We start from the raw sequence: 56,125 nt of genomic DNA, 5'->3' as shown, positions 1-56,125 counted from the left end.
CTGCGCAACATCGGGCTTCTCTGACGGACTACGCAGTACGGCCCAAGGTGCCGCCTCCTGCAGATCCGAAACGTCCAGTTGTTGCGATGGCGCCACGACGATCCTGTCGATGCTCCCATTCCGCTGTAGCAGCCGGTCCGCGACCGCGATGTCAGTAAAGGCTGCGTCGTTGGGAACCTCGGTTGCGATCTTGAGCGGAATATCCGTCTTGCCGTCGAGCTTGGCAGCTGTTGCTGCCGATACGACCAATTCCCTCTCGCCGCCCATGAAGCTTGAGATGTCGTTGCCGCCGCTGATTTCAAAGGCGCGGCCTTCGCGCGGCATGGAAAGAGGATCGATACCGATCAACCGGATCCTCGCCTCTCCAAATCGATAACCTCCTTCGATGACTGGCGAAACTACCCAGCCGGCGCGGCGCAGCGAAACGTAATCGGCGACCGTAATCTGTCGACCGGGCTGCGGCAGAAGCTGAATGAGATCGCCATGCTCCAATACACTGGCTGCCCGGGCATAGCTCGCTCGGGCTTCGGCATTGATGGCCTGAACGCCGGACCATAATGCCGTGGCAAGCGAGATGCCGAGAATCAGTGTTAGAAACTGCAGGGGCCGGTGCCGCCAGTGGGAGAGCAGCGCCCAAAGCGCAACCCGCTTCATCCGCCGATCCTTCCGGCGCGCAGCATGATCTGGCGATCGAGTTTGCCCGCGAGCCGCATGGAATGGGTGACGAGGAGAAGGGCAGAGCCCGCCTCGCCGCTCAAGGACAACATGAGGTTAAGCACGGCATCGCCCGTTGCCTCGTCCAAGTTACCGGTCGGCTCGTCGGCGAGGATCAGTGGCGCTCGAACGGCAAGGCTGCGGGCTATCGCGACACGCTGCTGCTGTCCACCGGACAGTTGTTCCGGATAACGATTGAGGAGAGCGGTAAGTCCGAGCTTTTCCACCAACTGCCGCTCCCACTCCGGCTCCTGGCGTCCGGCGAGCCTGGCGTGGAACGCGATATTGGCCGCGACATCGAGAGACGGAATGAGGTTGAACTGCTGGAAGACGAGCCCCACCTCGTGCCGCCGGTAGAGCGCCCGCTCGGCATCAGCAAGGGTGGCTATATCGCGATCGTTGACAATGATCCTGCCCCCATCCGGCTGGTCCAGCCCGCCCACCAGATGCAGAAGCGTGCTTTTGCCACTGCCGGATTCACCGGTCAGCGCGACGCTCTCGCCGGCTTGCAGATGAAGGTCGATACCTTTCAGCACAGCGATAGGACCTTCGGCGGTCGAATAAGATTTCGTGAGCCCCGAGATTGTCAGCAACATAGGGAATCCATCTTCGGGTGAAGCCTATACATCTGATGCCGGTTCGTCGGGAGAAGTCACTGCCGCACGACGTCCCGGTACCAGCAACTGGTCCAGCGTCACCGGCTTGAGATCGCGGGCATCGACGCCGACGTCAAACTGCCGGGGCATCGTCTTCAGGCGCCCATGGGAATGGCCGTGCAGGTTGATCGATTTCTTCCCCATCTTGTTCCAAGTGCGGAACGGATAGTGGCACAGGATGAGCAAATGCCCATCCAGCACCAGTTCCCGATAGTGCTGGACCGTCTCCCATCCGGTCGCCGAAATCGTCGCCTCACCGTCGTTGTTCCCGATGATCAGATGCTTCCTTCCGTTGAGCTTCTTCAGCATCTCGGACGGATCGCCGCTACGGGTCAACATGAAGTCGCCGAGATGCCAGACTTCATCATCGTCTGCGACAGCCGCGTTCCAGTTCCGGATCAGAGCATCGTCATGCGGAGCCATGTTCTGGAAAGGACGGCGGTCGATGCGCAGCACGCGTGGGTCGCCGAAATGCGTATCGCTCGTAAAGTAGATCATGTTCGTAACCTGTGTCAGCCAAAGCTCGCGTCGAGGGAGCAGGAGCAATATGCCCCTGTTCGTGAGCCGATTTGCAGCGATCCGTGGCACAAATCGAGCTGCCGCGTGTTTCACTTCTGATCAGGAGGATAGACATGACCGAGAAGATAACCACCGGCCTGAACGACCGCCCGCGAGACAGCAGCATCGCGCAATCCGGACCCGGCTTGCCTGACGACAGCAGCAGCCCGATCGGGGTTTCGGAGCAGCAGATTGAACGCGCGCGAGACCAACTCGTTGGATCGAACCGCGAGACCCTCAAGAAGGAAGTTCAGGAGCAGATCGAAAAGCCGCAGCGCGGATCGGCGTGACGACCGATGCCTGGCACATTCACCAGCTGTTTCCTGCTTGCCTTCGATCTCGATGATCTCGGCCAGCCGGTACCCGCCTTCGAGCCACGTCCTGTATCCGATCCCTTGGACGGCCAGCGCGAAGCTGAAGCCCTTTCTGCCCGGCACGGTGGCGTCGTCCTCTGGCGTCGTCAGGGTGCACCCGCGATCGGCGAGGAAGGCGAGCCCGAAGTCCTGTTCTCGGCGGGCAGGATTGGCGACTTCAACTAGACGCGAGCACGTTTGGCTGCTCAGATCCCAGCCCGCAATGAATGACAAATGTTAAGAACTCTATGGCAAGTTGTTGTATCAACGAGGTTTCCTTCCAGAGTCTGTGCATGTCGTCACCAGCCGAGAAGCTTACCACCGGTCGTCCTAGCGAGGGGGCCGACCGCTCCCTGCAATCTGTAGGGACGACCTTGTACATCACCCACGGCGTGGTGGCCGATGTCGCGGATGGACCGACTGACCTTTTCGGCGGGCGCGCGGTTCCCGGCAAGCCGCTGGTCGATCTGCTCGACGAGGCGGAGAAGTTTGGCTTCCTGCCCGGCGGAACGGCGGCAAGCATCAAGACCGCACTCGCAGCACGGCAATCGAAGCAACTGCTCAGCCTTGCAGACGGCCGCAGCATCATGGTTGCGACCGAGTTCGCTGCCGCGGACGACATGACGCTTCACTTCGTTGACGTCTCGTTTGCGGTGCAGATGACGCTGAGCCAGCAGCGAGATGTGCTGACGGGCCTGCCGAACCGGGTAGAACTGCTGCGCAGGCTGAACGAACATCTTGCTTCCCCCGCGTCGCTCCCACAAACTGCGGTGCTTTACGTCGATCTGGACCGCTTCAAGATGGTCAATGACACGCTGGGGCACCCGATCGGCGATGCACTGCTGAAGCTGGTCGTCGAGCGCATGCAGCGGTTGCTGGCGCCAAAGGACGTGCTTGCGCGGCTTGGTGGCGACGAATTCGTCATCCTGCAGGCGGAGGGCGAACAGCCGCACGCCGCGGAAGTTCTGGCTTCCCGCATCATCGAGATCGTCGGACGCACCTATCTTCTTCAGGGACATTCGGTCCAGGTCGGCGCGAGCGTCGGCATCGCGTTGGCGGCAACCGACGGCAAGACATCGGAAGAGCTGATCAAGAACGCCGATCTCGCGCTCTTCAAGGCCAAGTCAGCCGGGCGGGGCACCTTCCGGTTCTTCACCGACGCCATGGATCGCGAGATCCAGGAACGGCGGGCGCTGGAAATCGATCTGCGCCGCGCGATCATCATGCAGGAAATGTCGCTCGTTTATCAGCCGCAGTTCGAGATTGACGGAAACAAGCTGGTCGGCTTTGAGTCGCTCGTGCGTTGGTCCACCCCGGAACGCGGCAGCGTGTCGCCCGCGCAGTTCATCCCCCTGGCGGAAGAAACAGGCATCATCGACCAGTTGGGTGAATGGGTGCTGCGCACGGCCTGCAAGGAAGCGGCAGGCTGGCCTGAGCCGTTGACGGTGTCGGTCAATCTCTCGCCCGTTCAGTTCAAGAGCCCGAAGCTGGTCAGCATCATCGTTGGCGCCCTTTCCAGCGCAGGCCTTCCGCCGTCACGGCTGGATCTCGAAATCACCGAAGGCGCGCTGATCGAGAACACAGAAGCGGTGCTTCTCATGCTCAACCAGATCAAGGCGATGGGCATCAAGGTGTCGATCGACGACTTCGGGACGGGGTATTCTTCCTTGAGCTATCTGCAGAAGTTCCCCTTCGACAAGATCAAGATCGATCAGTCCTTCATTCGCAGCCTGGAGACGAATGCCGACAGTGCCGCAATTGTCCGCGCCGTCACCGCGCTCGGCAAGAGCCTCGGCATGATGACGATCGCCGAAGGTGTCGAGACTGAGAGCCAGCTGGAGCTTATTGCGCGCGACGGATGCGCGCAGGTGCAGGGCTATCTGACAGGAAGGCCTCTTGCCGCTGACGCTGCATCTGAACTTATCTCAACAAGAACATGAATTCAGGGCCGAAAATGTCTTTGTATCGCCTCGTTTATTACAGTGAAAACCGCATCTCTTCATCAGTGGCGGATCTCCAGGCGGAGGTAGAAGAGATCTTGACCCAGAGCCGCCGCAACAACGCACTTGTGGGCGTGACTGGCGCGCTCATGTTCAGCTCGGGCTATTTTGGGCAGGTGCTGGAAGGGCCGCAGGCTGCTGTGGAGGCCACCTTCGAGCGAATCCAGCAGGATCCTCGGCATGGGGATGTTGCGCTTCTTGAGTTCGCGCCCACCGACACCCGCTCCTTCGACACCTGGGCCATGGCTTATGTCGGTGAAGACTCGGCACTGTTTGCCCATGTGGGATCGGAGACCGGTTTCGATTCCGACAAGTTCACAGGCGAGGCGCTGTTCAACAGGCTTCGCGCCATGGTCGCCGCCAATGCTGTGGTTGCCTGAGCTCACGGTTTAAGGTTCTGTTTCCGCTCCGGCTTTCGGTGCTGACTGATTTTGCATGCCGCCCGTCCACCTCTGTAACAATTATTGACACAGAGGTGGGAATTTGCGATTGGCGATCATGATCAATCGCCAGTCTCGCAACGTTTCCCTGACATCGGAACTTGAGGCATTCATCAACGAGTGCCTGGCGTCCGGCGATTATGCAAACGCCAGCGAAGTTGTCCGCGCAGGCTTGCGTGCGCTTCGCGGCAGTGCGGAGACAACTCAACCACTTCCGACGATCTGGCCGATTGGTGGCGGCCAATGCGGTCAATTGATCCGCGAGTTGGACTGGTCGAAGACGCCACTCGGCGCTGTAGACACATGGTCGGTCGAACTGCGTACCACCGTTGCCAATATCGTCAATTCTCCGGTCGCCAAGGTCCTGATGTGGGGCAAAAGCCACGTCATGGTCTATAATGATCGTTATGCAGAGATCGCCGGCGCCAAACACCCAGCGGCGATGGGCGCGCGGGTCTCAGAAACCTGGCCGGAGATCTGGGACTGGAACCGCGAGATGCTGGAGGCCGGCTTCAACGGTGAGCTCAAGTCTTTCCACGACCAGCCGATGACGCTCGAGCGGGACGGCATCGCCACCCAGTTCATCTTCGATCTGTTCTACACCCCGGTCTACCAGGCCGACGGGACGATCGGTGGCGTCATGTGCACCGTCGTCGACAACAGCAGTCGCGTCGCAATGGAAAAGCGTGTTGCGGCGAGCGAGGCAGAGCTTCGCCGCGTGACCGACGCAGTGCCGATGCTCATCTCCTATGTCGACCGCCAGCATGTCTACCGGTTCGCAAACGCTGCCTATGAGGACTGGTTCGGCCTGAAGCTTGATGACGTCGTCGGTCGCAAGGTCGTTGAAGTCATTGGTGAAGTCTCCTACGAGAGCCGGCGTCACGACATCGATCGTGGGCTGGCCGGCGAAGTCGTCTCCGCCGAGGCGGATCTGGTGCTTGGCGGCGGTGAGCCGCGCCGCTTCGAGCTACGCTATATCCCCCATATCGAAGCAGACGGATCTGTTCCCGGCGTCCATATCCTCGGCATCGATATCGAGGACCGCGCGCTACGTGAAGCCGAACTCGCCATAAGCAACAGCCGCTTCCGGACGGCGATGAGCGCCATGCACGGGGTGCTTTGGACGAATACTGCCGATGGTCAGATGGTGGGCGAGCAGCCTGGCTGGGCCGCACTGACGGGCCAAAGCTATGAAGAGTACCAAGGCTTCGGCTGGGCGGATGCCGTCCATCCGGATGACGTGGAGAGCTCGGTGACGACTTGGAAACAGGCCGTTGCCTCGCAATCGATGTATGTCCACGAACATCGCGTTCGCCGTCATGACGGCACCTGGCGCCAGTTCGCCATCCGGGCCCTGCCAATCATTGGCTCCAGCGGCAAGATTGTCGAATGGGTCGGCGTCCATACTGACATCACCCATCAGCGCGCCGCAGAAGAAGCGCTGCGCGAACAGGCGGAGGCCCTGACGCGCCAGGTCCAGCACCGCGAGCGTGCCGAAGATCAGTTGCGGCAGCTCAACGAGACGCTGGAGGCGCGAGTCATTGCAGAGATCGATGAACGCCGGCAGGCGGAGGCAAAGCTCGCGCAGGCCCAGAAGCTCGAGACTGTCGGCAAGCTGACAGGCGGCGTGGCGCATGATTTCAACAACTTGCTGCAGGTTGTTTCTGGCAACCTTCAGCTTCTCGCAAAGGATGTGGCGGGCAATCCGAGGGCGGAGGCCAAGGTTGCCAATGCCATGGCCGGCGTTGCCCGTGGTTCGCGCCTCGCGAGCCAGTTGCTCGCGTTCGGGCGACGCCAGGCGCTGGAGCCAAAGGTCGTCAATATCAGCCGGTTCATCCGTGACATGGACGACATGATCCGCCGCGCCATCGGCGAGGCCGTCGAGGTCGAAACGATCTTTGGCGGCGGGCTCTGGAACACGTTCATCGATCCGAACCAGATCGAGAATGCGCTGCTCAACCTCGCGATCAACGCCCGCGATGCCATGGAAGGTCGCGGCAAGCTGACGATCGAGCTGGCGAACGCGCATCTTGATGATGAATACGCCCGCCTCCACGACGAGGTGACGCCGGGGCAGTACGTGATGCTCGCCGTCAGCGACACCGGATGTGGCATGTCGCCGGAGATCATCGATAAGGTCTTCGAACCGTTTTTCTCGACAAAGGCGGAGGGCAGGGGATCAGGCCTTGGCCTCTCGATGGTATACGGCTTCGTCAAGCAGTCCGGCGGCCATGTGAAGATCTATTCGGAAGTCGGTCATGGCACAACCATCCGGCTTTACCTTCCGCGAGCCATGGAAGCGGAAGACGTCGAGGTCGTTGTCGACAATGGCCCGATCATCGGCGGCACGGAGACGGTGCTCGTGGTAGAGGACGACGCGGAAGTGCGCGAGACGGTCATCGCGATGCTGACCGACCTCGGCTACCGGGTGCTCAAGGCGGTTGATGCGGCAAGCGCGCTGACGGTGATCGATAGCGGCATCCCGATCGACATCCTGTTTACCGACGTCGTCATGCCGGGCACGCTGAAGAGCCCGGAACTGGCGCGCAAAGCGAAGGAACGGCTGCCCGACCTCGCAGTGCTGTTCACCTCCGGATATACCGAGAACTCGATCGTCCACGGCGGACGGTTGGACGCTGGCGTCGAACTGCTCTCGAAACCCTACACGCGCGAAGCGCTTGCCCGGAAGTTCCGCCACGTGCTGGCAAACCAGAAGCAGCGCGGTACGCGGCGCAGCGACAAGCCCTCGCCGGAGCCGAAGGCTGACGCAGACCTCACCGTTCGCCCCGCGCCGGTCATTGAACGCAAGGGGCCAAAGACGGTGCTCCTCGTGGAGGACGATCATCTCATCCGCTCGACCACCGCGGAGATGCTGAAGGAGCATGGCTTCGTCGTGCTGGAGGCGGCCAGCGCTGAAGATGCGCTGACGGCGCTGCAGACTTTGCCGGTCGATGTGCTTGTGACGGACCTGAACCTGCCCGGCATCTCGGGATCCGAACTCGCGGAGCAGGCGCGCACGGTTCGCCCCAATGCACTTATCGTTTATGCGACGGGAGATCCCGGCACGGTTCGAAAAGAGACCGATGCAATCATCGTTACCAAGCCTTATGATGCCGAAAAACTTGCAGCGCTGATCGATGACAGCAGATCAAGTTCGAACGGCGAACACGCAGCAGCAACCGGATCGACCGGTACAAATACGCAGGAAGAAGTCTGATGAGCGATCATCTCACCGTACTCGTAGTCGACGATGACGTGCTCATCGCAATGACATGTGCAGACATGGTGACGGAACTCGGCTATCGCGCGATCGAAGCCAATTCGGGCGCGCAGGCGCTGGATATCATTGCGCAGGAGCCGAAGATCGATCTGCTGATCACCGACTATTCCATGCCGTCCATGGATGGGGTGCAGTTGGTCAAGGCAGCGCGCGAGGCAGTGCCCGGGCTGAAGGTGATTGTCGCGACCGGTTATGCCGACCTGCCGCCGGACTCCGGACTTGAGGTACCGCGTATCTCCAAGCCCTACACGCTGGAAGATCTCGAATCGGCCATCACCAAGATCATTGGTGAAGCGCTAGCCTGACCGGCGTTCTCCTGCAGCGAGAAGACTGGGCGACGCGGCGCCAGGTAGTTGAGATTGACCTCTCAGGGAACCCTTGGCGCCGCTACCGTGTTCGACATGCTCCCGATCAATGACAGGAGCAGTCCATGACCGATGAAGTTCGTCGCCCGCAGCCGCCATTCCCTGAACAGCAGCAGGCACCGCCCGGCACGACAGCGCAGATGGAACCTACTCCCGATCATGGCGAGCGTTCCTACAAGGGCAACGGCAGGCTGTCAGGCAAGGCTGCGATCATCACCGGCGCCGACTCCGGGATCGGCAAAGCGGTGGCAATCGCTTTTGCGCGTGAAGGTGCAGACGTGCTGATCTCGTACCTCAATGAAGACGAGGATGCGCGCGACACGGCACGGTGGGTTGAAGAGGCCGGCCGCAAAGCGGTACTGGTGCCCGGCGACATCAAGACCGAAGAGCACTGCAAGGGCCTAGTAAAGCGGGCGATGGACGAGTTCGGCCGCATCGACGTGCTCGTCAACAACGCTGCCTTCCAGCGCACCTATGCGGATATCGCCGACATCACCGCAGAGGAATGGAACGAGACCTTCCGCACCAATATCTATGCCCCCTTCTTCATCTCCAAGGCGGCCATCCCGCACATGAAGCCTGGAAGCGCGATCATCAACACCACCTCGATCCAATCACGCCAGCCATCGCCACAACTCTTGGCCTACGCGTCGACCAAGGGGGCGGTGTCGAACTTCACGGCCGGCCTGGCGGAGATGGTCGCAAGCAAGGGGATCCGCGTCAACGCGGTGGCGCCTGGCCCGATCTGGACGCCTCTGATCCCTTCAACTATGCCGGCCGAGAAGGCCGCCAAGTTCGGCGAACAGACACTGATCGGTCGTGCCGGACAGCCCGCCGAGCTTGCCGGCGCTTATGTTCTCCTCGCCTCCGACCTCGGCAGCTACATGACTGGTGCCATCATCCCGGTCACTGGCGGCGAGATCATGATCTAAGCTGTCAACACGTGGCGCCGTGAGATGCGGCGCCACTAGTGCAGCAGCGGCTTCAGCTTCTGGGCAATCGCCTGCAGGGCCGGCAGGTACTGCTCCGCGAGATCGCCCGCCGACACGCGTGCTGCGGGGGCGCCGACATTCAGCGCCGCCACAACCTTGCCGCGGTCATTCTCGAGGGGAACCGCAATCGACCGCAGTCCGAGCTCAAGCTCCTGGTCTATCACCGCATAACCCTGCTCGCGTACCCGCGCCAATTCGTCCATCAGGGCCTGTTTGTCCGTGATCGTATGAGGCGTCAGGGCTTTGATGTTCGTCTGGTCGAGAAGCGCCTTGGCCTCGTCGAGGGGAAGAGCGGCGAGAAGCACTCGCCCCATGGAAGCGCAATAGGCAGGAAGCCGGCTGCCAGGGCTCAGGTTGATTGACATGACGCGCTTTTGCGCGGCCCTTGCAATATAAACGATCTCCGTCCCGTCCAGCACGCTGGCGGAAGCGCTTTGCTGCACGTCTTCCGACAGTTTATCCAAGAAAGGCTGCACCGTATGCGGCAGTGGCGTTGTCGACAGATAGGCATGCCCAAGACGCAGCACCTTCGGCGTCAGCGCGAAGAACTTTCCGTCATAGGTGGCGTAGCCGAGCTCTACTAAAGTAAGCAGCGAGCGGCGGCATGTCGCCCTGTCGAGGCCGGTGGCGCGTGCAACATCCGCGATCGACAACCGTCTCGTCGTTTCACCGAATGCCTCGATCACTTTCAGCCCGCGGGCGAAGCCGCTGACATAGTCTGTCTCGCGCATGGCTGTCTCCGCGTGCGATATACGAACAAATATCAAATAACGCACAACATGGTTGCTGTCGAGAACCGCCCGCTCTATCACTTCATCCGGCAGTTTTGAGCCTGCCCGTGCGGAAGGAGGCGCCGAGTATGAACAAGATCATCGGAAACCTGGCGGACGCGGTGTCCGAGATCGGTGACGGTGCAACCGTCATGATCGGCGGTTTCGGCGGGTCAGGTGCTCCCATCGAACTGATCCACGCATTGATCGACAAGCGGCCGAAAGACCTCACCGTCATCAACAACAATGCGGGCAACGGGCGCATCGGCATCGCGGCCATGATCGATGCCGGCATGGTGCGGAAGATGATCTGCTCCTTCCCGAAGTCGTCGGATCCCCGAGCCTTTACGGAAAAGTATCTGGCGGGAGAGATCGAGCTGGAACTGGTGCCGCAGGGCACCTTGGCCGAACGCATCCGCGCCGGCGGTGCCGGCATTCCGGCCTTCTACACGCCGACTGCCTATGGCACCGAGCTTGCCGAGGGCAAGGTGATCGCAGAATTTGACGGTCGTCACTATGTCCAGGAACGCTGGCTGAAGGCCGATTTCGCGATCGTCAAGGCGCATGTCGCCGACAATTTCGGCAACCTGACCTACAACAAGGCCGGGCGTAACTTTAACCCGCTGATGTGCATGGCTGCGGCGAAAACGATCGTGCAGGTATCCAAGGTCGTGGAGGCCGGCGGGATCGATCCCGAGCATGTCGTGACACCCGGCATCTTTGTTGATCGCGTGGTTGAGGTTCCCAATCCGCAACAGGAAGAAGAAATGATCCGGGCAGGGGTGGTTTACATATGAGCGTCGACACACGAGACGATATCAAGCTCTCCAACGCGCAGATCGCGTGGCGTGCAGCCCAGGACATCGCTGATGGCGCTTATGTCAATCTTGGCATCGGTTTCCCGGAGATGGTGGCGCGTTACCAGCCGCCGGGCCGCCAGGCGATCTTCCACACCGAAAACGGCATCCTGAATTTTGGCGAGGCACCGGCTGCCGGTGAAGAAGACTGGGACCTCATCAACGCCGGCAAGAAGGCCGTAACGCTGAAGCCGGGGGCTGCCTTCTTCCACCATGCCGATAGCTTCGCCATGGTGCGTGGCGGCCACCTCGACGTGGCGATTCTCGGTGCGCTTCAGGTCGCGGAAAACGGCGACCTTGCCAACTGGCGCGTCGGCTCGAAGGGCGTTCCGGCCGTCGGCGGCGCAATGGACCTCGTGCACGGCGCAAAGCAGGTTTTCGTCATCACCGAGCATGTCACCAAGAACGGCGATCCAAAGCTTGTGGAGCGGTGTACTTTCCCGCTGACCGGGGTTGCCTGCATCACCCGTGTTTATACAAGTCACGCCGTGATCGACATCAAGGATAAACATTTCGTGCTGCGTGAGAAACTGCCTGGCATGAGCATGGATGAGCTTCAGGCCATGACGGGTGCTCCGCTTCATACCGATGGCCCAGTTGCCGATCTCGTTGTTCCGGAATTGTGAGAAAGAAATGACCGAAGCTTTCATCTGTGACTACATCCGCACGCCGATCGGCCGTTTCGGGGGATCGCTGTCCTCCGTTCGTGCCGATGACCTTGCGGCCATCCCCCTGAAGGCGCTGATGGAGCGCAACTCCTCGGTCGATTGGGAAGCTGTCGCCGACGTGATCTACGGCTGCGCCAACCAGGCCGGCGAAGACAACCGCAACGTGGCACGCATGGCGGCCCTTCTTTCCGGACTGCCCCTTTCGGTGACCGGCACGACCATGAACCGGCTGTGCGGCTCCGGCATGGACGCCGTGATTACCGCAGCCCGCGCCATCAAGGCTGGCGAGGCTGAGTTGATGATTGCCGGCGGTGTGGAAAGCATGAGCCGCGCACCATTCGTGATACCGAAGGCCGAGACCGCGTTTTCCCGCAATGCCGAAATCTACGACACCACGATCGGCTGGCGCTTCATCAATCCTATCATGAAGAAGCAGTACGGCGTCGATTCCATGCCGGAAACCGGTGATCACGTGGCGATCGACTACAAGGTCTCGCGCGAAGACCAGGATGCGTTTGCGCTGCGCTCGCAGGACAAGGCTGCCGCCGCACAGGCGAACGGCCGCCTGGCACAGGAAATCGTCTCCGTCACGATCCCACAGCGCAAGGGCGACCCGGTTGTCGTCTCGAAGGATGAACATCCGCGTGCAACGACGATGGAAGCGCTCGCGAAGCTGAAGCCGATCAACAAGATTGAAGGCGGCACCGTCACTGCCGGCAATGCCTCGGGCGTCAATGACGGCGCTGCCGCGCTCATCATTGCCTCTGAAGCCGCTGCGAAGAAGTATGGCCTGACGCCGATCGCTCGCGTCATGGGCGGTGCGACGGCCGGCGTTCCTCCGCGCATCATGGGTATCGGGCCGGCTCCCGCCTCCAAGAAGCTTCTGGCCATGCTTGGCCTTTCGGCACATCAGCTCGACGTCATTGAACTGAACGAAGCGTTCGCATCCCAGGGTCTTGCAACACTTCGTGAACTGGCGATTGCCGACGATGATCCGCGCGTCAACCCCAATGGCGGTGCGATCGCGCTTGGTCATCCGCTTGGCATGTCCGGCGCCCGCATCTCGGGCACGGCAGCTCTCGAGCTTGCACAGCGGCAGGGCAAGTATGCGCTTGCGACCATGTGTGTTGGCGTGGGACAGGGCATCGCCATCGCGCTGGAACGGGTCTGATCGGGCAGGGGATACCCGGTTCAAATAAAGAAGAGATGGTCAGCCCTTCGGGTGCTGGCCATCCACCTACCGGATGAGAACCTTCATGGGCCGGTTGGATTTCGCCTTGTTCCGTCGGGCGCTTGCCACGCAAACGACTCGCTCGCAGGCATCGAGTTCATCCATGCCTTCGGCAATTGCCCGGTCGATGACGCCCTCGATGTATCGCTTCAGTTCGGCCATTGCCTTTTCAGGTATTGGACCTTCCGAATTGAGCATGTTGTGGTCCAGCCTTTGATGCATCATGGTGAAAACGACGATCCGTTGTTGAAGGAAAACCAATACTTGCGGTTCCTTTACTCCAACTGCCCGTATTCATTTCCGTTCCCCGGCCTTGATCACAGTTTGGCTGGCCTTCGGCTCCCACGGGTTCGCTCATGAGCGAAACAGGGTCGACTTCTTCAAGTATCGCCGGCCACAGCTTGAGGCACTTGCGGGCCTTTCTTGCCGTGGTTGATACCGGATCGGTCACCCGGGCAGCGGAAGCCTGTTTCGTGTCACAGCCGGCAGTCACCCAAGCCCTGTCGAAGATCGAGCGCACCGCGGGTCTCCCGCTGTTCTCAAGAACACCGCAGCGGATCTTTGCAAACGCCGCCGGAGAAACACTCGCGCGCCGCATCGCACGCGCCTTCGCCTATCTTGATCCGGCGCTCGCCGAACTTTCCCCACGACTGAAGATGACGGCGACCGGCGCTCAACTGCGTTCGCTGATCGCGGTACGGGAAACCGAGAACTTCACCCTCGCCGCGGAACGCCTCGGTGTCAGCCAGCCGGCGGTCTACCGGGCCGTCAGCCAATTGGAAGAGGAGGCCTCAAGACCGCTGTTCCAGCGAACGTCCTATGGCATTGTCGCCACGCGCCCCGCGCAGGCTCTGGCGCAGGCGGCAAAACTCGCCTTCCTCGAACTGAGTCAGGCTGATGCCGACATGGCCGAACTGACGGCGACTGAATGTGGTGAGATCGTCATCGGCGCCACGCCGCTTGCCAAGTCGTACACACTGCCGAAAGCCATTGCTGCTTTTCGAGAGGTTCGCCCAAACCTGCCGCTGCGTATCCAGGAGGGGCCATATGGCGAACTGATGTCGGCTCTGCGCCGTGGGGAACTCGATTTCCTGGTGGGTGCCCTGCGAATCCCGCCGCCGACAAGCGACATCGAGCAGCGAGTGCTCTTTCACGACTCGGTTGTGCTGGTCGGTGGAATCCAGCATCCCCTCTCGCGCTCCCAGAAGGTCACCGTTGAAGAACTGGCCTCTTACCCATGGGTCGTGTCGCCCAAGGGTACGCCGATCCGCCGCTACTTCGACAGCATCTTCCTCGACGCCCAGTGTCCTCTGCCGCGCAACATCGTGGAAACCGGCTCGCTGATCTTGATGCGCGAGCTTCTTGATGGCACTGCGCATCTCGGCTGCACATCGCGCCTGCAAGCGGAGGCAGAGATCAAGCGCGGATTGATGCACGCGCTGCCGTTCGAACTGGGTCATACATCTCGCCCGATCGGCGTCGTGCTCCGAAAAGACTGGCTTCCAACCGCGGCCCAGCAGACGTTCCTGGACCTCCTGTCGGCTCATCCGACGCAGCGCTATAATCAAATCTTATAATCGGAGCAGACGAACTGATTAAACGAGGTGAGCTCCATTCTATAGAGAGATGCATTCATGAGCTTGAGCGTCAGGAAGGGGTGACGCCAAACTTTAAGTGATCGGACAACACTCTGGTTTCTGGATCAGCGTGGTGTATACACCGATGAAGGATGCCGCCGCCTCTTGCGTGGCGCGGCAGAGGATCAAAGGGCTACAGGCGGGGGCTGTCAATAAACCCGCATCTTGAGGAGGAAGATTATGTTGAAAAGAAGAACCCTACTTGCGGCTGCGGGTGTTGCGCTCGGCGCGCTTGCTGCTGTTCCGGCGGCTGCGCAGGAGACCGTAAAGGTCGGCCTGATTCTGCCGATGACGGGCCCGTTTGCCTCGACCGGACGCCAGGTCTCGGCTGGCGCCAAGACCTTCCTGGAGATGAAGGGCGATACGGTCGCCGGCAAGAAGATCGAACTTATCATCCGCGATGACGCCGGCGTGGCTGACCAGACCCGCCGTATCGCACAGGAGCTTGTCGTCAACGAGGGCGTAAAGCTTCTCGCTGGTGGCGGCCTGACGCCGCTCGCCATGGCTGTTGCACCGGTTGCAACCCAGGCGAAGGTGCCGATGATCGTGACCTCGGCCGGCACGGCTTCGATCACCAAGGCATCGCCTTTCATCACCCGTACCTCCGGCACGCTGCCGCAGTATTCGCTGCCGGTCGGCACCTGGGCCGCTGAGAACGGCATCAAGAAGGTCGTGACGCTGGTTTCGGACTATGGCCCGGGCATCGATGCCGAGAAGTGGTTCAGCAAGGAATTCAAGGGCAAGGGCGGCGAGATTATCGAAGCTGTTCGCGTTCCGCTCGCCAACCCCGATTTCGCACCGTTCCTGCAGCGCGTTCGTGACGCCAAGCCGGATGCCGTCTTTGTCTTCCTTCCCTCTGGTGCCGGCGCTCTCTTCATGAAGCAGTTCGCAGACCGCGGCCTGCCGGAAGCCGGCGTCAAGCTCATCGCTACCGGCGACGTGACGGACGACGACATCCTGAACTCCATGGGCAAGCCGGCGCTCGGCACGATCACGGGCCACTTCTACGCAACGGCCCACGACAGTCCGGAGAACAAGGCCTATGTCGAAGCCTTCACCAAGGCAAACGACAACATGCGCCCGAACTTCATGTCGGTCGGCGGTTACGACAGCATGGCGCTGATCTACGCAGCTCTCGAAAAGACCAATGGTGATGTCAGCGGCCCGGCCTTCATGGAAGCCGTGAAGGGCATGTCCTGGACCAGCCCGCGCGGCCCGGTCTCCATCGATCCTGAAACCCGCGACATCATCCAGAACATCTACATGCGCGAGGTCAAGGAACTGGACGGCGAACTGCACAACGTGGAATTCGCAACGTTCAAGGACCTGAAGGACCCTGAAAAGGCTGAAGCGAACTGAGTCGATACTTGCCAGGTGGTGGGGGCCGCAGGCTCATCGTCACCTGGCAAGCCTGATTAGCCTTCTGCGCTCGAACCTGAGCGCAGACCAGGCACACTGGTTGTTCTAGAGAAGACCTCCATGCTGACTATCCTGTTTGACGGCATTGCATATGGCATGTTGCTGTTCATCCTGGCCTGCGGGCTTACGGTGACGCTGGGCCTTATGAACTTCATCAACCTTGCCCATGGCGCCTTTGCCATGGCGGGCGGCTATATCACCGTCATCATGATGAACCGCTATGGCATCTCCTTCTATTGGTGCCTGCCCGCAGCCTTTCTCGTCGCAGCCTTGATCGGTCTCGTGCTGGAGCGGACGCTGTATAAGTGGCTTTATCAGGCTCCACACCTGGACCAGGTTCTCTTCTCCATCGGCATCGTCTTCATGGCCGTTGCCGGGACTGATTATTTCATGGGTGGTCAGCAGCAGCTCATCAACCTGCCACCGGAGCTTTCTGGCCGCATGGAGGTCATGGGCGTCGGGGTTGGTCGATACCGGCTTTTCACCATCGTCCTGTGTGCGCTGCTGGCTATCGCCCTGCAGCTCATCCTTTCCAAGACCCGTTTCGGCAGCCGCCTCCGCGCAGCAGTTGACGATCGTCGGGTCGCCATGGGCCTCGGCATCAACGTCCCCGTCGTCTTCGCGCTGACGTTTGCATTCGGTTCGGGGCTTGCCGGTCTCGGTGGCGCGATGGGCGCCGAGATCCTGGGTCTTGATCCGAACTTCCCGCTAAAGTTCATGATCTACTTCCTGATCGTCGTTTCGGTTGGCGGCACCTCGACGGTATCCGGACCTTTCCTCGCCGCACTCCTGCTCGGCATCGCCGATGTCGCCGGCAAGTATTACGTCCCGGCGATCGGTCCTTTCGTCATCTACGGCTTGATGATTGTCATGCTGATCGTGCGGCCGAATGGCCTGTTTGCGAGAGGTGGCCGATGAGCCTTGTCCAGGAGCCCGCCATGACCGCGCCGTCGACCTCTCCCGAGACCACGAGCCGCGCAGCCGCGCTGATGAAGCGGCGCAGCCGTATCCGCTTCTACGAGATCATCGTTTGGGTTGCCGCGATTGCCGCTTATTTCCTGCTGCCCACGAAGATGCTGATCCTCACCGAGATCGCGATCCTGGCGCTGTTTGCCGTGTCGCTCGATCTGGTTCTTGGCTTCGCCGGCATCGTGTCGCTTGGCCACACGGCCTTCTTCGGGCTTGGCGCCTACGTTGCCGGCCTGCTCGCCCTGCATTATGTCGCGGAACCCGTAACCGGACTGATCGTCGCCGGCGTCATCTCCGGCGTGCTCGGTCTGCTCACGAGCTTCCTGATCCTACGCGGCTCCGACCTGACCCGGTTGATGACAACGCTCGGCATCGGCCTGATGATGGCTGAAGTTGCCAACCAGATGGCATGGCTCACCGGCGGCGCTGATGGCCTTTCCGGCTTCTCGCCGACGGCGATCCTCGGCCTCTTCGAATTCGACCTGTTTGGTCAGACCGGCTACCTGTATTGCCTGGCGGTGCTGTTCGTCGGCACCATGATCATGCGTGCCATCGCTTTCTCGCCATTCGGGCTGTCACTGAAGGCGATCAAGGGCAACCCGATGCGCGCCGGCATGATCGCCGTGCCCGCCCGCAAGCGCATCGTCATCGCCTACACGATCGCAGCCGTTTTCGCGGGCATGGCCGGAGCGCTGCTGGCGCAGACGACGAGCTTCGTTTCGCCCGACGTGCTGGCCTTCCACCGCTCGGCCGACGTTCTTCTTGTTCTGGTGATCGGCGGCACCGGCTATCTCTATGGCGGGATCTTCGGCGCGGTCTTCTTCACGCTCATCAAGGACTGGCTCTCCGTCATCACGCCGCAGTACTGGATGTTCTATATCGGCCTGCTTCTCGTCATCCTCGTGCTCATCGGGCGCGACCGCTTGGCGCGCTGGGTGGAATATCTGCCTGAGCGCTTCTCGAAGAAGGAGGGCGGCCAATGAGCGAGATCGTGCTGGAGACCAGGAACCTGAAGCGTCGCTTCGGCGCGTTCCTGGCAACGAACGACGTCAGCCTCAAGGTCGAGCGCGGCGCACGCCATGCACTGATCGGCCCGAACGGCGCCGGAAAGACAACGCTGATCAACCTGCTAACCGGGGTGCTGCCGCCGTCGGAAGGACAGGTTTTCCTCGAAGGCGAGGACATCACCTCTCTCGCGTCGTTCAAGCGTGTCAAGCGCGGGTTGACGCGCACGTTCCAGATCAACCAACTCTTCAACGAGTTCACTCCGCTCGAAACGGTGGCTCTGGCGATTGCGGAACGCGAAGGCGTCGGTCACAACCTCTTCAAGTCGATCTCAAGCTACAGCAAGATCACGGACGAGTCAGCGAGCCTGCTTGCGCAATTTGGACTCGCCTCCGTCATGGGCGAACGCACGACCATTCTGCCGTATGGAAAGCAGCGCCTTCTCGAAATCGCGCTGGCCTTTGCCTCCAAGCCCCGGGTGCTGCTGCTCGATGAACCGGCGGCCGGTGTGCCGGAAGATGAACGCCACGAGGTGCTGCAGATCGTCTCGGATCTGCCGGCGGATGTGACCGTGCTTCTCATCGAACATGACATGGATCTCGTCTTCTCCTTCGCAAACCGGATATCGGTGCTCGTCGCGGGCGCCGTCTTCACGGAAGGAACGGTCGCGGAGATATCGTCAGACCCACGCGTGAAGGCCGTCTATCTCGGAGAAAATGCATGACCGCGGTTTTGGTCACTGACACGCTGGTTGCGGGTTACGGCGAGGCTAGCGTACTTGCGGGCATCAGCCTCACGCTTGATGAAGGCAAGACGCTGGCGCTGCTCGGCCGCAACGGGACGGGCAAAACGACCTTCGTCAACACGCTCGCCGGCGTAACCACGCACCATTCCGGCTCGATCCACCTGCTCGGCAAGGATGTTACCAAGCTTCGCGCTGATCGTCGTGCGGCGGCGGGCATTGGCTGGGTGCCGCAGGAGCGCAACATCTTCAAGTCGTTGACTGTCGAGGAAAACATGACGGCTATCGCACGGCCCGGCATGTGGAACCTGGAACGCATCTACCAGATGTTTCCGCGCCTGAAGGAGCGCCGCAAGAACCTCGGCAACCAGTTGTCAGGCGGCGAGCAGCAGATGCTGGCCGTGGGGCGCGCGCTGATGGTCAATCCGAAACTTCTGCTGCTGGACGAACCGACCGAAGGTCTCGCGCCCATCATCGTTGACGAACTCCTGGCAGCGATCCAGCGGATCACGCAGGGCGAGGGCATGTCGGCCATCATCATCGAGCAGAAGGCCAAGAAAGTGCTGCCCCTTTCCGATGATGCAGTGATCCTCGATCGCGGTGCGATCGTCTACCAGGGCAAGAGCGCGGATCTGCTGGCGGATGAAAGCCTGCTCGGCCAGCATCTGGCGGTCGAGAAAGCAGCGCGCCACTAAGCCTGGTCAAGAAGCGCAACGAGACGAGGCTGTAAGAGGCTCGGCTGTCGCAATCTCCCATAGATAAACCGGCGCAAGCCCTCAAGCCTGCGCCGGTTGTCCATTAATGCACTACTGCTTCGGAATGCCGGCCTTCTCGATAACGGCACCCCACTTGCCGATATCGTCAGTCAGGCGCTTACCGATTTCCTCGGGCGTGCTGGAGCGGGCCTCTACGCCAAGATCGGCAAACCGCTTCTGGATGGCCGGGTCGGAAAGCACCTCGACAAGCGCACCGTTCAGCACCTTGACCGCCTCGTCCGGCGTGCCCTTCGGGGCAAATATCGCGTTCCACGACGTAACGTCGAAGCCGTTGACACCTTGTTCGACCGCGGTAGGCACGTCCGGCAGCAGCTTGGACCGAACTGTGCCCGAGGACGCAATGGCGACCGCCTGGTTCTGCTGTAGGGCAGCGTTTAGCGCCGTCTGACTGTCGATGATGACGTCAACCTCGCCACCCAGCAGGGCGACCTGAAGGTCAGGCGTTGCCTTGTAGGGCACGATCGTGAAGTCGACGCCCGCTGCGGACTTGAACAATTCCGCGGCCAGGTTCTGGCTGCTGCCGACATTGATCGTGCCAATGTTCAGCGCGCCCGGCTTCTCCTTCGCCGCAGCAAGAACATCCTGCAAGGTCTTGAACTTGCCGTCACCCTTCGCCGCGAAGATGAAGTCGAAGTAGGCAAGGCTCGAGACCGGCACGAATTCGTTCACCGGATCGAACGGGAGCTTCTTGAATAGCGGAACGCTAATTGCAGTGCCGTTCGAGAAAAGCGCAAGCGTATAGCCATCGGCTTCCGCGTTCAGCACCGCGCGTGCCGCCGTAGCACCGCCAGCGCCCGGCTGGTTCATGATGACGATCTGGCGGCCGAGCTTCTTGCCAAGCCCATCTGCCACAAGCCGCGCGGTGATATCCGCGATCCCGCCGGGACCGAACGGCAGCACAAGCGTGATGTCGCGCGACGGATAATTGTCCTGCGCCGCCGCTGTGCCTGGCAGGGCCAGCGCAAGCGCTGCGACCATCGATGCTGCCAATGCGCTTCGACGGCCTAGCCGAAGCTTGAAGTTGCCCATGTTCATATTCTCCTCCTCCTGAAAAACGTTATTATGTGCCGAAGCCGTAAAGGCGGGCGGGGTTATCAACCAGCAGCCGCTGCTGCTCCTCCTGCGTCAGCGAGAACCGCGGCACGAGGTCCACGAGATCTGCCTCGTCCACCGGCTCCTTGAGGTTCGGATGCGGGAAATCCGTCCCCCAGAGCGTCCGCTCGGGGCTCGCCTCCACGAGCGCCCGAGCGAACGGCACCGCCGCATCAAACGGAAAAGAGGAAATTCGCTCCGAGCCGCAGACCTTGACCCAGCATTCGTCGCGCCGGGCGAGTTCTAGCAGCGCCTGGAAAGCAGGCTGCTCCGTACCAAGCTGCGTGTCAACGCGGCCCATGTGATCGATGACATAGGGTATCGGCAGGCGCCAGATCATGTCGGCGAGAGGAACTATATCGGTTCCGTCGAGATGCAGCACGACATGCCAGCCGCGACCCTTGATCCTGTCGATGACGCGGTTGAACACATCCATGTCCGGCGAACCGCCGAGATGGCGAACGAAATTGAAGCGCACGCCGCGAACGCCGCCCTCATCAAGTTCGTCGAAGGCACGGTCATCAAAGGTGTCGTCGACAATCGCCACGCCGCGATATCTGTCCGGACGCCAGGCGATGGCATCAAGCATGGCGCGATTGTCGGTTCCGTGGCAGCTTGCCTGAACGATCACCGCGCGTTCGACGTTGAGGCGGTCATGCAGTGTAGCTAGAGCCTCCTTCGGCGCATCTTGCGGCGTGTAGCGACGGCTTGGCGCATAAGGGAAGACGTCGCCGGGTCCGAACACATGGCAATGGGCGTCGCAATTTCCGGCTGGCAAGACAAAGGTCGGCTTGCGCCGCTGGTTAATTCCGTGGTCGTTCATGCTCGCTTTCTCTGTTTCGTCACAACCGCAGCCGGTTCCGCATCCGCCTCCGACAGGCTACGGAAACTTGCAAACGTCGCGGCAACAAGTTCACGGATCGCTTCTTCGCGATTGTCGCCATCCGCCTTGCCATCCGAGAGGCGCGTCACGCGCTCAGGGTTGATGAGTGCGTAGTAGAGCCCACCCAGGAGGAACTGGCTGCGCCAGACCAGGCTTTCGCGCAGTGCGCCGGGCAGACATTCGGCAACCGCATCGATGAAGGCACGGCTGGTCTCATCAAAGGCATCGGCAATGATCGCGCGGGCGTCCGGATTGCCCTCCGCCGACATGATCGCGCGCAGGCGGGTAAACTCCGCCCCCCCGCCATCGCTTTCGGATGAGGAGATGAAGGCTGGAACGACGTAGGCTCGCAGGATTGCCATCAGCCGCTCATCCAGATCGCTGATGCGCCGCGCTTCTCCGAGAAGTTCGCGACGGCGGGCGTTCATCGGCTCGGTGTGCCGCGCATAGATTTCCCGCAGCAAGCCGGCTTTTGATCCGAAATGGTAGGTGATGCTGCCAACATTCGCGGCCGCGCCCTTGGCGATATCGCGCAGGGACACCGCGTTGTAGCCGTTCTGGGCAAACAACATCACGGCGCTCTTCAGCAGATTGTCGCGAATGCTCGGACGCACAACGTTCCCGTTCATTTGTATCTCTTATTTGTACGAGTGTACAAAATGCTCAGCGGGAGTCAATGCGCGCTTTTCGGATAGACGAAAGCGTTGGCGCTAGGGGCGGAACCATCGGAAACGGCAGCCATTAACGGATAAGCGGCAGGTCTGCCGAGGCGGCGTCCCAACGAGAACCCTGACATGACAACGAACATCCGCATCAAGCGCTACGAAGGTCCCGCGGGAGGATGGGGCTCGGTACAGTCCCTGTTCCGAAACGCTTTGAAGAACAAGGTGCGGCTCTCGACGGCGGATGCCCTGCTGCGGCAGAATAAGAAGAAGGGCTTTGCCTGCGTCAGTTGCGCATGGGCAAAGCCGGCCAAGCCCCACGCTGCCGAGTTCTGTGAAAACGGTGCCAAGGCCACCTTCTGGGAACTGACGAAGAAGACGGCCACGCCTGAGTTCTTCGCCAGCCATACGGTCTCCGAATTGCGGACCTGGGACGACTACCATCTCGAAGCCGTCGGTCGCCTGACCCACCCGATGCGTTACGATCACCTACTGGATGTCTATGAACCGGTGTCGTGGGAGATCGCCTTCGAGGAGATCGGTCGCGAACTGAAGGCAATTCGCGCCGACGATCCGAAGAAGGCCGTATTTTATGCGTCGGGGCGGGCCTCGCTCGAGACGTCGTACATGTACCAGTTGTTCGCCCGGCTTTATGGCAACAACAATCTGCCCGACAGTTCCAACATGTGCCACGAGACAACCTCTGTGGCGCTGCCGGAGGTGATCGGGCAGCCGGTGGGTTCGGTTCGGTTGGAGGATTTCGAGCATGCGGACGCAATCTTCTTTTTTGGCCAGAACACCGGATCGAACAGCCCTCGAATGCTGCACCAGCTGCAGGAGGCGGTGAAGCGCGGCTGCACCATCGTTACCTTCAATCCGCTGAAGGAGCGGGGCCTTGAGCGGTTCACCAACCCGCAGAGCCCAACCGAGATGCTGACAGGTGGAGAAACGCAGATCAGCCACCGTTACTACCAGCTCAAGGCCGGCGGCGACATCGCGGCGATCATCGGCATGTGCAAGTCGCTTTTTGAGCGCGAGGCGGCATCCGGCGGCGTGCTGGATCACAAATTTATTCAGGAGCACTGCCACGGCTTTTCCGAATTCCACACCTTCTGCGAAGAGCAGGCGTGGGGCGTGCTGGAGGCCGAAAGTGGCTTGCAGCGGTCCGACATGGAGGAGGCGGCGGAGATATACGCCAGAGCGAATTCAGTGATGGGCGTCTACGGCATGGGCCTTACCCAGCACAAGCACGGGGTGAGTTCCGTCCAGTCGCTGGTGAACCTGCTCTTGCTTCGCGGCAATATCGGTAAGCCCGGCGCCGGCATCTGCCCGGTGCGTGGCCACTCCAACGTCCAAGGCCAGCGCACGGTCGGCATCTCCGAAAAGCCGGAACTGGTGCCACTCGACAAGCTTGCCGAACTTTATCACTTCGACCCGCCGCGGGAGGAGGGCCTGACAACCGTCGACGCCTGCCAAGCGATCCTCAACGGTGAGATCAAGGCATTCATTGGCCTTGGAGGGAACTTCCTGCGCGCCATTCCCGAAACGGGACCGATGGAAGACGCGTGGCCGCGTATGCGGCTGACGGTGCAGGTCGCCACAAAGCTCAACCGCAACCATCTGTTCAATGGCGACGTTGCTTACCTGCTGCCATGCCTTGGACGGCTGGAGCTCGACGAGCAGAAGACCGGGCCGCAAGTCGTCACCATCGAAGACTCGACCTCTTGCTTCCACGCCTCCAAGGGCAGGTACAAGCCTATCAGCGAGCACCTGCTATCCGAACCCCGGATCGTGGCGGAGATAGCCAAGGCCAGCTTGCCGCCCAACCCCAATGTTCCATGGGATGAATGGGTGGCGGATTACGGCAAGGTGCGTGAAGCCATCGAGCGGACGTATCCCGCCATCTTCAAGGATTTCAACAGGCGGATGTGGACGCCTGGAGGCTTCGAGAAGCCGCTTTCCGCCAACAAGCGGGAGTGGAAGACGGAGACGGGCAAGGCGAACTTCAGGCTCCCGAAGGCGCTTTCCGCGAGCTTCGACGCCGGCACCAGCAAAGACGTGCTGCGGCTGATCACTTTGCGCAGCAACGACCAGTTCAACACGACGGTCTATGGCTACCATGACAGATTCCGCGGCGTCGAAGGCACCCGGATGGTGATCTTCGTGAACCCAAAGGACATGCAACGCTTCGGCATCACCGAAGGACAGGATGTGCGGCTGGAGACGGTTGCGAGCGACAACATCCCGCGCTCGCTCGGCGGGTTGCGCGCTGTACCGTACGACATTCCGGAAGGTTGCTGCGGCGCCTATTACCCGGAATGCAACATTCTTCTGCCGCTCTACCAGCATGCCGAAGGTAGCAAGGTACCAGCGGCCAAATCAGTGCCCGTTCGGGTTTCGGCGGACGAAGGCGGTCTTGCGCTCCAAGCGGCGGAATGAACGGCAAAAGGCTTTGAATGACAGAATTGTGACCGCGTGTGAGGCGGCTTGGAGCCGCCTGGGCGGGCGCACTGTCATGCAGTAGGTTCAAGTCTCAGGTCGTTCACATTGCGGTCCACATGATGGCGCGAATGCATATCAAAACGGTTCATTCTTACGCAGAATTAACTTTACGGTAACCCGGAAATTCTCCAATGGCGCATCCAGCGCCGGCTTCCCGCCGGCCGCTCCTCTCACCATATCTGACTATGGAGGCACGATGTCCATCAAGCTTTACGCCCTTACCGCTGTCGCTGTTACAGCCGTTACGTCGGTCGCCTCGGCCCAGCCGAGCCCGAACATGGTGCGGAAGTTCAACGACTGGGGCGTCTACTCCTACCAAGCCAGCGGCAACACGACCTGCTACGTGCTGACGACGCCCAAGGATGCCCAGCCGGCGAGCGTGAACCATGGCGACAACTATTTCCTCGTCGCGCCGAACCAGAACGGTTCCGGATATTATCCGCAGGCAGTGATGGGCTACAATTTGCGCGAAGGCTCGCAGATGGTGCTCACCATCGATGGCCAGTCCTTCGTGATGCTGCCGAAGGGCAATTCCGGCTGGACCCAGGAAGCGAGTTATGACGCGGCTCTCATCAACGCCATGAAGGCCGGCAGCAACATGACGCTGAAGGCGACTTCGCAGCGCGGCACCTCGACAAGCTACACCTTCTCCCTTTCGGGTGTCACTGCTGCGCTGAACCAGGCCGCGTCCTGCAAGTAACAGAACTAGATCGTGGCCGAGGCTCACTCGGTCGCGATCTCTCCAGTCTGACCTCAAGACGCCCAGAGGAGCCAGAAATGGGAGACGGGGCCGTGTCCCGTTCCGACGCTCAATCCCTCCGCTGCACCAATGGCGCCGGCGAGATAGGTTTTCGCAGCGCTCACTGCTTCACCCGGCGAGGCGCCCTTGGCAAGTTCCGCGGCAATGGCGCTTGAAAGCGTGCAGCCGGTGCCGTGGGTGTTCTTTGTGGCGATGCGATCGCCTTCAAACCATTGCAGACCGGTCTCGGTGGCCAGAACATCCGGACTGTCGTCCGTCTCAAGATGCCCGCCTTTTACCAGAACCGCGGGACCTAGCACTCCTAGTTGCTGCGCCTGCCTTGCCATGTCGTCGCGGCTGGCAGCCACCGGCGCCCCAAGAAAAGCTGCGGCTTCAGGTATGTTGGGTGTCACGAGGGTCGCCATGGGCAACAACCGCTTGGCCACGACTGAAACCGCATCTGCCGCGAGAAGAGGCGAACCACCCTTGGCGATCATCACCGGGTCGAGGACGATCGACACGCTCGATCGGTAAGGTGCAAGGACGTCAGCGACGGCCTCGGCGATTTCGGCATTGGCGATCATACCGATCTTCACCGCATCCACACGGACATCGGCGAAAACAGCGCGGATCTGGTCAGCAACAAAACCAGCTGGCACGGCATGCACACCATAAACACCTTGCGTGTTCTGGGATGTCAGCGCCGTCAGCACTGCCATGCCATAAGTACCGCGGGCGGCAAATGCCTTGAGATCAGCCTGGATCCCGGCACCACCGGAAGGATCGGAGCCGGCGATCGACAGCACGTTGCGGATCATCGGCGGACCTCCCGTATCATCTGGGCAAGGTGGCGGGCGGCCTCTTCAGGATCCGGTTGGCCGCATATGGCGGAGACAACGGCGACGCCCTTGGCGCCGGCATTCAGGCACTCGCCGATGTGTTCAGCCTTGATCCCACCAATGGCGACTGCGGGCAGGGGAGACATGCCGATGAGCTTCGCCAATTCGTCAAAGCCGATCGCCGGTGAGTGGTCGAGCTTTGTATTTGTCGGGAAAACGGGGCCGACACCGACATAATCTACATGGTGTGGGTCTGCGGGTCGGGCATGCTCGCCCCGATCGACGGAGAGCCCGAGAATCATCTCGTTGCCGACGCGGGCGCGAACTTCATCGGCGGACATGTCTTCCTGACCGACGTGGATGCCATCGGCACCAATCGCAATTGCAGCCTCGACATTATCGTTGATGATGAGCGGGACACCCGTGCCTGCGAGTGCTGCTTTCAGTGCCATGCCGGTTTCGACCATGTGGGCTGTCGTAGCCTTCTTGTCGCGCAACTGAACCATGGTAACACCGCCGCGAACGGCGAGGCGGGTGGTCTCGACCATGCCGAGTGGCTCACAAAGATCAGGGTCTAGAACGAGGTAAAGCGAAAGGTCGAACTGTTTCATGCTGCTTCGATCCTTGCCTGAGCATCCAGCGTGGCAGCATCGATCGCGGCCAGTTGATCGAGAAAGGCGACGGAGAACGAACCCGGTCCCGAGGCCTGGGCGGCTGCGGCTTCACCCGCGACCGCAAACAGGGCCAGTGCCGCAACTGTTGCATCAAGTGGCTTTTCCGGTCGCGTCGCGGCGAAGGCGCCGACAAGACCAGTCAATGAGCATCCCAGGGCGGTAACCCTTGGCATCAGCGGTGAACCGCCGTGGATCCTCCAGGAGGTCTGGCCGTCGGTGACGAAGTCGGTTTCGCCGGTGACGGCAACTACGGTACCAAGTTGCTTTGCCAATCCCAGCGCAGGACCTTCCGCCGCGCGTGCAGCATCCCCGCTGTCGACACCCTTGCCGCCCGATTTCGAGCCAGCAAATGCGATGATCTCAGAGGCATTGCCGCGAATGATCGTTGGTTTCAGCGCGACGAGTTCGGCAGTCACGGCGCGACGATAGGTCGTTGCATAATGCGCGACCGGATCGAACACCCATGGCTTACCGTGTTCGCTCGCCGCCTTCGCAGCGCTTTTCATGCCACCGACCCAAAGAGGCGAGAGCGTACCGATGTTGACGGTCAAGGCACCGGCGATCGATGCGAACTCACCCGCCTCCTCTTGCGCACTGACCATGGCCGGAGAGGCACCCGCCGCCAACAAGACGTTCGCGGCAATGTTCATGGCAACGAAGTTAGTGATGCACTGGACCAATGGGGCCTGTGCCCGCATCTCTTCGAGCATCTGGCCCGGACTGTGGATTAAAAGCTGCGTCTGCATCATCGCCTTTCTCGGCGGAGCCTGGACGCTTGGGCTCAATCAGAACCCCAACGACTCCCTCCGCCAGCATGATCTGGTTCAGGTTCAAAGGGTGCTTCTCAGCCCGGCATACGCCAGACGCCCCTGTCATCGGTGCAACGCTATCAGAAAGGAAAAGCGACCGCCATATGCATGTTGGGCGATCGCTTCATGTCAACGGGAATACCTGGCGGTTGTCTATCTCGCCGCCCAGTTTGCGCCGCGGCGGAAGATCGTGTTCATCTGCGGCACCTCGAACTCCTTCGCCACGTGGCCGAGCGAGGAATAGAAGACGCGGCCCTTGCCGTATTTGCGTTTCCAGACGACCGGCATCACCACGCCATCGATCCAATAGGCATGTTCGCCGGTAAAGGTGGTGGTGGCGAGCACCTCGTTCGATGGGTCGACATGCATGTAATATTGCTCGGAATGATATGGGAAGTCGGTGATCCCTTCCATGAGTGGATCGTCCCGCTTGGTAATGTTGACGGTGTAGTCGATGATATTGCCGGGATGGGCCACCCATTGTCCGCCGATGATGAACTGGTACTCGACCGACTCCCGGAATGCATCGCCGGCGCCACCATGGTAGCCTGCAATACCGACGCCATTTTCAACGGCCGCCGCGAGGTTCTTCACCTCCTCCTTCTCGATCTTCGACATCGTCATGATCGGAACGATCAGGCTCAGGTCATGGATGGAGGGGTCCGCGAAAGCTTCCGTCGAATGCTCCAGGTAGACCTTGAACCCGTCTCCCTCGAGCATGGTCTTGATCACTTCCGCACATTCCTGTGGCTCATGGCCGCTCCAGCCACCCCATACGATCAAGGCTTCACGCATGCACTTTCCTCCAAAAACTACTTGGCCAGTCGGCCATCAACGAGTGAATCGGACAGCGGCGCCGGCCGCTGGACCTTCGTAGTGATTTCGATCGTGCGCCCGTGTTCCGATGCCGTCTGGAAGGCCTCCATGACCTCCAGGACATGCAGCGCGAGATCGCCATTGGCACGATGCGGCCGATCGGATCGGATGGCATGAGCCATGTCGGCCACACCAATGGAGCGGAAATTACCGTCCGCATAAGGCAAGGTAAGGGGCTGCTCCTCGAACTGGCCGCCCTTCTTGAGATACTCCACCGGCCCGCCAAACCGGTTTGGGTCCGGCACGATCAGCGTACCTTCCGTTCCGTACACCTCCAGCGGCACGTGCTTGTGGCCCGCGACATCGAAGCTCATGCCGATCTGCACGACTGCGCCATTCTCGAAGGCCATGACGCCGGCTACATGGGTCGGCACGTCGACCGGGATGCGTTCGCCGTTGCGTGGCTCGCTGGTGATGACGCGTTCAGAGCGCGGCGTGATGGCAAATCCGGCCACCTTCGCCACCGGACCGAGCAGGTTCACGAGGTCGGTGATGTAGTATGGCCCCATGTCGAGCATCGGACCGCCGCCGACTTCGTAGTAAAAGGCGGGGTTTGGGTGCCACCGTTCATGGCCAGGGCACATGAATGTCGCCGTGCCACCGACCGGCAGGCCGATAACGCCCTGATCAATCAAGCTCCGAGCCGTTTGGTGGCCGCCACCGAAAAAGGTGTCGGGCGCGGCGCCGATCCGCAACCCCTTGCTGCGCGCGGAATCAGCCAGTTTCTTGCCTTCGGCGAAGTTGATGCCGAGCGGTTTTTCGGAATAGGTGTGCTTGCCCGCCTCCAGCGCCTGCATCGCGACCGCCACATGGGCCTTTGGTACCGTCAGGTTGAGGATGATTTCGATCTGCGGATCCGACAGCAGTTCGTCGATCGACCGTGCAACGAGCCCGAACTCCGCGGCGCGCGACTGTGCAAGTTCGCTGTTCAGGTCGGCCAGACCACGAATATCCAAAATTGGAAACTCGGTCGTCATGGCCTTGAGATAGGCACCAGAAATGTTTCCGCACCCGATGATGCCGATTCCGACCCTGTTCATTCATTTCCTCCCTTAAATGTCTTTCAGAAGCTTGAGGCTGGCCCGGTGGTGCTCCAGGGCGACTCATAAAGTTCGTAGAGGGCAACGGCGGCAGCGCCCCGAGCCCAGAAATCGTCACCGGAGTTGTCGAACACGAGTTCGCTGACGTCGTGCAGCGACGGCGGCATGGCGAGCGCATAAGCATCGCGCAGGCTCTTGAGGAAGAGTTCCCCGAGTGCGAGGGAGGAGCCAACGACGATGACCCGCGGCGGCGCAAACAAGGTGACGATGTTGGCGATGGTGAAGCCGATGGTTTCCCCGGCGCGCACTGCAGCGGTAATCAATTGGCTGTCATCGGCCTCGATCAAGGCCTGGGCATGCGCCATGCCTCTTCCAAGTCGAACCGCTTCGGCGAAGCGCGCTTCGGAGTGCTGGAAGCTCAGGATCGCTGTCTCGCCGGCCTGGCTGGAGAGGCGCACGACACCTTCGCTATTCATGCCGAGCACGAGGTCGCCAAGGTTGTGGCTGAGGCCCCCGGCGCCGCGGAAAACCCGGTTGTTGTGGAGCACGCCAAGCCCAAGCGTCTGCTCCAGCGAAACCAGCACCATGTCTTCAAGATCGCGCGCGCGCCCAAACCAATGATGGCCGAGGGCGATTGCCGTGGCATCGCTTTCCACGATCGTTCGGGTATCAAGCCGCGATGACATTTCCGCAGCAAAATCAACATTGCTGTCGCGCAGAATGGGGCTCGAACGGATATGGCCGCTGCGATGCTCGATGACGCCCGGAAGGCCAAGGCAGATGCTGTGGACGTCCGCCAGCGAAAGCCCCGCATCGAGAACGCAACGACGCACGCCATCTTCGACGATATCGGCAACTACGCTGATCGGCTGGCGATCGATGCGGATGGGCAGGGTGAGGGTGGCGAGCACCGTGCCGCAGAAATCAGTGACTACGAACACCATGCGGTTCGCGGCGATCTTGGCTCCGACCACGCGTGCAGCACCTGGATTGAGCTCCAGCATCACCCGCGGGCGCCCTCGCACCGTTTCGCTGCGGATATCGCCCTCGTGGCGTGGCAGGATCAGTCCGTCGTCGAGGAGGGACGCGGTGATAGCCGATACCGTGGTCGGCGAGAGTTCCGTGCGCTCCGAGATCTCGACACGCGCGATGGGGCCATGGCGGCGGATTACATCCAGCACACTAAGGCGGTTCATCGCGCGCATGAGTTCCGGATCTGCAGTCTTCATTTCGCCCTTACATAAACCCGCGCCGGCGGATTTAATCCGGCACGCAAATTAATACACCGTCTTGTAATGGGCAAAAACGAAGGAACGCAACCGCAAAATCTGCGACTGACCGGAAATTCTGCCGCCGTAGAACAGATTACCGGCGACCCTATTGACAGATCAGGCCAAGGTGCCGATTATTTTGTACGGATCACGAAATAAAGCTTTGGGAGGAGCACGTTCGATGTCCACGAAGATTTTCAGAAATTCCCTTCGCCTCACCACGCTTGCCTTTGCGGGCGGTCTGCTTGCCGCCGGCACGGCCGCGGCAGACAGCGTCATCCGCTGGATGCATGTCGAGCAGGTGCCGTCAACGATCGCTGTCTGGTCGCAGATCGCAAAGGATTTTGAGGCAAAACATCCAGGCGTCAAGGTCGAACTGCAGTTCCTGGAGAACCAGGCGTTCAAGGCCAAGCTTCCGACGCTGCTTCAGTCCGAGGATGCGCCATCAATGTTCTATACCTGGGGCGGCGGCGTGCTTGAGGCGCAATCGGTAACGGGTGCGCTGCGGCCGCTCGACGAGGCGCTCGATGCCAACGGCGGCGAGTGGCGCAATGTCACCAACGCTTCTGCGATCGAAGGTCTGACCTTCGACGGCAAGGTGTGGGCAGCACCGTCGAAGAGCGGTCTCATATCCTTCTACTACAACAAGGACCTGTTCCAGAAGGCCGGCGTTGATGCCTCGAAGATCGAAAAGTGGGATGACCTCCTGGCGGCGGTAAAGACGCTGAAAGACGCGGGCATCACCCCGATCGCCGGTGGCGGACGCGACAAGTGGCCTCTGCACTTCTACTGGAGCTACCTGGCCATGCGCGAAGCCGGCCAGCAAGGCTTTGCCAAGGCGAAGGCTGGGGACGATGACGGTTTTGCCGGCGAGCCTTTCGTGAAGGCTGGCCAGCATCTCGCCGAGCTCGGGAAACTCGAACCGTTCCAGAACGGCTATCTTGGCGCCACCTGGAACGACGCACTTGCCGCCTTCGGCGACGGGCGTGCAGCAATGATCCTGAGCTTTGAAAACACTCCGGCCACCCAGGCAACAAACTCCACCGACCGCAAGGGACTGCCCGACGACAAGATCGGACGTTTCCCATTCCCGGTGGTTGATGGCGCTCCAGGCGTCGCGACCGACAGCTTCGGCGGACTGAACGGATGGGCCGTGACCAAGAATGCGCCTCCCGAAACCGAGGAGTTCCTGCGCTACATGGGCAGCCTCGAGGTGCAGAAGCTTCTGGCCAAGGAAACCCAAATCATGCCGATCGCCAAGGGCGCCAGCGAAGCGGTCTCACGGCCGTTGCTGAAGGAAGTGGCCGATGCTCTCGCCAAGGAAACCTGGCACCAGAACTTCCTCGACCAGGATCTTGGGCCGAATGTCGGCGCGATCGTCAACGATATCAGCGTCGAGATCGTCTCCGGCTCCATGGATCCGGCCGATGCTGCCCAGCAGATAGAGGATGCCTTCTCTCTCGAGCGCAAGTAACGCGCTCGCCCGGCGCTCCTGCTCCTCTAAGCCTCGGCTTCGGGAGCGCCGGCCCCTGTTCCCGGCCGCGGCATGTGCCCGGCTCAGGAGGTGCGAATATTCATGACTGATAGCTTGATGCCGGCTAATGCCCGTCCTTCGACAGGAGTGGTGACTGCGCCGCGACGCGGCCGCCGATCACTGGCCCACAGCAAATGGCCGGTGCTGATCCTCTTTCTTCCCCCGGCGCTTCTCGTCTTCACCGTGCTGGTGATCCTGCCGATGGGGGAAGCGGCCTGGTACTCCTTCTTCAACTGGAACGGTTATGGCAGCCCCACGCAGTGGATCGGCCTGCGCAACTATCAGCTTATCTTCCGCAATAGCGCTTTCACCCAGGCATTGATCAACAACGGGCTGATCGTTCTCGTGTCGGTCTGCGTGCAGATCCCGCTGGCGCTGTGGCTTGCGACGATGATCTCCAGCCGGATCAAGGGCGCACTGCTTTTCCGCCTGATCTTCTTCTTGCCCTACGTGCTTGCCGATGTTGCCGCGGGCATGATCTGGCGCTTCGTCTACGACGGCGATTTTGGGCTCGTGGGCGGGATCGCGCATTTCTTCGGCGCCGAGGCGCCCTTTTGGCTGGCTGACCGCGATGTCGCGATGTACGCGATCCTCGGTGTGGTCGTCTGGAAATATTTCGGTTTCCACATGATGCTGTTCATCGCCGGCCTGCAGGCGATCGATAAAAGCGTGCTGGAAGCGGCCGATATCGATGGCGCAACCGGCTTCCAGAAGTTCCGGCTGGTGACTCTGCCGCTGCTCGGCTCCACAGTTCGTCTCTCCGTCTTCTTCGGTGTGGTGGGTTCGCTGCAACTCTTCGACATGATCATGCCGCTCACCGGCGGCGGCCCGTCGAACTCGACGCAGACCATGGTGACATTCCTCTACAATTTCGGGGTGACGCGAATGCAGATCGGCTTCGGCAGCGCCGTTGGTGTCGTGCTGTTCGTGATCTGCGTCACGCTCGCCTTCAGCTACAAGCGGGTCTTCATGCGCAATGACTGATATCTCCGCCGCACAACCTATTGACGCCGCCAAGGCACCCACATCCGGGCAGCCGGTGCGCCGGTCCACCCAAGTCTATATCTACGTGTCGCTGATCCTGGTCGCCGCGATCGTTATCGTGCCGCTTGTAAGCACCGCACTTGGCGGCTTCAAGACGCTCGGCGACCTGCGGGCGAACCCGTTCGGCCTTCCTGTCGAATGGCAATGGTCGAACTACACCGACATCATCTTCAGCAAGCGCTACTGGCTGCAGATGACCAACTCGCTGATCATTGCGCTTCTGACCGTGTTCCTGACGATCTGGTTCGGCGCGATGGCTGCGTTCTGTTTCGCGCATATCCGCTTCTTCGGATCGTCCTACCTCCTCAACTACTTCCTGATCGGACTGATGTTTCCGGCGGCAACGGCTATCCTGCCGCTCTATATCCGTATCCGTGATCTTGGGCTGATCGACACCTATTGGGGCGTCGTGCTGCCGCAGGTGGCCTTCGGCATGGGCATGAGCATCATGCTGTTTCGCAACTACTTCCGGAATCTGCCCTCGGAACTGTTCGACGCGGCCTTTGTCGATGGCTGCGGGTATCTGCGCTTCTTCTGGCACGTAACGCTGCCGCTTTCCCGCCCGATCATCGCCACCGTCGGGATCATTTCCTTCGTTAGCAGTTGGAACAACTATATCGTGCCACTGATCATGCTGAACTCCGAGAGCCGTTACCCCTGGCCGCTCGGGATCATGATCTACCGCGGCGAATTCAGCACGGAATGGCAGCTGGTGCTCGCCTTCATCACGCTGACCATCCTGCCGACGATCATCGCATTCTTCCTGGCACAAAAACACATCATCGCTGGCCTCACCGCCGGCGCCGTAAAATCCTGATCCCGATCTGGAGCAGAGCATGGCATCCGTTGAACTGAAGCAAGTCCGCAAAGCCTACGGCGCCTTTGACGTCATCCATGGCGTTTCCTTATCTATTCAGGACGGTGAGTTCATTGCCCTCGTGGGTCCTTCCGGCTGCGGAAAGTCCACGCTGCTGCGCATGATCGCGGGGCTCGAGGAAATCACCGCGGGCGAGATCGTCATTGGCAACACGGTCGTCAATGAACTGACACCCCGCGAACGCAACATCGCGATGGTGTTCCAGTCCTATGCACTCTACCCACATATGACGGTCGCCGAGAACATGGGGTTCAACCTGCGCCTTTCCGGCACGCCAAAGGCCGAAATTGCCGAACGGGTCAACGAAGCCGCCCGCATGCTGGATCTCCTGCCGCTTCTCGACCGCAAGCCGGCCAATCTCTCCGGTGGCCAAAGGCAGCGCGTTGCCATGGGACGAGCGATCGTACGAAACCCGGCCGTCTTCCTGTTCGACGAACCCCTGTCCAACCTCGATGCCAAGCTGCGCGTGCAGATGCGCTCCGAGATCAAGACGCTGCACCAGAAGGTCGGCACGACCTCGATCTATGTCACGCACGACCAGATCGAGGCAATGACGCTTGCCGATCGTATCGTGGTTCTGAACCAGGGACGGGTCGAGCAGGAAGGAACGCCGATGGAGCTATACCGTCGGCCGGCAAATCTGTTTGTTGCCGCCTTCATCGGTTCGCCTGCGATGAACCTTCTCGATGGCGTTGCCGATGGAGAGGACGGCGAGGCGGCGGCGCGGCTGAGCGATGGCACTTCCATCAAGCTCGATCCGCGCCACAAGCTCAAGCGTGGCCAGCCGATCAAGATCGGTTTGCGGCCGGAGCACCTGAATCCGAAGCAGGACGGCACCAAGCTGTCTGGCCGAACACTGCTGATCGAGCCCACCGGTGCGCAAACGCACGTGGTTTTCGACCTGGCGGGGCAGGGCGTGACCGCCATCGTTGATGGGGAATACCCAGTCCGCTATGGCGCGCCGTTCGAAGCTCATATCCCGGCCGACCAAGTGCATGTGTTCGACAGCCAGTCGGGCGTGGCGCTTTGATGCGCTTCAGGGTGCCGCCGGAGAGCGAGCCACCGCAAGATCCTGGTGAAGAAGAAGGTCCCAGCACGGCGTGAGTTCCACGACCTGCCGGGAAGTGAGGGCCTCCCGGTAATGATCTTCGATAATATGCCGTGCGTCAGTTGAAGGACACTTCGGCCGCAAGACGCCTGCGGTCGCTTCAACCGCTTCCTTGGTTTTCGGCGTCATCGGCGGAACGGTGCGGCCCGGAACCGCGCCGATCTGGATGTGCTTCGTCGCTTGCCTGTCGAGCAGCCAGGGAAAGGGATTACTGAAATCCAGCGTCATGAGGCTTGCAAGCTTCACCGCATTCTCCGCCTCGAACTTCAGGATCGCCTCTACAGCGTGACTGGCCGACATGATCCAGTAGAGCTGAAAATCGAGGTTCGAGTAATAGTGCCAGTTCGGCAGATCGGTGTAGACGTGACCATGGTTCTGGTAGTGCGTCTCCAGGTACTGCGCGTGGCCGATAATATCGGCGCGTGAGCGCACCTGCTGCATGTTCTTGACCAAGGGCAGGTCGAGGGACGCATAAGACGGACTGACCATAGCAGACCGGATTGTCCGATGCGCCACCTTCGTGGCAGTCGGGATCGTGGCGAAGGCCGCCAGCACCAGCACGGTCATCTTGAGGCGAGGGTTGAGGTGGCCGATGCGTGTCCACAACATCAACAGGATCGGCCAGATGAAGATGAACTCATGGCTGCCGGTGTTTTGCGTCTCGAACATCCAGCCGCCGAACAGGGCAACACAAAGCCACCAGACGCCGTGATCGAGAGAGCGGGTATCGCTCTTACCGTGCTTCCAGACATTCCACGCCAGCACGAGAACAAGCAGCCCTACGGGGATCAGAACATCGAGTTTTGCAGAAGCCGTCGACACGGACCGCGGCAGCATCGACCCGTCGTTCATCTCCACGAGTTGCAGGATCTCGCGGACATAAGCCGAAATCATGCCCGTCGGCAGCTCTAGGAGGGCAAGCGCAACGACGAAGAGCGACGCTGCGAGCACGCTGTGACGGAGAGAAACCTTTCCGGCGAGGAGCGCCTGCAACCCGAGCAACCCACCGACAAGGAACCCAGTGACCTTGGTCAGGAACAGGGCGAGCATGACGGCGGCCAAGAACAAAGCCATCTTCCGACTGTCCTGCAGGAACAGGAGGCCGGTTGTCATGACGTAAAGCAGGATGACGGCGTGCCGGTTATAGACCCCGAAGCCGTCGAGGCCCGGGTCCGGGTGGAAGGCCTGAACATTGGCGGGCGACACCGCGAACAACAGGAACGGCACGACGAGGGCCAGGGTGAGGGGACGGTGTTCGCGTGCAACATCTGCGACCGCTAAGGCCATCAGCGGCACGGCCACGACGAGCATGCACCATTGCGCCAGCAGGAGCGGCTGGGCGTTCTGGAAAAGGCGCAGGCCCCAGGCGAACAGGTAATACCCGAGTGGCCCAACGGGCGTGAGGAAATCGACAGCGGGCACTTGTCCATTCCAGATCCGCTGGGCTGCATCCAGGTAAAGATAAGTATCCCAGTACATCGGGCCGATCGGGATCGACACGGGCAGAATGAGCAGGATCACCAGCGGGATCATCGCAACTGCAAGCCAGGCAACAGGAGAGGCAAGCAGAAGGCCTGCGCCTTTGATGTCCCGCATTCAGTGGATCCCGCCTTCCTCTAGTACCGATAGTGCCTGACCAAGAACTGCCGTCGCAATGAAAGGAATGGTTACGGGGTATTTGCTGACAATTTGTTAGTTTCAGCGAGGCCTTCCATTGCTTCTTGTTGTGAAGCTTGATGGCCCCGTTTCCCCCTGTTGCTATTCGCGCGCCGGCGGCTAACATCCGGCACAGGGAGGATGTGAACATGCCAGAGTTGGACTTCGGCCTGAGTGAAATGGCCGATGCCATTCGCGACACCACGTCTCGTTTTGCCAGCCAGAAAATCGCACCCATTGCAGCGGAGATCGACCGGGAGGATCGCTTTCCCCTTGAACTGTGGCCGGAGCTTGGCGGCCTGGGGCTGCACGGGATCACTGCTGAAGAAGAGTATGGAGGGCTGGCACTTGGTTATCTCGAGCACGTCGTGGCTTGCGAGGAAATCAGCCGTGCCTCGGCTTCCGTCGGCCTATCTTATGGTGCCCATTCAAACCTTTGCGTGAACCAGATCTCGCGCTGGGCCACGCCGACGCAGAAACAGCGTTACCTGCCGGACCTGATCTCGGGCAGGCATGTCGGCAGTCTTGCCATGTCGGAGGCAGGATCGGGATCCGATGTCGTCTCGATGCGCCTGCGCGCAGACAAGGTGCAGGGCGGCTTCCGGCTCAATGGCACCAAATTCTGGATCACCAACGCTGCTTATGCCGAGACGCTGGTCGTCTATGCGAAGACTAAGCCGGATGCGGGCGCGAAAGGTATCACGGCCTTCCTGGTCGAGAAGGACTTCGAAGGCTTCTCGACCGGCCAGAAGATTGACAAGGTCGGGATGCGCGGCTCGCCAACCGGCGAACTGGTCTTCAACGACTGCTTTGTACCGGAAGAGAATATATTGGGGCCGCTCAACGGCGGCGTCGGCGTCCTCATGTCGGGGCTGGACTACGAACGCGTGGTGTTGGCGGGCATTCAGCTTGGCATCATGCAAGCCTGCCTTGATGTGGTCCTGCCTTACGTCCGGGAGCGGGAACAGTTCGGCACGCCGATCGGAAGCTTCCAGCTGATGCAAGCCAAGGTGGCGGACATGGTGGTCGCGCTGAACTCAGCACGGTCCTACGTCTACACCGTCGCAAAGGCTTGTGACGCCGGCAAGGTGACCCGCCATGATGCCGCGGCTGCCATTCTTTATGCATCGGAATGCGCGGTAAGGGTTTCCGAGCAAGCGGTACAGGCCCTCGGAGGCGCCGGCTACACCAAGGACTGGCCGGTGGAGCGCTTTTGGCGCGACGCCAAGCTTCTCGATATCGGCGCCGGCACCAACGAAATCCGACGTATGCTGATTGGCCGCGAAGTGATCGGCGGCAGCGAAAGGCAGGCCAGATGACCGTGATCCAGAACATGGTTGATACGGCGAGCGAGACCTTCCGCCAAAACGCTGCATACAACCGGCGCCTCGTTGAGGAACTGAAGGGAAAAGTAGCCGTTGCCGCCCGTGGTGGACCGGAGAAACATCGTGAGCGGCATGTATCACGCGGAAAGCTGCTGCCGAGGGATCGCGTCGACCGCCTTCTGGACCCCGGCTCGCCGTTCCTCGAAATCGGCCAGCTTGCGGCCAGCGGCATGTATGACGATGAGGCGCCCGGCGCCGGCCTGATCGCAGGGATCGGCCGCATCTGCGGTCGCGAATGCATGATCGTTGCACATGACGCAACGGTCAAGGGCGGCGTCTACTTCCCGATGACGGTGAAGAAGCACCTTCGGGCGCAGGAGATTGCGTTCGAGAACCGGCTGCCCTGCATCTACCTCGTCGACTCCGGTGGCGCAAACCTGCCGCACCAGGCTGAGGTATTCCCGGATCGCGACCACTTCGGCCGTATCTTCTACAACCAGGCGCAAATGTCAGCCGCAGGTATCGCGCAGATTGCCTGCGTGATGGGAAGTTGCACCGCGGGTGGTGCTTACATTCCGGCCATGTCAGATGAGACGGTCATCGTGCGCAACCAAGGTACGATCTTTCTGGCGGGACCGCCGCTGGTGAAAGCCGCGACCGGGGAGGTCATCTCGGCCGAAGAGCTCGGTGGCGCGGAAACCCATGGCCGACGCTCGGGCGTGGTGGATCACATAGCCGAAAACGATGAGCATGCGCTCCTGATCGTTCGTGAGATCATCGCGACGCTCAACAAGCCCAAGCGCATGGACGTGGAGTTGGCGGAACCCAGGCCGCCGCGGCTGGACCCGCAAGAACTCTACGGATTGATTCCTCCTGATGTGCGCACACCCTACGACGTTCGCGAAGTCATCGCGCGTATAGTAGACGGATCGGAGTTACAGGAGTTCAAGGCGCTTTACGGCACCAGCCTTGTCTGCGGTTTCGCGCGGATATGGGGCATACCGGTCGCCATCCTGGGCAACAGTGGCGTGCTCTTTTCCGAAAGTGCGCTGAAAGGCGCTCATTTCATCCAGCTCGCGTGCCAGCGCGGCATTCCGTTGCTGTTTCTCCAGAACATTTCCGGCTTCATGGTGGGCGGCAAATACGAGGCCGAAGGTATCGCCAAGCATGGCGCAAAGCTCGTGACGGCGGTGGCAACTGCCTCGGTTCCGAAGATCACCGTGCTGATCGGCGGCAGCTTTGGTGCGGGAAATTACGGCATGTGTGGGCGCGCCTACCAGCCGCGTTTCCTGTTCACCTGGCCGAACTCCCGCATCTCGGTGATGGGTGGAGAGCAGGCGGCGTCGGTCCTCGCGACGGTGCATCGGGATGCCGCAACCTGGAGCGCAGAGGACGCCGAAGCCTTCAAGGCACCGATCAGGCAGAAATATGAGGACGAGGGAAATCCGTATTACGCGACCGCGCGCCTTTGGGACGACGGCATCATTGACCCGGCGCAGACCCGCGACGTTCTGGGGCTTGCGTTCAGCGCCGCCCTGAACGCACCAATTCCCGAGCGAGCGCAGTTCGGCGTGTTCCGGATGTGACCTTTATGCCTGCCGATGTTCCCGGAATGATGCACTGGACCAGACCATGATCGACAGCCTGCTGATCGCCAACCGCGGCGAGATCGCCAGAAGGATCATCCGAACCGCCAGACGGCTCGGCGTGCGGACAATCGCTGTATATTCCGAAGCTGACCGCGACATGCCGTTCGTTCGCGAAGCCGACGATGCCGTCTGCATCGGGGCTGCGCCAGCACGTGAAAGTTATCTGCGTCAGGACCGCATCCTGGAGGCTGCCAAGCAAACAGGCGCCCAGGCCATTCATCCGGGCTATGGCTTTCTTTCGGAGAATGCGGATTTTGCCCAAGCCGTCATCAACGCCGGGTTGGTCTGGGTCGGCGCGCCTCCCGCGGCAATCCGGGCGATGGGGCTGAAGGATGCTGCGAAAGAGCGGATGATCGCCGCGGGCGTGCCCGTGACACCGGGATACCTCGGACAAGATCAGGATCCCGGTCGCCTGCAACGGGAGGCGGACGCGATCGGTTATCCCATCCTCATCAAGGCCGTTGCCGGCGGTGGTGGCAAGGGTATGCGGCGCGTCGACACTGCGGCAGATTTCGCCGCCGCTCTGCAGGCCTGCAAGCGCGAGGCGGCGTCTTCCTTCGGTGACGATAGGGTGCTGCTGGAGAAATATATCCTTTCGCCGCGGCACATCGAAGTGCAGATCTTCGGCGACACCCACGGGAACGTCATTCATCTATTCGAGCGCGACTGTTCGCTGCAGCGCCGCCACCAGAAGGTGATCGAAGAAGCGCCGGCACCCGGAATGGACGCTGAAACCCGCAACGCCGTCTGCGAGGGAGCCGTGAAGGCTGCCAAAGCCGTGGGGTATGTGGGCGCCGGGACGATCGAGTTCATCGCCGATGCCTCGGAAGGTTTGATGCCCGGCCGCATCTGGTTTATGGAGATGAATACACGGCTGCAGGTCGAACATCCCGTCACAGAAGCAATTACCGGACAGGACCTGGTGGAGTGGCAATTGAGGGTCGCCGGCGGCGAACCCTTGCCGCTGAGGCAGGTTGACCTCCAGATGACGGGCTACGCCATCGAAGCGCGGCTTTACGCGGAGAACCCGACGAGGGACTTTCTGCCGTCCATTGGTCGGCTGGAGCACCTTCGGCTCCCGAACACCATCCGCGTCGACAGCGGCGTCGAAGAGGGCGGCGAGATCACCTCCCACTACGACCCGATGATCGCAAAGCTGATCAGCCACGGGACCAACCGCCGGGAAGCCGCCCTCAAACTGGCGCAAGCGGTTGCAGCGGTCGAAGTCTGGCCCGTCAAGACCAATGCGGCCTTCCTTGTGCGGGCGCTGCAGCACGCCAGCTTCCTATCCGGGGAGCTGGACACGGGATTCATCGAACGGAACACAGCGGAACTCATTCCTCCCGAGGAGTCGAACGACGCCGTACTGCAGGGCGCGGCCAACGCAATCATCAGCCACGACAAATCGGATCCTTGGACAGCGCTATCTGGACTTCGTCTCAATGCCGAACCGCAACGAGGGGTTTCGGTACAGGTAGGTTCGAGCGTGTATCGGGTGGAGCTAGACCCGAAACCCAAGGCTGGGACGGTCGCCGATGGCGTGCTGTTTATGGATGGTGGCGCCTGGTCGTTTGGCATCCCCCGCGCTGACAGTGCGATGAAGGCCGGTGCGGCTGTTGATGGAGCCGTGATGGCGCCAATGCCTGGCACGGTAATCGCTGTCCATGTGGCAGAGGGGGATCATGTGACACGCGGCCAGCCGCTTCTCGTGCTGGAGGCGATGAAGATGGAACAGGCTCTAGTGTCGCCATTCGACGGCACCGTCGCGGAATTGAAGGGTACTACGGGAGGCCAGGTCGCCGAAGGCAGCCTTCTTGTTCGTGTTGAGGGAGATGCGTGATGGCAGGCCGGTATTTCGAAGAGTGGAGCGTTGGCGATCGCCTGTCGCATGACATCCGCCGAACGGTCACCGAAACGGACAACCTCCTGTTTTCGACCATGACGCATAATCCGCAGCCGTTGCATCTCGATGCAGAGGCCGCCAAGGCGAGCGAGTTCGGTAAAATCCTCGTCAATGGCACGTTCACCTTCGCCTTGATGATCGGGCTCTCGGTCGGCGATACGACGCTCGGCACACTGGTCGCGAACCTGGGCTACGACAAGCTCGTGATGCCGAAGCCCGTGTTCATCGGCGACACAATGCGGGCTCAGACAGAGGTGGTCGAGACAAGGGCAAGCAGTTCCCGGCCGCAGGCCGGCATCGTCACTTTTCAGCACGAACTCCTGAACCAGCGGGATGAAGTCGTATGCCGCTGCCTTCGTTCGGCGCTCGTCCAGAGGAAGCCGGCATGAGGCTGCGTTCGCTGCTCTTCGTGCCGGGCGATCGTCCGGAGCACATGGAAAAGGCGCTGAAGGTGGGTGCCGATGCCCTGATCCTGGACCTTGAGGACTCGGTCGCGTTGGTGGCGAAGCCACAGGCGCGCGCCGCCGTCGCTACGTTCATTAGGTCGGCTCCACGCGGTGTGAAGCTCTTCGTGCGCGTCAATCCGCTGGACAGCGGCCTTGTCAACGATGACTTGGCCGCCATCCTCGACGCTCGTCCCGATGGGATTGTTTTGCCGAAAGCCGAAGGCGCGGCAAGCATCGAGGCGCTTGCTGCCCGATGTCACAGTATTCCGATCCTGCCGATCGTCACCGAAACCCCATCGGCCATCTTCAAGATCGGCAGCTATGCCGGCGTCGAAAAGCAGTTATTGGGGCTCACCTGGGGTGCGGAGGATCTTCCGGCCGCAATAGGCGCATCGACCGCGAGGGACGAACATGGGCGTTATCTACCACCTTATGAACTTGTGCGGTCACTGACACTGTTCGGCGCCCATGCGGCCAATGTACCCGCCATCGAGACGGTTTATCCGTCGTTCCGTGACTTGGAAGGATTGCGGACCTACGCGAGGAATGGACGAAGGGACGGGTTCACCGGCATGATGGCGATCCATCCGGACCAGGTGCCGATCATCAATGAGGCGTTCAGCCCAAGCGACGAAGAGGTCGCGCATGCCAAAGCGGTTATTGCGGCGTTCGAGGCCAATCCCGGCAAGGGCGCACTGCAACTGGACGGGCGGATGATCGATCTGCCACATCTGAAGCTGGCGCGAAAACTGCTGCGCTCCGTGGCGGAGCAGGGATAACAGCCTCACGCATGCGTGGAGAACGCGCTCGCGCGCTGCCTCGCCCTGGAAAAGGTTCAAAAAGAAAGGGGCGGAACACAAGTCCCACCCCCGCCTTGATTCCTAATCAGAGAACGCTGACGTTCTCGGCCTTGGACTTGCCCGTCTTGCGGTCCTGGCCAAGCTCGTAGCTGACCTTCTGGCCGTCGCGCAGCGCCTGGCCGCCGAGTGCCGAAATGTGCACGAAGACATCCGCGCCACCATTGTCTGGTGTGATAAAGCCGAAGCCCTTATCCTGATTGAAGAACTTCACGGTACCGGTTGCCATAGATATCCTCGTGTTTCGAAGGCTTCATCCTGAAGCCTGTTGGTTTGGGCAAGCAAGTTGCCCGAGAGGCATAGCATGTGGCTTACAACCGGGGAAGGGGGCTCTTCTATGCTTGTCGGAGCACATTGCCTACTTGTCAGATGGGTATGGTTGCCTGCCGGACGCCACGAAGGCGCCCGGCAGAGCTATGGTTACTGCTTGGCGTCGGCCCAGCTCTTGACGAGCTCGTCATAGTTGACGGTGACGGGCTTTTCCTTCTCGTCCTTGATCGGCAGCTGCGGCGCCAGGTTGCCCTTGGCCACGGCGTCCTTGTTCCAGTACTCGAGGTCATGCTCTTCGGCGAGCTTCGGACCCATGTCCTTCTGCACGCCGGCACGCTCGAGACGCTGCAACACCTTCTCCTGCTCGGCGCAGAGCGAGTCCATGGCTTCCTGCGGCGTCTTTGCGCCGGAGGCCGCATCACCGATCGCCTGCCACCAGAGCTGTGCGAGCTTCGGATAGTCGGGAACGTTCGTACCCGTCGGCGACCACTGGACGCGTGCCGGAGAACGATAGAACTCGATGAGACCGCCGAGCTTCGGAGCACGCTCGGTGAAGCTCTCGTGGCGGATCGAGCTTTCGCGGATGAGGGTCAAGCCGACGTGGCTCTTCTTCACATCCACGGTCTTCGAGGTCACGAACTGCGCGTAAAGCCATGCGGCCTTGGCGCGATCGTCAGGCGTGGACTTGAGCAGCGTCCAGGAACCCACGTCCTGATAGCCGAGCTTCATGCCGTCCTTCCAGTATACGCCGTGCGGCGAGGGGGCAAAGCGCCACTTCGGCGTTCCGTCCTCGTTCATCACGGGCAGGCCGGGCTTGACCATGTCTGCGGTAAAGGCCGTGTACATGAAGATCTGCTGGGCGATTTCGCCTTGTGCCGGCACCGGACCGGATTCGGAGAAGTTCATGCCCTGCGCTGCCGGAGGAGCATAGGCCTTCATCCAGTCCAGATATTTCTGGATGGAATAGACCGCCGCCGGGCCGTTGGTATCACCACCACGTGCGACGCAAGAGCCGACCGGCTGGGACTGCTCGTTGACCTTGATGCCCCACTCATCGACGGGAAGGCCGTTCGGCAGGCCCTTGTCACCGTTGCCGGCCATGGAGAGCCAGGCATCGGTAAAGCGCCAGCCGAGCGACGGATCCTTCTTGCCATAGTCCATATGGCCAAAGACCTTCTTGCCGTCGATTTCGCGGCCGGTGAAGAACTCGGCGATGTCTTCGTAAGCCGACCAGTTGACGGGCACGCCAAGGTCGTATCCGTACTTGGCCTTGAAGTCGGCCTTGTTCTTCTCATCGTTGAACCAGTCGTAGCGGAACCAGTAGAGGTTCGCGAACTGCTGGTCCGGCAGCTGGTAGAGGTCACCGTCCGGAGCGGTTGTGAACTTCAGGCCGATGAAATCTTCCAGGTCGAGGTCCGGGTTGGTGACGTCCTTGCCCTCGTTCTCCATCCACTTTGTCAGTGAACGGGCCTGCTGGTAGCGCCAGTGCGTGCCGATCAGGTCGGAGTCGTTGACATAGGCATCGTAGACGTTTTCGCCTGACTGCATCTGCGTCTGCAGTTTTTCGACAACGTCGCCTTCGCCGATCAGGTCGTGGGTGATCTTGATGCCGGTGATCGCGGTGAAGGCGGGCGCCAGAACCTTGGATTCATATTCATGCGTGGTGATGGTTTCAGACACCACCTTGATGTCCATGCCGGCAAAAGGCTTGGCAGCATCGATGAACCACTGCATTTCCTTTTCCTGATCGGCGCGAGAAAGCGCCGACATGTCGCCGATTTCCTTGTCGAGGAACTGTTTTGCCTCCTCCATGCCAGCCATGGCGGATCCCGCCAAGGCAAGCAGTATGCTTGCTGTCGATGTCAGAAGATGCCGTCGCATATCGAGTCCTCCCATTGATGCGATTGCAGTTCACCATTTCTGGCAGCGGACCTCCTCCGCCACCAATTCACAGGGTTTCAGACAAAGCGGAACACGCCGATCGCGTAGACCACCGATAGTCCCAGAGCCCACCAAAGATTGGGTCCGACAAACCCAAGCCAAGCCAGATGAATGAAGGCCGCGCCAAGCAGCGAGATGAAGAGACGGTCGCCGCGGGTCGTCTCGAAGCGCAGGACGCCCACCCTTGGAGCACCGCCCGGCGAGAAATACTCCCAGACGCCCATGGCGGCGATCAGCACCAGAATGGTGATGAAGAACACAGCCGTCGGCAGGGTCCACGCCATCCATCCGAAGCTCATGCTCGCTCTCCCTCAAACTCGGCCAAGGGCAAAACCCTTGGCGATGTAATTGCGGACAAAATAGATGACCAAGGCACCTGGGATGATGGTGAGCACACCGGCTGCGGCCAGCACGCCCCAATCCATGCCCGAGGCGGACACTGTGCGCGTCATGATAGCGGAAATGGGCTTTGCCGCCGTAGTCGTCAGCGTGCGGGCCAGCAGGAGCTCTACCCAGGAGAACATGAAGCAGAAGAAGGCGGCGACACCGATGCCCGAGGCGATCAGCGGCATGAAGATCTTGATAAAAAAGCGCGGGAACGAGTAGCCGTCGATATAGGCTGTCTCGTCGATCTCCTTCGGTACGCCCGACATGAAGCCTTCGAGGATCCAGACGGCGAGCGGCACATTGAACAGGCAGTGCGCCAGAGCGACAGCAATGTGGGTGTCGATCAAGCCAAATGCCGAATACAGCTGGAAGAAGGGCAGGGCGAAGACTGCCGGCGGCGCCATTCGGTTGGTCAACAGCCAGAAGAACAGGTGCTTGTCGCCAAGGAACCGGTAGCGCGAGAAGGCGTAAGCAGCCGGAAGTGCCGCTGCCACTGAAATGATCGTGTTCAGAACGACATAGAGGATCGAGTTGATGTAACCGTTGTACCAGGACGGATCAGTGAAAATCACCGCGTAGTTCCGCAAGGTCGGGTTCTGCGGCCAGAGCGTAAAAGCGCCGGTGATCTCGGCATTTTCCTTGAAGCTCATGTTGACGAGCCAGTAAATCGGCAGCAACAGGAACAAGATATAGAGGGTGGACACCACCCAGGAGTAGCTGCCCGCCGGCTTGTACTTCTTTGCCTCAGCCATGGTCGCGGCCTCCCTCTTCAGCATCGCTGCTTGTCATCACCGTGTAGAAGACCCACGAGAGCAACAGGATGATCAGGAAGTAGACAATGGACATGGCCGCCGCAGGCCCGAGGTCGAACTGGCCAACCGCCATCTTGACAAGGTCGATCGAAAGGAAGGTCGTGGAGTTGCCCGGCCCGCCGCCCGTCACAACAAAGGGTTCGGTGTAGATCATGAACGAGTCCATGAAGCGAAGCAGAACAGCGATCAGGAGCACCCGCTTCATCTTCGGAAGCTGGATGTAGCGGAAAACGGCCCAACGCGACGCACCGTCGATCTTTGCGGCCTGGTAATAGGCGTCAGGGATGGACACGAGGCCGGCGTAGCAAAGAAGCACGACAAGGCTCGTCCAATGCCAGACGTCCATGACGATGACAGTGATCCAGGCATCGATCGGGTCGCGGACGTAGTTGTAGTCGATCCCAAGCGAAGCGAGGGTGCGTCCAAGGAGCCCGATATCGACGCGGCCAAACACCTGCCAGATAGTTCCGACGACGTTCCACGGGATGAGCAACGGCAGGGCCATCAGGACGAGGCAGACCGGCACGCCGATACCCTTTTTCGGCATGTTGAGAGCGATGAAGATCCCGAGCGGGATTTCGATCGCGAGGATGATAAAGGAGAAGAAGAGATTGCGGCCGAGCGCATCCCAGAAGCGGTCGGAATGAAGGATCTCATCGAACCAGTCCGTGCCGGCCCAGAAGAACTCGTTATTCCCGAACGTGTCCTGCACCGAATAGTTGACCACCGTCATCAGTGGGATGGCAGCGGAGAATGCCACGAGCAGAAGAACCGGCAGGACGAAGAACCAAGCCTTGTTGTTGTAGGTCTTGTTCATGGTGAGGCCCTCTCCTCGACGCGCCAGGAATTGGCGTAAAGGTTCAAGCCTGCCGGATCGAAGCTGACATGTGCGTCCGTCGGGATCTCCGTGTCTTCATTGACGACGGCGGCGATTGGCTGGCCCTGCAACTCGGCCCGAACGATTTTGCGCCGGCCGATATCTTCCACCCGGGTGACGGTGACGGGTAGGCCGCTTTGGCCGAGGCGAATGAACTCCGGGCGGATGCCGAGTTCAAGACGATCAGCCGGGTTCACGCTCGGGGCAGCGACAAGATCAAGCCTCTCTTGTCCAAGCAGCACTGCGCTACCTTCCAGCCGCACCGGCATGATGTTCATACCGGGCGAGCCGATGAAATAACCCACGAAGGTGTGGCGCGGCTTCTCAAACAGCTCTGCCGGCGTGCCGATCTGCACGATCTGGCCCTCGAACATCACGACGACCTTATCGGCGAAGGTGAGCGCCTCGGTCTGGTCATGCGTCACATAAACCATCGTGAAACCGAACTTCTTGTGGAGCCGTTTCAGCTGCGAGCGAAGGACCCATTTCATGTGGGGGTCGATCACCGTCAGCGGCTCATCAAAGAGAATGGCGTTGACGTCGTTGCGCACCAGGCCGCGGCCAAGCGAGATCTTCTGCTTCTGGTCGGCGGTCAGCCCGCGTGCCTTCCGCTTCGACCAGTCCGCAAGGTCGATAATGTCGAGCATTTCGCGGACACGACGGTCTACTTCCGCTTCAGGAACCTTCCGGTTGCGCAGCGGGAAGGCGAGATTGTCGTAGACCGTCATCGTGTCGTAGATGACCGGAAACTGGAACACCTGCGCAATGTTGCGGGCTTGTGTCGAAAGCTCCGTCACATCCTTGCCGTCGAAGAGGATGCGGCCGTGCGAGGGGTGCAACAGGCCCGAAATGATGTTGAGCAAGGTTGTCTTGCCGCAGCCGGAGGGCCCGAGCAGGGCATAGGCACCGCCATCAACCCACTCATGATCGACCTCGCGCAGCGCATAGTCGGCATCCGAGACTGGGTTGGGGTTGTAGGCGTGGCGGATCTGGTCGAGGGTGATACTGGCCATGGTCCTACCTCACACTGCCACGGCAATGGCACGGCCATCACGCCCAAAGGCCATCAGGTGCCTCGTGTCGAGAAACACATCGACGCTGCTGTCGGGCTCAAGATCGTGGATACCTGGCGCGAGCATCACCCATTTCACGCCACCAAAGTCCAAGTGAATGAAGCTTTCGGACCCGGTGATCTCAGAGATCTGCGTGCGGGCCTGCAGCCGAGCCGCCGCCGTGGTCTGTTCGGCAAGCCCCAGATGATGCGGATGGAACGCAATGGTGATAGGGCCGTCATCGACATTCAGAAGATGCGCTGGAACGGGCAGTACATGGCCGTGATGCTGGAACGACGCGCCGGCTTTCTCGACCTCCATGAAGTTGAGGGGAGGATCGGCGAAGGTCTTGGCGGTCGTTAGGTCGGATGGCTGGCGGTAGACCTGCGTCGTTGGCCCGAACTGCGTGACCCTGCCTTCGCTCAAGGTCGCGGTGTTTCCGCCCAGAAGCAGGGCTTCCGATGGTTCCGTGGTCGCATAAACGAAAATGGCACCAGATTGCGCAAAGATCTTCGGCAGTTCCTCCCGCAGTTCCTCGCGCAGCTTGTAATCGAGGTTGGCGAGCGGCTCGTCCATCAGCACCAGGCTGGCATTCTTGACCAAAGCACGTGCAAGCGCGGTTCGCTGCTGTTGGCCGCCGGAAAGATGCAGAGGGGTGCGATCAAGATAAGGCGTCAGGCGCAGCAGTTCGGCGGCCTTGCGGACCTCGCGGTCTATGACCGTTTTTTCCTTGCCGGCGATGCGCATGGGCGACGCGATGTTTTCGTAGACGGTCAGCAGCGGGTAGTTGATGAACTGCTGGTAGACCATCGCGACATTGCGCTTCTGGACCGGCACGCCGGTGACATCGGAACCATCGAAATGCACGGAGCCTGCGGTCGGCTGGTCAAGACCGGCCATCAGCCGCATCAACGACGTCTTGCCCGAAAGTGTCGGGCCAAGCAGGACGTTCAGTGAGCCTCGTTCGAACGCAAGGGTGGTCGGATGAATGTGATATTCACCGGCAACCATTTTCGCGACATTGCGCAGTTCCAGCATGCCTGTTCCCCCGCCTCCTCACAGCGGGAACACACGCCGTTAACCAGCCATTCGTCCGGCTGGTAATGCGGCCATGTACTCCTCCAACAGCCTCTTACCATTCTCATCCACGCGCAAGCCGTCCTTCGTCCTCCTCCAAAGAACGTCCTCGGCGCTCATCGCCCATTCGTTTTCGATCAGGTAGCGAACCTCCGCCTCATACAGATCGCCATCGAAATGCTGCCCGAGATCTGCAATACTGGCAGCATTGCCCAACAGAACAGCCGATCGGGTGCCATAACGACGAACCAGCCGACGGGCATGCCTGTCCGAAAGGAAGCCGTACTTCGCCTTCAGCTTCGCAACTTCGGTTTCGTAGCCTTTCGTCGCGAAATTGCCGCCCGGAAGATGGCTTTGCGCTGTCCACGGCTTGCCCTTGGTGCCGATCGCCTCGCCGATCTTCTCCAACGCATGCTCGGCCAAGCGCCGGTAGGTGGTGAGCTTGCCGCCAAAAACGTTGAGAAGCGGTGCGGCCTCTTCGGTCTCGAGCTTGAGCACGTAGTCGCGTGTCGCTTCCTGCGCCTTGGAGGCACCGTCATCAAAGAGCGGGCGCACGGCAGAATAGGTCCAGACGATGTCCTCGCGTCGCACCGGCTCGCGGAAGTACTCGCTGGCCGCCTTGCAGAGATAATCCGTCTCTTCGTCGGTAATCTGGATGTTCTTCGGATCCTCGTCGAAATCGCGGTCGGTCGTGCCGATCAACGTGAAATCGCCCTCATAGGGGATGGCGAAGATGATCCGGTTGTCCGGGTTTTGGAAGAAGTAGGCGCGCTCGCCCTCGAACTTCTTGCGGATGACGATGTGGCTGCCCTGCACGAGCCGAACATGCTTGGCATCGTTCTTGCCGAACGCGCTGCGGATCACCTGGTCGACCCAAGGGCCGGCGGCATTGACCAGCATCCGCGACGTATAGGTGCCCGTTTCACCAGTCAGCGTGTTACGGGTCTCGATGATCCAGACGCTACCTTGACGACGGGCTGAGATGACCTTGGTCCTCGGCAGGATCGTCGCGCCTTTGTCTGCGGCGTCACGCGCATTCAGCACCACCATGCGCGCGTCATCCACCCAGCCGTCGGAATATTCAAACGCCTTGGTGAAGAGCGGCTTCAACGGTTTGCCCGCAGGGTCGCTGCGCATGTCGAGCGTCGCTGTCGGGGGAAGCAGTTTGCGGCCACCGAGATGGTCGTAGAGAAACAGGCCCAGCCTGATCAGCCAGGCGGGCCGGATGCCGCCCTTGTGGTAGGGCAGGACAAAGCGCATCGGCCAGATGATATGCGGCGCCATGGCCCACAGCACTTCGCGCTCCACCAGCGATTCGCGAACAAGCCGGAACTCGTAATGCTCGAGGTAGCGAAGGCCGCCGTGAATAAGCTTGGTCGCGCCGGACGAGGTACCCGATGCAAAATCGTTCATTTCCGCCAGGGCCACCTTGTAGCCACGACCGACGGCGTCGCGTGCGATACCGCACCCGTTGATACCGCCTCCAATGACAAAGATGTCCAGCACGTCTTGGCTCATCTACCTATCGGCTGCCGGAGAGGCAGCGCCCGCTGCTCAAATCGAAACTTCAGGAGATTAGAACCGAAATTTTTCGAATGTCAAACGAAAGCTACTGGAGCCACGATCAGCACGCTGTTTCGGAGGTTTCGATCAACCTCACGCCGCTCTGCTCGCACATCCCGCGGAACTCTGCCCACTCGCATCTATCTGTAATGAAGGTGTGGATCTGGCTGATCTGGCCGATGCGCACCGGCGCCGTGCGCTCGAACTTGCTAGAGTCAGCAACAAGGATCACGTGGCGTGCATTGGCGATGATCGCCTGCGCCACCTTTACCTCACGGAAGTCGTAGTCGAAGATCGATCCGTCTGGATCGATGGCGGACGCACCAATAACGGCATAATCCACCTTGAACTGCCGGATGAAGTCGACTGCTGCTTCGCCAACGATGCCGCCATCAGACTGGCGCACCACACCGCCGGCGATGACCACATCAATATCATCAACCAGCCGCAAGGTATTGGCGACATTTATGTTATTGGTAACAACCATCAGTTCCTTGTGGTCCACGAGTGCCTCGCCAACCGCCTCCGTCGTGGTGCCGATATTGATGAACAGCGAACTGTTGTTGGGGATCAACTGCGCGGCGGCAGCGCCAATCGCCTGCTTTTCCGCCGCCGCCATCTGGCGCCGCGCTTCATACCGCATGTTTTCGGTGCCGCGCGGCAGCGTCGCGCCACCATGGATGCGGTTCAGCAGTTGGGCATCGCAGAGGTCGTTCAAGTCCTTGCGGATCGTCTGCGGGGTGACGGAGAAATGGACCGCCAGGTCATCCACCAGCACGCGCCCGGCGGACTTGGCCATCTCAATGATCTTCGCCTGGCGATCGGAAAGGAACATGATGCCCCCGCTATTCATTTCTGTTTCGTTTTAGCTCATATGCAGCGAAACGCAATGAAACTGAATACGGGAAGAAAAGCGTGCCGCCATCGCACCTTCGTTCGCAAGCCATGATACAGGGCAAAAACGTCGCGGGTAGTTGCGAAAAGAATCACCGGCGCCCATCTGTGAGCCATGCCTAAAACGAGAAAACAACGGTTCCTACGCGAGCAGTATCGCCGAATGCTCACGTCCAATCAGCATGTCCATCCTCACTGGAGAAACAGCTTCGAGACCTTCTGCGAAGACATTGATCCCTTTACGCCAAACTCGGCGGCGGGGCGCATCATCGCGACCCGAAACCCGCGGCTCGGTTTCATTCCAGGCAATGTCGAATGGCATTGGGAGAACCGGAGAAACCTGAACGCAAAAAAGGACTGACCTCCGAAGGCCAGTCCCTTCCAAATTCTCGTCAGGCAAGATCAGTTTCGGGCGATAAGTGCCTTTGAGTTTATCCAGCTGTGCCATTGCTCCACCGTACCGTGGAAGGCGTTAAGGTCTATCTTTTCGCTCACGCCATGCGAAAGGCCAGATCCGGAATACTGCCAGAAGACCCACTTGCGGCCAGGGTAAACCTTCGACGGGTGCTGCGCGACGGCGCGCAGCCAGAACGGATAATCTAGGAACTCGCCCTGCAGGTTGTCTTTGTAGAAATCGGGAGCGGTGTAGATGATCGGACGCTGGCCATAGTGGCGCTCGATCTTGTCCATGAACACCTGCATCTTTTCCAGCACGCGGGCGCGGCTGATCCGCTGCTTGCACCGCGAGTCGCCGTTCCATTCCACGTCGATGACCGGCGGCAGTGCATCCGGATCGCGCGGCACATTGCGGATGAACCAATCCGCCTGTTCGCTCGCAACCCGGCACCAATAGAAGAAGTGGTAGGCTCCACGCTTAAGGCCCGCTGCCTTGGCGCGGTTCCAGTTGGTCTTGAACATCGGGTCGAGATGATCGCCGCCATCGGTTGCCTTGATGTAGGCGAAGTTCGCCCCCTGGGTCCGCAGCTTGGCCCAGTCGATCTCGCCCTGCCAGCGCGACACGTCAACGCCATGTACGGGATAGTGTTTCGGCGTCACGCGCCCAAAATCGATCGGCTTGGCGTCACGGAATTGGCGGCTATAGATGCGCATCCGCTCGCCGCGCCGGGGTGCCGGTTCAACTGCAGGATTGTCGGGCATCAGCATGGCGACCGGCCGACCCGTGGGTAGCGGCATGCCGACCGTGGTCTGGCTCGCGAAAGCCTGCGGCGGGCGCTCCGCGTTTGCCCAAGCGAGTTGCTCCAGATGCGTTTCACCGGAAGACGCGGGGGAGGGGGAGGCAAGTTGTGGAGATGCCGTTTCTGCCGAGCGGTTCGCGTCGATCCGGCCGCTCTTGCCGACGCCGACGGAGGGAACCGGGGCAGCGGGACGCGCGATGGAGCCGGTTGTTTCCCGGCGCGCGACGACGTCGTCGGACCAGAAGCAACTGGACAAGCTCAGGCATGCAAGAAGGATTGCTGGTGCAGCCGATATTCGCATCTCTAACCCGTACGCAAAACAACAAGAGGGGCAGCCCACGCCGTCGCAAATCGACGAGAATTGCTAACAGAGGATTACCAGGAAATCCTGAATGCAATCTTTACGCGGGGCGTATTTCGCATGCGGAATGGCTAATAAGCGAATTTTAGGGCGGGGAGGGGAGCCGGAGATCCTTGGGATCTCCGGCTGAAGTCAGTTCAGAATGTGCGCGAGAGCCGCGCGTCAACGGAATGCCGGTTTCCGCCGCGGATGGCGAAGAACAGGAAGACTGCGCTCCACAGGATGGATTTTTCCGCTCCGGCCAGGCCTTCGGCGCGCACGATGCCGTGGAAATAGACGGTGACGAGGAGCACGATCGTCGCCGCAAACGAAGCCGGTCGCGTAAACAAGCCGATCGCGACGAGGATGCCGCCAAAGAACTCGGTCGTGGCAAGCAGCGGCGACCAGAAGACGCCGGGGTAGAAACCCAGGCTCTCCACCATGCCGACCGCGCCAAACGGGTTGACGATCTTCATCATGCCGTGGGTAACAAGCAGAACGCCCGCGGTGACGCGCAGGATCGTCTCAACGATCTGGTCGGTGGAGGTATAAAGCGGCGCCAGAGCTGGTACGATCAGCTTCGAGCGAACTGCGGAATCAAAAGACATGGGAGGACCTTCAGAGGATGTTGGATCAATGAAGCCTTCACATCGCTTCCTCGCTTAATCCTGTCGAGCCAATGGCGATCAAAACCTTGAGCCTGGCAGGTGACATTCTCGTGAAAGAGCCCATACTGCGACAGGAGACCTAGATGACCAAGCCGCGCGTAACGATCTTGTACTGCACCCAGTGCAACTGGCTGCTGAGAGCGGGATGGATGGCGCAGGAACTGCTGCAGACATTCGGCGATGCGCTCGGCGGGGTGGCGCTGGTGCCCGGCACCGGCGGCAATTTCGAAATCAGGCTTGATGGCGAACTACTATGGGAGCGCAAACGCGACGGCGGTTTCCCTGGACCCAAGGAGCTTAAGCAGCGGGTGCGGGATGTGATTGATCCGGACCGCGACCTTGGCCATCTCGATAGAACATCCGTCGCCGAGAAGGAAGGCTGATCGCCGGAGCGGCGGTCGAACTGTTCATGAAGGATGGAGCATCGACCTTGATGCCGATGCTGCCATGGTTGGCTTTCAGATGCCCGTGCCTGTTAGCGCAGGAACAGGACGAGAAGAATGACGATCGGCAGGGGGATACCAAGAAGCCAGAGAAGAATACCGCGACCCATGTTGTGTCTCCTGTTGATTATGTTGAGGTCTTTGTCTTGCGGGAACTCAACGTCATCAACCGGAAGAGGTTCCTTTAGCCTGTCATGGATGCGGGGTGGAGAAGCTAACCAAGTGCATCATACCGGTGTCTAGGGTAGGGGATCACCCCTCTTCCTGCAAATGTGCCATGAACACTTCTGCCGGGGTTTTGTATCCGAGGCATTTTCGCGGCTGATCGTTGAGATGGCGGGCAAGGTGGGTCAGGTCGCGCTGAGAGACGGCTGCAAGATCGGTATCACCTGGCATGAAGCCGCGAATGCGCTTGTTGGCATTTTCCACCGCACCTTTCTGCCATGGCGCGCTGGGATCGCAGAACCAACTGCGCGCGCCGATGCCATCTTCCAAAGCCCTGAAGCCGGCGAACTCCGTGCCGCGGTCAAAGGTGAAGCTCTGGCGTGCAAAGGCTGGCAGCGGAGAGAATGTTCCGATGATCTTGTCCATGATCGGACGGGAGTGCCGGCTTTGGTTCTTGATCATCACGGTATAGCGGCTCTTGCGTTCGACCAGTGAAGTGACGTTGGCATGCCCGAGTTCACGTTCGAAGATCAAAAGGTCGCCCTCCCAATGGCCGAATCTAGAGCGATTGCCAATAAAATCGGAGCGTTGCGATATTCTGTGACTGGCCGGAAACACGCTGTTTCGCGGCTTCCTCGACGCACGTGGACGACGCTTGCGGCGTGCCTCGGGCAGATACCGGTATAGGCCCAAGCCGTAGTCTTCCTTGCCGTAGATGAAGCGGTAGATCGTTTCGGCGCAGATGCGGACCAAGCTGAGACCATCGGCTAGCAGACGGCCGGCGATCTGTTCCGGCGACCAATAAGCTTCCAGTTTCTCGATGACCATGCTTCGCAGGTGCGAATTGCGCCGCAGCTTTCTCAAGCGCCGGCGCCGTTCCTTGGCGATGTCATCGGCAACAGCCGAGAAGTAGCCGCTGTATTCGGGAAGCTCGCGGTCGTGAAACGTGTTGCGCCTGATTTCGCGATAGATGGTCGAGCGGTGACGACCGAGCTGGCGGGCCATCTCGTTGATCGGAACCTTGCGCTCGACCAGGTGATGAAGACGCCGTCGATCGACGAGGGTCAATTGCTGATAGCAGCGGGACATGCCAAAATCTCCAAAGTGAAGCCGTTGAATCACCGGCATATCGCACTTGAAAATAGAATGTACCCGGCTACACCTGTGTGACGGCAAGGTTGAAATGTCCGCCAGCCTGCAAAAAAGAAATGTCCGAGAAGTC

At 60.5% G+C, this 56,125-nt stretch carries 55 protein-coding genes and 1 riboswitch (1 of these 56 cut by a window edge); of the genes, 28 read left to right on the top strand and 27 right to left on the bottom strand.

The features are described from left to right. The 3 genes in view from M0654_RS06885 to M0654_RS06875 are tightly spaced (at most 24 nt apart) and all read right to left on the bottom strand, a layout consistent with a single transcriptional unit that may run on beyond the window. Positions 1–654, bottom strand: the 5' portion of a protein-coding gene (locus tag M0654_RS06885; protein ID WP_248682429.1) for an ABC transporter permease. 1,755 nt of this gene lie to the left of the window's left edge; the window shows 654 of its 2,409 coding nt (coding positions 1–654); it begins with the start codon at positions 652–654; its stop codon lies beyond the left edge, outside the window. After that, entirely contained in the window at positions 651–1,310 is a 660-nt protein-coding gene (locus M0654_RS06880) for an ABC transporter ATP-binding protein (RefSeq protein WP_248682428.1), read from the bottom strand. The genes M0654_RS06885 and M0654_RS06880 overlap by 4 nt, the downstream gene beginning before the upstream one ends. A gap of 24 nt (positions 1,311–1,334) precedes the next feature. Further along, positions 1,335–1,868 (bottom strand): metallophosphoesterase family protein, encoded by a 534-nt coding sequence (locus tag M0654_RS06875; protein WP_248682427.1) that lies wholly within the window; start codon positions 1,866–1,868, stop codon positions 1,335–1,337. Positions 1,869–2,002: 134 nt separating this feature from the next. Here M0654_RS06875 and M0654_RS06870 point away from each other — a divergent pair, with 134 nt between their 5' ends. The 7 genes from M0654_RS06870 (at position 2,003) to M0654_RS06840 (ending at position 9,298) form a co-directional block, all read left to right on the top strand. Then, a complete protein-coding gene (locus tag M0654_RS06870; protein ID WP_248682426.1) occupies positions 2,003–2,218 on the top strand; it encodes a hypothetical protein in 216 nt (71 codons plus the stop codon). A 6-nt stretch (positions 2,219–2,224) separates the two neighbouring features. After that, on the top strand, positions 2,225–2,467 hold the full coding sequence (locus tag M0654_RS06865) for a hypothetical protein (protein ID WP_248682425.1): 243 nt from the start codon (positions 2,225–2,227) through the stop codon (positions 2,465–2,467). Between the two features lie 107 nt (positions 2,468–2,574). Next, positions 2,575–4,221 (top strand): putative bifunctional diguanylate cyclase/phosphodiesterase, encoded by a 1,647-nt coding sequence (locus M0654_RS06860; protein WP_248682424.1) that lies wholly within the window; start codon positions 2,575–2,577, stop codon positions 4,219–4,221. 14 nt (positions 4,222–4,235) lie between these two features. After that, positions 4,236–4,661, top strand: a complete 426-nt coding sequence (locus tag M0654_RS06855; protein ID WP_248682423.1) for a BLUF domain-containing protein — start codon at positions 4,236–4,238, stop codon at positions 4,659–4,661. Between the two features lie 118 nt (positions 4,662–4,779). Further along, complete coding sequence (locus M0654_RS06850) at positions 4,780–7,938, top strand: type II toxin-antitoxin system ParD family antitoxin (RefSeq protein WP_248682650.1); 3,159 nt, start codon at positions 4,780–4,782, stop codon at positions 7,936–7,938. Beyond that, positions 7,938–8,306, top strand: coding sequence for a response regulator (locus M0654_RS06845; RefSeq protein ID WP_118852695.1), 369 nt, complete (start codon positions 7,938–7,940; stop codon positions 8,304–8,306). The genes M0654_RS06850 and M0654_RS06845 overlap by 1 nt, the downstream gene beginning before the upstream one ends. A gap of 125 nt (positions 8,307–8,431) precedes the next feature. Further along, positions 8,432–9,298, top strand: a complete 867-nt coding sequence (locus M0654_RS06840) for a glucose 1-dehydrogenase (protein ID WP_248682422.1) — start codon at positions 8,432–8,434, stop codon at positions 9,296–9,298. 35 nt (positions 9,299–9,333) lie between these two features. On the opposite strand, the gene M0654_RS06835 is transcribed toward M0654_RS06840, so the two are convergent. Continuing rightward, a complete protein-coding gene (locus M0654_RS06835; protein ID WP_248682421.1) occupies positions 9,334–10,089 on the bottom strand; it encodes an IclR family transcriptional regulator in 756 nt (251 codons plus the stop codon). Between the two features lie 128 nt (positions 10,090–10,217). Here M0654_RS06835 and M0654_RS06830 point away from each other — a divergent pair, with 128 nt between their 5' ends. Genes M0654_RS06830 through pcaF form a run of 3 tightly spaced genes read left to right on the top strand, consistent with a single transcriptional unit; the run spans position 10,218 to position 12,824 of the window. Continuing rightward, positions 10,218–10,925 (top strand): 3-oxoacid CoA-transferase subunit A, encoded by a 708-nt coding sequence (locus tag M0654_RS06830; RefSeq protein ID WP_248682420.1) that lies wholly within the window; start codon positions 10,218–10,220, stop codon positions 10,923–10,925. After that, entirely contained in the window at positions 10,922–11,611 is a 690-nt protein-coding gene (locus M0654_RS06825; protein WP_118852692.1) for a 3-oxoacid CoA-transferase subunit B, read from the top strand. The genes M0654_RS06830 and M0654_RS06825 overlap by 4 nt, the downstream gene beginning before the upstream one ends. Positions 11,612–11,618: 7 nt before the next feature. Beyond that, a complete protein-coding gene (gene pcaF, locus M0654_RS06820) occupies positions 11,619–12,824 on the top strand; it encodes a 3-oxoadipyl-CoA thiolase (protein ID WP_248682419.1) in 1,206 nt (401 codons plus the stop codon). A 66-nt stretch (positions 12,825–12,890) separates the two neighbouring features. Here pcaF and M0654_RS06815 read toward each other — a convergent pair whose 3' ends face one another. Then, entirely contained in the window at positions 12,891–13,046 is a 156-nt protein-coding gene (locus M0654_RS06815; protein ID WP_248682418.1) for a hypothetical protein, read from the bottom strand. A gap of 194 nt (positions 13,047–13,240) precedes the next feature. Between M0654_RS06815 and M0654_RS06810 the strand changes: the two genes are divergently transcribed. The 6 genes from M0654_RS06810 to M0654_RS06785 all read left to right on the top strand — a co-directional run bounded on the left by M0654_RS06810 (position 13,241) and on the right by M0654_RS06785 (position 19,351). Beyond that, positions 13,241–14,461, top strand: a complete 1,221-nt coding sequence (locus M0654_RS06810; RefSeq protein ID WP_248682417.1) for a LysR family transcriptional regulator — start codon at positions 13,241–13,243, stop codon at positions 14,459–14,461. A 240-nt stretch (positions 14,462–14,701) separates the two neighbouring features. Then, positions 14,702–15,880: an ABC transporter substrate-binding protein gene (locus M0654_RS06805; RefSeq protein ID WP_118852688.1), complete on the top strand. Its 1,179-nt coding sequence runs from the start codon at positions 14,702–14,704 to the stop codon at positions 15,878–15,880. 120 nt (positions 15,881–16,000) lie between these two features. Then, on the top strand, positions 16,001–16,858 hold the full coding sequence (locus M0654_RS06800; protein WP_248682416.1) for a branched-chain amino acid ABC transporter permease: 858 nt from the start codon (positions 16,001–16,003) through the stop codon (positions 16,856–16,858). A 20-nt stretch (positions 16,859–16,878) separates the two neighbouring features. Then, on the top strand, positions 16,879–17,892 hold the full coding sequence (locus M0654_RS06795) for a branched-chain amino acid ABC transporter permease (protein ID WP_245450566.1): 1,014 nt from the start codon (positions 16,879–16,881) through the stop codon (positions 17,890–17,892). After that, positions 17,889–18,638: an ABC transporter ATP-binding protein gene (locus M0654_RS06790; protein WP_248682415.1), complete on the top strand. Its 750-nt coding sequence runs from the start codon at positions 17,889–17,891 to the stop codon at positions 18,636–18,638. The genes M0654_RS06795 and M0654_RS06790 overlap by 4 nt, the downstream gene beginning before the upstream one ends. Then, a complete protein-coding gene (locus tag M0654_RS06785; RefSeq protein WP_248682414.1) occupies positions 18,635–19,351 on the top strand; it encodes an ABC transporter ATP-binding protein in 717 nt (238 codons plus the stop codon). The genes M0654_RS06790 and M0654_RS06785 overlap by 4 nt, the downstream gene beginning before the upstream one ends. Positions 19,352–19,462: 111 nt before the next feature. Here M0654_RS06785 and M0654_RS06780 read toward each other — a convergent pair whose 3' ends face one another. From M0654_RS06780 to M0654_RS06770, 3 genes are all read right to left on the bottom strand, one after another. After that, entirely contained in the window at positions 19,463–20,410 is a 948-nt protein-coding gene (locus M0654_RS06780; protein WP_390919805.1) for a Bug family tripartite tricarboxylate transporter substrate binding protein, read from the bottom strand. An 82-nt stretch (positions 20,411–20,492) separates the two neighbouring features. Beyond that, a complete protein-coding gene (locus tag M0654_RS06775) occupies positions 20,493–21,347 on the bottom strand; it encodes an amidohydrolase family protein (RefSeq protein WP_248682412.1) in 855 nt (284 codons plus the stop codon). Further along, positions 21,344–22,036, bottom strand: a complete 693-nt coding sequence (locus tag M0654_RS06770; protein WP_248682411.1) for a TetR/AcrR family transcriptional regulator — start codon at positions 22,034–22,036, stop codon at positions 21,344–21,346. The genes M0654_RS06775 and M0654_RS06770 overlap by 4 nt, the downstream gene beginning before the upstream one ends. Positions 22,037–22,201: 165 nt before the next feature. Here M0654_RS06770 and M0654_RS06765 point away from each other — a divergent pair, with 165 nt between their 5' ends. Together M0654_RS06765 and M0654_RS06760 are read left to right on the top strand one after the other, a co-directional pair. Next, entirely contained in the window at positions 22,202–24,508 is a 2,307-nt protein-coding gene (locus M0654_RS06765) for an FdhF/YdeP family oxidoreductase (protein WP_248682410.1), read from the top strand. A gap of 259 nt (positions 24,509–24,767) precedes the next feature. Next, complete coding sequence (locus M0654_RS06760) at positions 24,768–25,271, top strand: invasion associated locus B family protein (protein WP_248682409.1); 504 nt, start codon at positions 24,768–24,770, stop codon at positions 25,269–25,271. A gap of 53 nt (positions 25,272–25,324) precedes the next feature. On the opposite strand, the gene thiD is transcribed toward M0654_RS06760, so the two are convergent. The 6 genes from thiD to M0654_RS06730 form a co-directional block, all read right to left on the bottom strand. Then, a complete protein-coding gene (thiD, locus tag M0654_RS06755; protein WP_248682408.1) occupies positions 25,325–26,128 on the bottom strand; it encodes a bifunctional hydroxymethylpyrimidine kinase/phosphomethylpyrimidine kinase in 804 nt (267 codons plus the stop codon). Further along, positions 26,125–26,760 carry a thiamine phosphate synthase gene (gene thiE / locus M0654_RS06750; RefSeq protein ID WP_248682407.1) on the bottom strand — a complete coding sequence of 212 codons (636 nt, stop codon included), beginning with the start codon at positions 26,758–26,760 and terminating at the stop codon, positions 26,125–26,127. The genes thiD and thiE overlap by 4 nt, the downstream gene beginning before the upstream one ends. Continuing rightward, complete coding sequence (thiM, locus tag M0654_RS06745; RefSeq protein ID WP_248682406.1) at positions 26,757–27,569, bottom strand: hydroxyethylthiazole kinase; 813 nt, start codon at positions 27,567–27,569, stop codon at positions 26,757–26,759. Before thiM ends, thiE begins: the two co-directional genes overlap by 4 nt. A 38-nt stretch (positions 27,570–27,607) precedes the next feature. Further along, positions 27,608–27,704: riboswitch (TPP riboswitch) on the bottom strand. An 81-nt stretch (positions 27,705–27,785) separates the two neighbouring features. After that, the gene (locus M0654_RS06740; protein ID WP_248682405.1) at positions 27,786–28,427 is read right to left on the bottom strand and encodes a ThuA domain-containing protein; all 642 of its coding nucleotides are present in this window, start codon (positions 28,425–28,427) and stop codon (positions 27,786–27,788) included. 17 nt (positions 28,428–28,444) lie between these two features. Beyond that, on the bottom strand, positions 28,445–29,548 hold the full coding sequence (locus M0654_RS06735) for a Gfo/Idh/MocA family protein (RefSeq protein ID WP_248682404.1): 1,104 nt from the start codon (positions 29,546–29,548) through the stop codon (positions 28,445–28,447). Between the two features lie 23 nt (positions 29,549–29,571). Further along, a complete protein-coding gene (locus M0654_RS06730) occupies positions 29,572–30,777 on the bottom strand; it encodes an ROK family transcriptional regulator (protein WP_248682403.1) in 1,206 nt (401 codons plus the stop codon). Between the two features lie 223 nt (positions 30,778–31,000). Between M0654_RS06730 and M0654_RS06725 the strand changes: the two genes are divergently transcribed. From M0654_RS06725 to M0654_RS06710, 4 genes are all read left to right on the top strand, one after another. Then, positions 31,001–32,293, top strand: a complete 1,293-nt coding sequence (locus tag M0654_RS06725; protein ID WP_248682402.1) for an extracellular solute-binding protein — start codon at positions 31,001–31,003, stop codon at positions 32,291–32,293. A 102-nt stretch (positions 32,294–32,395) separates the two neighbouring features. Beyond that, a complete protein-coding gene (locus tag M0654_RS06720) occupies positions 32,396–33,337 on the top strand; it encodes a carbohydrate ABC transporter permease (protein WP_390919727.1) in 942 nt (313 codons plus the stop codon). Continuing rightward, entirely contained in the window at positions 33,330–34,214 is an 885-nt protein-coding gene (locus M0654_RS06715) for a carbohydrate ABC transporter permease (RefSeq protein WP_248682401.1), read from the top strand. Before M0654_RS06720 ends, M0654_RS06715 begins: the two co-directional genes overlap by 8 nt. A 19-nt stretch (positions 34,215–34,233) precedes the next feature. Then, positions 34,234–35,304 (top strand): ABC transporter ATP-binding protein, encoded by a 1,071-nt coding sequence (locus M0654_RS06710; protein WP_248682400.1) that lies wholly within the window; start codon positions 34,234–34,236, stop codon positions 35,302–35,304. 6 nt (positions 35,305–35,310) lie between these two features. Here M0654_RS06710 and M0654_RS06705 read toward each other — a convergent pair whose 3' ends face one another. Then, positions 35,311–36,978, bottom strand: coding sequence for a hypothetical protein (locus M0654_RS06705; protein ID WP_390919725.1), 1,668 nt, complete (start codon positions 36,976–36,978; stop codon positions 35,311–35,313). A gap of 209 nt (positions 36,979–37,187) precedes the next feature. Between M0654_RS06705 and M0654_RS06700 the strand changes: the two genes are divergently transcribed. Genes M0654_RS06700 through M0654_RS06680 form a run of 5 tightly spaced genes read left to right on the top strand, consistent with a single transcriptional unit; the run spans position 37,188 to position 43,140 of the window. Next, positions 37,188–38,357, top strand: a complete 1,170-nt coding sequence (locus tag M0654_RS06700) for an isovaleryl-CoA dehydrogenase (protein WP_282571560.1) — start codon at positions 37,188–37,190, stop codon at positions 38,355–38,357. Further along, complete coding sequence (locus tag M0654_RS06695) at positions 38,354–39,949, top strand: carboxyl transferase domain-containing protein (protein ID WP_248682398.1); 1,596 nt, start codon at positions 38,354–38,356, stop codon at positions 39,947–39,949. The genes M0654_RS06700 and M0654_RS06695 overlap by 4 nt, the downstream gene beginning before the upstream one ends. Positions 39,950–39,995: 46 nt before the next feature. Then, positions 39,996–41,852 carry an acetyl/propionyl/methylcrotonyl-CoA carboxylase subunit alpha gene (locus tag M0654_RS06690; RefSeq protein ID WP_248682397.1) on the top strand — a complete coding sequence of 619 codons (1,857 nt, stop codon included), beginning with the start codon at positions 39,996–39,998 and terminating at the stop codon, positions 41,850–41,852. Beyond that, the gene (locus tag M0654_RS06685; RefSeq protein WP_248682396.1) at positions 41,852–42,304 is read left to right on the top strand and encodes a MaoC family dehydratase; all 453 of its coding nucleotides are present in this window, start codon (positions 41,852–41,854) and stop codon (positions 42,302–42,304) included. Before M0654_RS06690 ends, M0654_RS06685 begins: the two co-directional genes overlap by 1 nt. Beyond that, positions 42,301–43,140: an HpcH/HpaI aldolase/citrate lyase family protein gene (locus tag M0654_RS06680; protein WP_248682395.1), complete on the top strand. Its 840-nt coding sequence runs from the start codon at positions 42,301–42,303 to the stop codon at positions 43,138–43,140. The genes M0654_RS06685 and M0654_RS06680 overlap by 4 nt, the downstream gene beginning before the upstream one ends. 106 nt (positions 43,141–43,246) lie before the next feature. Here the strand turns inward: M0654_RS06680 and M0654_RS06675 are convergent, their stop codons facing one another. From M0654_RS06675 to M0654_RS06625, 11 genes are all read right to left on the bottom strand, one after another. Next, complete coding sequence (locus tag M0654_RS06675; protein WP_118852666.1) at positions 43,247–43,447, bottom strand: cold-shock protein; 201 nt, start codon at positions 43,445–43,447, stop codon at positions 43,247–43,249. A gap of 191 nt (positions 43,448–43,638) precedes the next feature. Continuing rightward, positions 43,639–45,369 carry an ABC transporter substrate-binding protein gene (locus tag M0654_RS06670; protein WP_248682394.1) on the bottom strand — a complete coding sequence of 577 codons (1,731 nt, stop codon included), beginning with the start codon at positions 45,367–45,369 and terminating at the stop codon, positions 43,639–43,641. Positions 45,370–45,446: 77 nt separating this feature from the next. Then, positions 45,447–45,728 carry a DUF2160 domain-containing protein gene (locus tag M0654_RS06665; protein ID WP_248682393.1) on the bottom strand — a complete coding sequence of 94 codons (282 nt, stop codon included), beginning with the start codon at positions 45,726–45,728 and terminating at the stop codon, positions 45,447–45,449. Between the two features lie 12 nt (positions 45,729–45,740). Further along, on the bottom strand, positions 45,741–46,568 hold the full coding sequence (locus tag M0654_RS06660) for a carbohydrate ABC transporter permease (protein ID WP_248682392.1): 828 nt from the start codon (positions 46,566–46,568) through the stop codon (positions 45,741–45,743). Next, the gene (locus tag M0654_RS06655) at positions 46,561–47,445 is read right to left on the bottom strand and encodes a carbohydrate ABC transporter permease (RefSeq protein ID WP_248682391.1); all 885 of its coding nucleotides are present in this window, start codon (positions 47,443–47,445) and stop codon (positions 46,561–46,563) included. The genes M0654_RS06660 and M0654_RS06655 overlap by 8 nt, the downstream gene beginning before the upstream one ends. Further along, a complete protein-coding gene (locus M0654_RS06650; RefSeq protein WP_248682390.1) occupies positions 47,442–48,518 on the bottom strand; it encodes an ABC transporter ATP-binding protein in 1,077 nt (358 codons plus the stop codon). The genes M0654_RS06655 and M0654_RS06650 overlap by 4 nt, the downstream gene beginning before the upstream one ends. A gap of 9 nt (positions 48,519–48,527) precedes the next feature. Further along, positions 48,528–49,595: an ABC transporter ATP-binding protein gene (locus M0654_RS06645; RefSeq protein ID WP_248682389.1), complete on the bottom strand. Its 1,068-nt coding sequence runs from the start codon at positions 49,593–49,595 to the stop codon at positions 48,528–48,530. Positions 49,596–49,634: 39 nt separating this feature from the next. Then, positions 49,635–51,152 carry a glycerol-3-phosphate dehydrogenase gene (glpD, locus tag M0654_RS06640; RefSeq protein WP_248682388.1) on the bottom strand — a complete coding sequence of 506 codons (1,518 nt, stop codon included), beginning with the start codon at positions 51,150–51,152 and terminating at the stop codon, positions 49,635–49,637. A 106-nt stretch (positions 51,153–51,258) separates the two neighbouring features. Then, the gene (locus M0654_RS06635; protein WP_248682387.1) at positions 51,259–52,032 is read right to left on the bottom strand and encodes a DeoR/GlpR family DNA-binding transcription regulator; all 774 of its coding nucleotides are present in this window, start codon (positions 52,030–52,032) and stop codon (positions 51,259–51,261) included. 461 nt (positions 52,033–52,493) lie between these two features. Continuing rightward, on the bottom strand, positions 52,494–53,588 hold the full coding sequence (locus M0654_RS06630; protein ID WP_248682386.1) for a glycoside hydrolase family 25 protein: 1,095 nt from the start codon (positions 53,586–53,588) through the stop codon (positions 52,494–52,496). Positions 53,589–53,785: 197 nt separating this feature from the next. Continuing rightward, positions 53,786–54,235 carry a DoxX family protein gene (locus tag M0654_RS06625; protein WP_248682385.1) on the bottom strand — a complete coding sequence of 150 codons (450 nt, stop codon included), beginning with the start codon at positions 54,233–54,235 and terminating at the stop codon, positions 53,786–53,788. 143 nt (positions 54,236–54,378) lie between these two features. Between M0654_RS06625 and M0654_RS06620 the strand changes: the two genes are divergently transcribed. Then, on the top strand, positions 54,379–54,678 hold the full coding sequence (locus M0654_RS06620; protein ID WP_248682384.1) for a SelT/SelW/SelH family protein: 300 nt from the start codon (positions 54,379–54,381) through the stop codon (positions 54,676–54,678). 312 nt (positions 54,679–54,990) lie between these two features. On the opposite strand, the gene M0654_RS06615 is transcribed toward M0654_RS06620, so the two are convergent. Continuing rightward, the gene (locus M0654_RS06615) at positions 54,991–55,992 is read right to left on the bottom strand and encodes an IS30 family transposase (RefSeq protein WP_248682383.1); all 1,002 of its coding nucleotides are present in this window, start codon (positions 55,990–55,992) and stop codon (positions 54,991–54,993) included. Positions 55,993–56,125 lie beyond the last annotated feature (133 nt).

This window comes from Neorhizobium turbinariae (genome assembly GCF_023223505.1).
Classification (GTDB): domain Bacteria; phylum Pseudomonadota; class Alphaproteobacteria; order Rhizobiales; family Rhizobiaceae; genus Neorhizobium; species Neorhizobium turbinariae.
This window is presented reverse-complemented; position numbering and strand designations above follow the sequence as displayed.

Bases quoted from the DNA above. Each gene is read 5' to 3' on its own strand.
- thiM (WP_248682406.1), bottom strand. From the start codon at position 27,569: ATGCAGACGCAGCTTTTAATCCACAGTCCGGGCCAGATGCTCGAAGAG.
- M0654_RS06810 (WP_248682417.1), top strand. From the start codon at position 13,241: ATGAGCGAAACAGGGTCGACTTCTTCAAGTATCGCCGGCCACAGCTTG.
- M0654_RS06655 (WP_248682391.1), bottom strand. From the start codon at position 47,445: ATGAACAAGACCTACAACAACAAGGCTTGGTTCTTCGTCCTGCCGGTT.
- M0654_RS06645 (WP_248682389.1), bottom strand. From the start codon at position 49,595: ATGCTGGAACTGCGCAATGTCGCGAAAATGGTTGCCGGTGAATATCAC.
- M0654_RS06825 (WP_118852692.1), top strand. From the start codon at position 10,922: ATGAGCGTCGACACACGAGACGATATCAAGCTCTCCAACGCGCAGATC.
- M0654_RS06725 (WP_248682402.1), top strand. From the start codon at position 31,001: ATGTCCACGAAGATTTTCAGAAATTCCCTTCGCCTCACCACGCTTGCC.
- M0654_RS06775 (WP_248682412.1), bottom strand. From the start codon at position 21,347: ATGAACGACCACGGAATTAACCAGCGGCGCAAGCCGACCTTTGTCTTG.
- M0654_RS06695 (WP_248682398.1), top strand. From the start codon at position 38,354: ATGACCGTGATCCAGAACATGGTTGATACGGCGAGCGAGACCTTCCGC.
- M0654_RS06665 (WP_248682393.1), bottom strand. From the start codon at position 45,728: ATGAGCTTCGGATGGATGGCGTGGACCCTGCCGACGGCTGTGTTCTTC.
- thiE (WP_248682407.1), bottom strand. From the start codon at position 26,760: ATGAAACAGTTCGACCTTTCGCTTTACCTCGTTCTAGACCCTGATCTT.
- M0654_RS06740 (WP_248682405.1), bottom strand. From the start codon at position 28,427: ATGCGTGAAGCCTTGATCGTATGGGGTGGCTGGAGCGGCCATGAGCCA.
- M0654_RS06630 (WP_248682386.1), bottom strand. From the start codon at position 53,588: ATGCGAATATCGGCTGCACCAGCAATCCTTCTTGCATGCCTGAGCTTG.
- M0654_RS06715 (WP_248682401.1), top strand. From the start codon at position 33,330: ATGACTGATATCTCCGCCGCACAACCTATTGACGCCGCCAAGGCACCC.
- M0654_RS06620 (WP_248682384.1), top strand. From the start codon at position 54,379: ATGACCAAGCCGCGCGTAACGATCTTGTACTGCACCCAGTGCAACTGG.
- M0654_RS06700 (WP_282571560.1), top strand. From the start codon at position 37,188: ATGCCAGAGTTGGACTTCGGCCTGAGTGAAATGGCCGATGCCATTCGC.
- M0654_RS06705 (WP_390919725.1), bottom strand. From the start codon at position 36,978: ATGCGGGACATCAAAGGCGCAGGCCTTCTGCTTGCCTCTCCTGTTGCC.
- pcaF (WP_248682419.1), top strand. From the start codon at position 11,619: ATGACCGAAGCTTTCATCTGTGACTACATCCGCACGCCGATCGGCCGT.
- M0654_RS06850 (WP_248682650.1), top strand. From the start codon at position 4,780: ATGATCAATCGCCAGTCTCGCAACGTTTCCCTGACATCGGAACTTGAG.
- M0654_RS06680 (WP_248682395.1), top strand. From the start codon at position 42,301: ATGAGGCTGCGTTCGCTGCTCTTCGTGCCGGGCGATCGTCCGGAGCAC.
- M0654_RS06690 (WP_248682397.1), top strand. From the start codon at position 39,996: ATGATCGACAGCCTGCTGATCGCCAACCGCGGCGAGATCGCCAGAAGG.
- thiD (WP_248682408.1), bottom strand. From the start codon at position 26,128: ATGATCCGCAACGTGCTGTCGATCGCCGGCTCCGATCCTTCCGGTGGT.
- M0654_RS06780 (WP_390919805.1), bottom strand. From the start codon at position 20,410: ATGGTCGCAGCGCTTGCGCTGGCCCTGCCAGGCACAGCGGCGGCGCAG.
- M0654_RS06845 (WP_118852695.1), top strand. From the start codon at position 7,938: ATGAGCGATCATCTCACCGTACTCGTAGTCGACGATGACGTGCTCATC.
- M0654_RS06855 (WP_248682423.1), top strand. From the start codon at position 4,236: ATGTCTTTGTATCGCCTCGTTTATTACAGTGAAAACCGCATCTCTTCA.
- M0654_RS06785 (WP_248682414.1), top strand. From the start codon at position 18,635: ATGACCGCGGTTTTGGTCACTGACACGCTGGTTGCGGGTTACGGCGAG.
- M0654_RS06675 (WP_118852666.1), bottom strand. From the start codon at position 43,447: ATGGCAACCGGTACCGTGAAGTTCTTCAATCAGGATAAGGGCTTCGGC.
- M0654_RS06840 (WP_248682422.1), top strand. From the start codon at position 8,432: ATGACCGATGAAGTTCGTCGCCCGCAGCCGCCATTCCCTGAACAGCAG.
- M0654_RS06635 (WP_248682387.1), bottom strand. From the start codon at position 52,032: ATGTTCCTTTCCGATCGCCAGGCGAAGATCATTGAGATGGCCAAGTCC.
- M0654_RS06875 (WP_248682427.1), bottom strand. From the start codon at position 1,868: ATGATCTACTTTACGAGCGATACGCATTTCGGCGACCCACGCGTGCTG.
- M0654_RS06860 (WP_248682424.1), top strand. From the start codon at position 2,575: ATGTCGTCACCAGCCGAGAAGCTTACCACCGGTCGTCCTAGCGAGGGG.
- M0654_RS06790 (WP_248682415.1), top strand. From the start codon at position 17,889: ATGAGCGAGATCGTGCTGGAGACCAGGAACCTGAAGCGTCGCTTCGGC.
- M0654_RS06670 (WP_248682394.1), bottom strand. From the start codon at position 45,369: ATGCGACGGCATCTTCTGACATCGACAGCAAGCATACTGCTTGCCTTG.
- M0654_RS06625 (WP_248682385.1), bottom strand. From the start codon at position 54,235: ATGTCTTTTGATTCCGCAGTTCGCTCGAAGCTGATCGTACCAGCTCTG.
- M0654_RS06870 (WP_248682426.1), top strand. From the start codon at position 2,003: ATGACCGAGAAGATAACCACCGGCCTGAACGACCGCCCGCGAGACAGC.
- M0654_RS06730 (WP_248682403.1), bottom strand. From the start codon at position 30,777: ATGAAGACTGCAGATCCGGAACTCATGCGCGCGATGAACCGCCTTAGT.
- M0654_RS06660 (WP_248682392.1), bottom strand. From the start codon at position 46,568: ATGGCTGAGGCAAAGAAGTACAAGCCGGCGGGCAGCTACTCCTGGGTG.
- M0654_RS06760 (WP_248682409.1), top strand. From the start codon at position 24,768: ATGTCCATCAAGCTTTACGCCCTTACCGCTGTCGCTGTTACAGCCGTT.
- M0654_RS06615 (WP_248682383.1), bottom strand. From the start codon at position 55,992: ATGTCCCGCTGCTATCAGCAATTGACCCTCGTCGATCGACGGCGTCTT.
- M0654_RS06835 (WP_248682421.1), bottom strand. From the start codon at position 10,089: ATGCGCGAGACAGACTATGTCAGCGGCTTCGCCCGCGGGCTGAAAGTG.
- M0654_RS06830 (WP_248682420.1), top strand. From the start codon at position 10,218: ATGAACAAGATCATCGGAAACCTGGCGGACGCGGTGTCCGAGATCGGT.
- M0654_RS06800 (WP_248682416.1), top strand. From the start codon at position 16,001: ATGCTGACTATCCTGTTTGACGGCATTGCATATGGCATGTTGCTGTTC.
- M0654_RS06805 (WP_118852688.1), top strand. From the start codon at position 14,702: ATGTTGAAAAGAAGAACCCTACTTGCGGCTGCGGGTGTTGCGCTCGGC.
- M0654_RS06735 (WP_248682404.1), bottom strand. From the start codon at position 29,548: ATGAACAGGGTCGGAATCGGCATCATCGGGTGCGGAAACATTTCTGGT.
- M0654_RS06880 (WP_248682428.1), bottom strand. From the start codon at position 1,310: ATGTTGCTGACAATCTCGGGGCTCACGAAATCTTATTCGACCGCCGAA.
- M0654_RS06765 (WP_248682410.1), top strand. From the start codon at position 22,202: ATGACAACGAACATCCGCATCAAGCGCTACGAAGGTCCCGCGGGAGGA.
- M0654_RS06770 (WP_248682411.1), bottom strand. From the start codon at position 22,036: ATGAACGGGAACGTTGTGCGTCCGAGCATTCGCGACAATCTGCTGAAG.
- M0654_RS06650 (WP_248682390.1), bottom strand. From the start codon at position 48,518: ATGGCCAGTATCACCCTCGACCAGATCCGCCACGCCTACAACCCCAAC.
- M0654_RS06710 (WP_248682400.1), top strand. From the start codon at position 34,234: ATGGCATCCGTTGAACTGAAGCAAGTCCGCAAAGCCTACGGCGCCTTT.
- M0654_RS06865 (WP_248682425.1), top strand. From the start codon at position 2,225: ATGCCTGGCACATTCACCAGCTGTTTCCTGCTTGCCTTCGATCTCGAT.
- M0654_RS06685 (WP_248682396.1), top strand. From the start codon at position 41,852: ATGGCAGGCCGGTATTTCGAAGAGTGGAGCGTTGGCGATCGCCTGTCG.
- glpD (WP_248682388.1), bottom strand. From the start codon at position 51,152: ATGAGCCAAGACGTGCTGGACATCTTTGTCATTGGAGGCGGTATCAAC.
- M0654_RS06795 (WP_245450566.1), top strand. From the start codon at position 16,879: ATGACCGCGCCGTCGACCTCTCCCGAGACCACGAGCCGCGCAGCCGCG.
- M0654_RS06720 (WP_390919727.1), top strand. From the start codon at position 32,396: ATGACTGATAGCTTGATGCCGGCTAATGCCCGTCCTTCGACAGGAGTG.
- M0654_RS06815 (WP_248682418.1), bottom strand. From the start codon at position 13,046: ATGGCCGAACTGAAGCGATACATCGAGGGCGTCATCGACCGGGCAATT.